We start from the raw sequence: 55,879 nt of genomic DNA, 5'->3' as shown, positions 1-55,879 counted from the left end.
ATGAACGAATTCTTCACTGCCTCTTGCGACGGGGACATGCTGCGGTTGCAGTGGGTCCCGGATGTCCACATCACTTACCAGATGGCGGTGCACGCAGCCCGGGTTCTGGAGGGCTTAAGCGGTGGCCGCACTTTGCCTCTCCTGGTTGATCTCGCTGGTGTTGCCGGGTTAACGCCGGAGGCCAGGGCCGGCATGAACGCTTACCGCGGATTCTCCGCCGCGGCCCTCATCGGGGATGGGGCAATGGGCAAAGTCGTGGCCGCATTTTCGCAGCGGTCCCTGACCCCCACGGCATATTTCACCAAAGAACCCGAAGCCCTGAAGTGGTTGTCTGAACACGGCCGGGTCAGTGCCGTGCGGGAAGCCCGGCAAACGGAAAGCTGATCGTCACCAGGATCACGACGCCCCCGACGACGTCTCGCGGTTGTGGGCGTCCCCCTCGGCGCGCTTCTTGATGCCCAGCAGCATGGCACGGTCCATGACGAGGTAACCAGGGCGGAGGAGGAAGTCCATGACCCGAAGCGCGGGCGGCCGGCCAGGGCCCGAGCGCGTCCGCAGCAGCAACCTGGTTCCCCTGGCACCGGAACCGTGGAGGACGAACTGCCACGTGCCGGTGACCGTTCCGGGAGGGGCGCCAGGGCTTGAATCGAGCACCAGGTAGCGCGCGCTCTCCAACTCCACCACGCGTGGCCCTATCCTTCCTCCCGGATAGCCTTCCGGCGTGAAGGCAATGATGTCGCCAACCTTCAGGTCCTGCCACTCAGGGTGGATGCGGTCAGCATTGGTAACGCCCAGATGGAGCAATCCGTTCTCCACCCAGGTATAGGAATACAAGCCAGCGCGGTCCACGCCCATTTGCACCAACCATGGCCAGACCTCGTCCGGAGGGGCGGAGATCGTTACTGCCATGGTCTGTACTTCGTCGGGATCCGGAATCAGGCCGTCGCCCGGAAGGGGCATGGTCCTTTCCAGCTTGGTCGCGCCCCAGGCCCCCAGCACACGCGGCAGGACCGCGTGCGTGAAAATCCCGGCCGCGGCCGCTCCGCCTAGAAAACCCGACTTTCGCCAGCGGAACCCAGTTTGAGCCCGGTGCCCGCGCACGGACGGCCCCATGAATGCCAGGAAACCCGACAACGCGTTTCCCATGCCAAACCTCCTTGTCACCGGAATGCATGGAGCCTACAAACAGTGATTGGGCCGCCCCCAGAGTCCAAAGGCCCCGCCGGTAAGTGCAGTGCCTGTGTGGCGCGTCGGGCGCCGATGCTTGACGCCGACATCCGGCACACGCTAGAAAGTAAGCAGCCTTATTATTTGTCGATTCTGCAAAAGAGTTCTGCAAAAGGAGGACCTGACATGAGTGACAAGCCCGGTAACCAGACACCGAACACGCCCGATGTGAGCGAGACGGAACTGCGCAGCATGAAGGTGGATGAGCTCCGCAAGCAGGCCAGGGAAGAACACATCGCCGGCGGTTCGGACATGCGCAAGGAAGAGCTGGTGAAAGAGGTCGCCAAGGCCCGGCAGGAAGACCACGACGGCGGGCGGAAGGAAGCTTCCCGGTCCGGCTCAGGGAATTCCGGGCGGTCCAGCAGTGGCAAGGAAGGCAGCGGCAAGGAAGGCCATGACGAGCCCGGCAACCAGACCCCCAACACCCCCGACGTGAGCGAAACCGAGCTGCGCAGCATGAAGGTGGATGAACTCCGTAAGGAGGCCCGGGAAGACCACATCCCCGGCGCCTCCGGCATGCGCAAGGAAGAGTTGGTCAAAGAGGTGGCCAAGGCCCGGCAGGACGGTGCCAGCGGCGGAGGCAGCCGGAATGAGGACGCCGGCGGAGACTCCGACGACCTGGGCGCCGGCCCCGACGGCGGCAAGGTCCGTTACGGCGATGACTCCTCCAAGTCGCTGAAGTATTCGCAGGAAATCACCTCCACGGAGGAGGAGCCCGAGCGCGAAGGCCGCAGCCTGGCAACCACGCACCATGAAGTCATCAGGCAGTGGGCCGAAGAACGCGGCGGTGTCCCTGCCACAGTCGAGGGCACCGAGCATGGCGACCACCTGGGTGTCCTGCGCATTGATTTCCGGGATCGGGACGCCAACCTTCGCGAAGTCAGCTGGGAGGAATGGTTCAAGACGTTTGACGACCGGCGGCTGAACTTCATCTACCAGGAAGAGCGGACGGACGGGAACCAGTCCAACTTCTTCCGGCTGGAGAACCCGGAGCGTGAAGACGCCTAAGGGCAACCGCACCACGTGGAGCGGATCATGCAGGAGGCGCCATCGCTGTTGCGGTGGCGCCTCCTGCATGTCCAACAGTCCTAGAGCCGTGTATCAAACGACCCGCAGAACACGTTCTCGTTGAATGTTCCCTGGAACTCCGATTTGCCTTGGATCTTCTCTACGGCGGCCCGGATTGCTTCCCGTGTTCCCGCGTGGGCGTGGATGGCGGTCCTGACCATGGGCACGTCGATCAGGTGGTTCGGCTGGTTCAGGGACACAAACACTGTGGGCACTTCCGTGACGTACCAGGGGATCTCGGCCGCCATGGGAGACGACCATTTGATCCGGATGGCAGCCTCCTGCGCGAAGCCTTTCACGTTGGCGAAGACAAAGGCGGCGTCGTACTTTTCCGCGTAGTCGCCGGTGGCCTCCTCTGCCAGGACCCGCATAAAGTTCATCCCGGCCTCCCCGGCCGCTTCGCGCTGCTCAGCCGTCCGGAACAGGTGCACCTGGAACCCGGCAGCTTCCAGTTCCTCCTTCACCACCTCGAGATAGGCCAGCGGATCGGCCCTGGTAAAGTCTGCCCCGCCGGAGATGCCGTACAAGCGGATCCGGGGATGCGTCGCAGGCGTGATGGGCAGGTTACCGGCCGTGTCCTTGACCAGCGTCACCGTCTTGTCTGCAATCTCAGCGGCCACGGCACGGTGCCCAGCAGACCCAATAACGGCAAGCGCCTCGGCAGGCGGAACCAGCTCATCAGCAGATTTCCGGTGCAGCCCCAGCGACGCCTTCAATCCCAGGATCCGTCGCAGCGCATCATGCAGCCGCTGCTCGGTGATGATCCCGGACTTGTAGCCGTCCATCATGTACTGGAAGTCCTCGGCGGGGTTCCGGAAGAACAGGAACATATCACAGCCCGCCGCGATGGTGGCAGGCACCAGGTCCTTGCGCCTCATGGCCTGGGTCAGCCCAACCATTTGCGAAGCATCGGTGAGCACCAGGCCGTTGAACCCGAGTTCCCCGCGCAGCAGGTCCTGCAGGAGTTCCGGGGACAACGTGGCCGGCCGGATTTCGGCGTCGGACAGGCCGGGCCGAAAATGCCGGGATACCTCCGGCGCCCCGATGTGGCCGGCCATGATGGACTGCACGCCATGCGCGATCATCTCCCGGTACACGTGTCCGTACGTCCGGTTCCACTCGTCATAGCCAAGGGTGTTGTAGGACGTCACCACGTGCTGGTCCCGCTCATCCACACCGTCTCCCGGGAAGTGCTTCATGGCGCATGCCGTGGGTGATTCGCTGATGCCGTCGAAGTACTCCTTGGCCCGCTCCACCACAACTTCCGGCGTGTTGCCGAAGGAGCGCGTGGAAATGACCGTGTTCCGCCAGTTGTAGTGAATGTCCACGATCGGTGCGAAGGCCCAGTTGCAGCCCAGGGCCGCCGTCTCCACCCCGGCCACCTGCCCCATCTGCCGGGCAATGTTCTTGTCCGGATGCGAGCCCGCCTGCAGATGCGTGGATACGAACGTTCCGTCGTCGCAGCTGCCGGCCCCGCCCATCTCCGGGTTGGACGCAACCAGCAACGGAATCGGGGACTTGGACTGCGCGTAGCGGATGTGTTCCTGCACCGCAGCGGACGGAGCCGGACGGTAACGCATGCCGCCCACGTGGTAGTTCTCCAGCACCCCGTCAAGGTACTCGGGTGAGTAGTCGTTGTTGTGGTTGATGAACAACTGCCCGATCTTCTCCTCGAGCGTCATCGCACCAATGGTGCCCTCCACCCAGGCGACCGCGTCGTCGTCGAGATTGAACGGGGTGGCGGCCAGGTCGACGTCGAACTGCCGCGGCCGGCTGCCCTGTGCCCCCGTGGCGGAAGGTACGACGGCGGCAATTCCCTTGAGTGCCCCGGCCACGACTTCCGGGACGGGCGCGGCGATGTCCACCACCACGCCGCGCTCGTCCTCCTGCAGTGGTTCGAGGGTGGCGAGCTGGGAGTCCAGCAGCGCGGGTGGCATGAAGTGCCCGGCCCTGCCGCCCACACGCTGGGCGAGGACCTCCTTGCTGCCGTTCAGGTGCAGGAAGATGGTGTCCGGAGCCTGTTCCCGGATGGCGTCCCGGTAGGTTCGCCGCAGCGCGGAACAGGCCAGGACCAGCCCGCTGTCCCCGGCGGCAGCCAGCTCGCGGCCCACGATCGCCAGCCAGGGCCAGCGGTCCTCGTCGGTCAGCGGATGGCCCGCCGCCATCTTGGCCACGTTCTCCACGGGGTGCAGGGAGTCGCCGTCGAGGAACGGCACGCCGAGTTCGCGGGCCACGAGGCCGCCAACCGTTGTCTTGCCGCAGCCGGAGACCCCCATGACCACAACGCGGGGTTTGGCAGGGGCGGGATTGTTGTTGTTCACCGAAATTTTCCTTCTCACCCGTGTGGGCAGTTTTCAGCCGTGGGCATTCTTACCGTCCGCGGGCCGGTTTCACCAGTCGTGGACGGTGCCGTCGACGAGGCGGTTGTAGGGCAGGTAGGCCTGCTGGTACGGGTAAGCGGCGGCGGCTTCTTCGTTGAATTCCACGCCGATGCCCGGCTTGTCGCCCGGGTGCAGGTACCCGTCCACGAACGTCATGGACTGCTCGAACACCTCGTTGGTCTTCACCGAATGCTGCATGTACTCCTGGATCCCGTAGTTGTGGATCGCCAACCCCACATGCAGCTGCGCCGCGAACCCCACCGGGGAAATATCCGTCGGCCCATGGAAACCGGACTTGATCTGGTACTGCGCCGCGAAATCCATCACCTTCTTCAACGGCGAAATACCGCCAAAGTGCGTGGACGCCGCCCGCACATAATCAATCAACTGCTCCTTGATCAGCGTCTGGTAATCCCACACCGTATTAAAGATCTCCCCGATCGCCAGCGGCGTCGTGGTGTGCTGACGCACCAGGCGCAGCCCCTCCTGGTTCTCCGCCGGCGTGCAGTCCTCCAACCAGAACAAGTCATAGGGCTCCAGGGCCTTGCCCAGCTTCGCCGCCTGGATCGGCGTCATCCGGTGATGCCCATCATGCAACAACGGGATCTCCGGACCGAACTCATTCCGCACCGCCTCAAACACCGAAGGCAGATGCCGCAAATACGCCCTGGTGTCCCAGTCCTCCTCCACCGGGAACGCACCCCGGCCCGCCGGCTCATAGTCATACCGCTCCCCCGACGCCTGGGCCTGCGCAGCGACCCCGTAAACGGCTTTGATCCCCGGCACCGCCGTCTGGATGCGGATCGACTTATACCCCAGCTCCAAATGCTCGCGCACCGAATCAAACAACGACTCAATATCGGCCCCCGACGCATGCCCATACGCCCGCAACCCGCTCCGGGAAGCACCACCAAGCAACTGGTACACCGGCATCCCCGCCAGCTTGCCCTTGATATCCCACAACGCCATATCCACCGCAGCGATCGCCGCCATCGTCACCGGACCCCGCCGCCAATACGCACTCCGGTACAGGAACTGCCACGTATCCTCAATCCGGTGCGGATCCTTCCCAATCAACAACTGCGCAACGTGCTCCTTCAGGTACGCGGCAACAGCCAGCTCACGACCGTTCAGCGTCGCGTCACCAATACCGGTCACACCATCCTCGGTGGTGATCCGGAGCGTGACGAAGTTCCGTGAGGGACTGGTAACAAACACATCAGCGGCAATGATTTTCATGGGATCTAACTGTTCCTTCCGGAAGTGAAAAAGCAGGGTCTAAAGAGGTGACGGAGTGGCTGTCTTGGCTGCGATGGATCCGCACAGCCCGTGCACCAGGGAAACAATGTCGGAATCATCCGCGATCTCGGCACTCACCAGGCGGAGAAGGGCCTGGACCCTCCCGTAGCCCTCAAGGGCGTTGGCCGCGTGGATGTCCTCAGCCAGCGGGTCCTGGAAGTCCTGGGTGGCAGCTACGTAGTCAATCCATGCGGCAAGCATCAGGGCAGCCCCGCTGCCGGTCCGGCCGCTGGCCCGCTCCGCCGTGAGGACGGGCACGGCACGCATCCGCAGCTTAGTGGTGGCGTCGGCCGCTATCTGGGCAAGCCGGTGGGCGATCCGGGCATTTCCAAACCGCTCCAGCAGCGCCTTCCGGTACGCAGGGATGTCCAGCCCGGCCGCCTGCAGGTGGTGTGCGGCCTCGTCCCAGAAGTCCTCCACGGCCTTCCGGCAGGCGGGATCAGCAAGGGCGTCGGCCACGGTGGCGTGCCCGCGCAGCTGCCCGGCGTACGCCAGGATGGAGTGCGAACCGTTGAGTAGCCACAGCTTGCGGTTCTCATAGGGCTCAATGTCGGCAACAACGACGGCGCCGGCGTCCTCCCAGCGCGGACGTCCAGCCGGGAAATCCCCGCTGAGCACCCAGTTCCGGAACGGTTCGGCCACCACGGGCGCGCTGTCGGTGTAGCCGCACTGTTCGGCGACTTCAGCGATGTCCGCCTCGGTGGTCCGCGGGGTGATCCGGTCCACCGAGGTGCTGACGAAGCTGACATTCGCCCCGATCCATTCGGCCAGCCCGGAACCCCATCCGGATGCCAGTCCCAGGACGGCGCGGCGGGCAACCTCCCCGTTGGCGGACAGGTTGTCGCAGCTGACGACGGCGATCGGTCCCGCCCCGCTGTCCCGGCGCCTGGCGAGGGCCAGCACCAGGCGTCCCAAGGGTGTGCCGGGCACTCCCGCTTCCCCGGACGCCGCCGCCGACAGCGCGCGGAGGTCATCCGCCACACCGGGAGCGCCGCCGTCGAACGTTCCATCTGCGGCAAGCCCGTACGCGGCCTCGGTGATAGTCAGCGTGACCACCGCCGTCTCCTCCGCCGCGACAAGCTCGCAAAGCCGGGCGATGTTGGCTCCGTCCACCGCTTCCACGATGCTGCCGATCACTTCGAAACTGTCCCCGTCTGCCGAGCGTTCCACCAGCGTGTAAAGGCAGTCCTGGGCCGACAGCGCTTCTGCGGCGGCCGGGCGCCGGCCGGTAAACGCCGCGATCCCCCACTCAGCGGCGTCAGGGGTGTGCTGTGTGTACCAGGCCTGGTGGGAGCGGTGGAATGCCCCCAGGCCAAGGTGCACGATGCGCACCGGAGGTTGGGGCATGGGCTTCAAGCTGCGGTCCAGGACAGGAAGTGAGCCCGGTGCAGGCGGGGCGGCGTTCACAGCTTGAACACCCGCCGTGGTGAAGCGTCGATGATGTCCACGACGAGTTCGTGTGCCCGTTCCTCGGTGATTCGATGTTCGGCCACCAGCCGGGCCAGGAACGATGCCTCGATCCGCCGGGCCGTGTCATGGCGGGCGGGGATGGAGCAGAACGCCCTGGTGTCGTCGATGAAGCCCGAGGACCGGGAGAACCCTGCCGTCTCCGTGACCGCCGAACGGAAGCGGAGCATGGCGTCCGGTGCGTCCAGGAACCACCACGGAGCGCCAAGGTAAACCGAAGGGTAGAACCCGGCCAACGGAGCCAGTTCGCGTGAAAAAACCGTCTCATCGAGGGTGAACAGGACCAAGTGGAAGTCCTTCGCCGTCCCGAAATCCTGCAGCAGCGGGCGCACGGCCTCGGTGTAGTTCACGGCAACCGGTATGTCGTGGCCGGTGTCCGCGCCGAAGGCCTCGAACGTGGGCGTGTGGTGGTTGCGGAACGAACCCGGGTGGATGGTCATGACCAGACCGTCCTCCACCGACATCCGCGCCATCTGGTAGATCATGTGCGCCTCGAAGGCGTCCCGGTCCGCAGCACTCGCCTGGCCCGTCCGGCCGCACTCGAAAAGCCGCTCCGCTTCGCCGTCGTCCAGTTTCAGCGTGGCGGGCGTGAAGACGCCGTGGTCCGCGGACACCGCGCCGCGCTCCACGAAGTGGCGCCGGCGAGCCTCGAGGGCCTTGATGTAGCCGGCGTAGCCCGAGGCGCCGTCCCCGGCAGCTCCGATGAGGCGCTCCACGTTGTCCTGCCAGGCCGGGTGCGCCATGTTCAGGTACTGGTCCGGCCGGAACGTGGGCAGCACGCGGGCGGCGAACGAAGGGTCCGCCTGCAGCGCGGCATGGCTGTCAAGCGAGTCAAGGGGGTCATCGGTGGTGGCGAGCACCTCGATGTTGAATTCCTTGAACAGCTCCCGCGGCCGGAAACCCGGCTCGGAGAGTTTGGCCTGGAGTGCATCGTAAAGCCGGTCGGCGTTGTCCTTGGACGGCTCCTCCGCCAGGCCAAAGACGTGGGCAAACTCCTGCCGGATCCAGTAGCCGGACGCCGTTCCTTCAAAGTTGGGCCACGCCTCGCAGAAGTGGCGCCAGACCTCCCGTGAATCAGCAGGCTGATTGCCGAGCCCCAACTGGTCCATAGGCACCCCGCCGGCGTGGATCAGCCTGGTGACGTAATGGTCCGGGGTGACCAGGAGCGCGGCGGGATCGGGAAAGGGCGTGTTCTGCTCGATGACTGCCGCATCCACATGCCCATGCGGGGAGATGATGGGCAGCCCTTCCACTTTCTTGAAGAGCGACCGCGCGATGTCCCGGACCCCGGGATCGGCCGGCAGCAGCCGGTCCGGGTGGTCCGCTATTGGCTGTGCCATGGTCAACGCCTTCCTGCCGCGACGGAGAGCCCTGCCAGGGCCGCCGTGGAACGCAGGTAATCGAGGTTGTCCGCGGTCCGTTCGGCCAGCGGGAGTTCGGTGGAGAAGTCCTCCACAGTCACCCACCCGTCATAGCCAAAGGCCGCGAGCGCCTTGAAGTACTGGAGGACACTGCCCTGCCCTGACCGGAGCGGAGCCCACTCGTTGCGGTAGACAGCCGCGCCGGACTCGTCGATTTCTCCGCTGTTGACCCACAGCGCGTTCTTGACGTGGACGTGCGCCAGGTAGTCGCCCAGGAGTTCGAAGGCGGGGAGGTAGTCCTCCTGGCCTTCGATAAGCAGGTTGCCCAGGTCATGGATGACGCCCACGTGCTGCGGATCCAGTCCGTCCAGCAGCCGCAGGGCGGAGGATGCCGAAGCGGTGATGGTCCGGTGGTGGAGTTCCACCAGCGCCTTCACTCCATGGTGTGCTGCCCGCTCGGCGATCCATTCAAAGTCACGCCGGGCTGCCGCGAAGAGCTCCGGGTAGGGCGTGCCGCTGGCCGGTTCGTTGCCCCAGGCTGCCGTCCCGAGCGGAAGCGTGGTGACACGAACCTTTTCCGCGCCCAGCTTGGCCGTGGCTGCCAGCATCCGGTCCACGTCAGCGTGGTTGTCACACCGGGCGTACCCTCCGATGCCGGAGAACTCCAGGCCGGCCCCGCTGGTGAGGGTGGCGAGCCGGTCCAGGTGGTCCTCCATGCCGGTGAGCGGGATGGTGGCCCTGTTGCCGGCCCAGAAGCCTGGCGCATCTGCTTCTGCCTGGTCGGTGATGCGCCATTCGACGCCGTCCCAGCCCTGGTCGGCGAGGTGCTTCACTGCCTCTTCGGGAGCCCATTCGGGGGTTGATGCCGTAAATACTGAAAACTTCATGGTGTCAGGCGCTTTCTGCCGCACTGCCGGTGCGGACTTCAATGTCGTTGTACTTGCCTGCAAGGACGTCGTCGAAGAGGACGGGCTGGCCGAGGGTGGCCGAAACGTAGACGGAGCGCACGGCCGCGAGCGCGTTGACCGCGTCACTGACGGTGACGCCCGGCTGCCGGCCGCCGGCGATGGCGGCAAGAATGTCCCGGTACTGGCGGACGTGCCCGGCGGGGTACGTGGTGGGGTCCGCGGCTTTGTAGTCCTCCACCGGGTACTTGGCCAGTTCCTGTTCGGCCTGGTTGCCGCCGCCCTGGAGGCCCATGTCCGCGGACTCGCCGCCGGCGTCCTTGCTGTGGAAGTACTGCAGCCGGTCGTTGTCCACCACGGCAGATCCTTCTGATCCCATGAGCTGGACGCGGACAGTCAGCCCGGGGTAGGCGGCCGTGGTGGCGTGCAGGACTGCCAGTCCGCCGTTTTCGAAGGTGACGGTGGCTACGGCGGTGTCCTCCACTTCGATCCGTTCATGGGCCAGCAGGGCGGTGTGCGCGTGGATCTCCACGGGGCGCCCCATGAACCAGAGGAGCAGGTCAACGGTGTGCACGCCCTGGTTCATCAACGCACCGCCGCCGTCCATGGCCCACGTGCCGCGCCAGTCGCCGGAGTCGTAGTAGCCCTGGCTGCGCCACCATGCCACCGATGCGATGGCTGAGGTGAGCCGGCCGAAACGTCCCTTGGCGATAGCGTCCGCCACAGCCACGCTTGACTGGTCGAACCGGTGCTGGCTGATGACCGAGGCAACGACTCCCTTTTCCGCGGCTTCCTTTGCGGCGGCCTCGATTTCCTGGGCCCGGGTGAGGTCCACGTCGAGGGGCTTTTCGATCACCACGTGCTTGCCGGCGGCCAGGACCTCCAGGCCCTGCTGGATGTGAAGGCCGCTGGGCGTTGCCAATGCGACAAGGTCAATGTCCTGCGCAGCAAAGGCCTCCGCCTGCGAGGTGTACAGCGCGGGCCGTTCCCCGCCCTGCTTCTCGATGAAATCGGCAAGCGCTTCGGCTGCCGCCGGAATGGCGTCGACGAGGGCGACGATCCGGGCCTCCGGGAAGGACTGGAGGGCTACGGCGTGGGTGCGGCCGATGACGCCGCATCCAGTAATGGCTACGTTCAAGGTGCTCATGCGGTCTGGACTCCTGCTTCTGCGGTGACTTTTGCGAAGGCGCGGGCTGCGATGCCGAAGGCGGTGGGGCCGGAGAACCCGCCCAGCCCATGGGCGCCCGCAAGGTGCGGCTCAAGGGAGGCGAAGCCCTGGTACCCGTCGGCTTTGAGTGCTTCCACGGTCCTGAGCAGGTCACCGTCTCCCTCGCCAGCCGGCGTGACGTGGCCGTTCTCGAACAGTGCATCCTTGACCTGCAGGTATTCCAGGTACGGGCGCAGTTTCGTGTATGCCTCGTCGAAGGGCTTGACCCCCACCTGGACGAAGTTTGCCGCGTCCCAGGCAACCTTCAGGGCGGGCGAGTTGACGGTCTCGATGATGTCCAGGACCCGGTCCGGAACATCCCCGAAGATGTCCTTCTCGTTCTCGTGCAGGAGGATCACACCCGCTTCCTCCGCCACATCGGCGAGGGCCCGCATGCGCTCCATGACAGCGTCGCGGATGCTTTCCACCTGCACGGACTCGCCGTAGTAGAAGGAGAAGATGCGGATGTACCTGGCGTCCAGGACCTTGGCCGCATTCACGGCCCGGCGCAGCCGCTCCACTTCGTGCTCCACCGGGAGGCTGACGTCCACCTTGCCAATCGGGGAAGCGATGGCCGAAACCTTCATGCCCTTCTCCGACAGCAGGGACGCGAGGGCCTGGAGCTGATCGTCGCTGAGGTCCACGATGTTGGTGCCCCACGCGCTGCGGACCTCGATGTGGTTGGCGCCGAGGGCCTGCAGCACTGCGATCTGGACTGCGGGGTCGTCGTCGATCTCGTCGCCGAAGCCTGACAGCTGCCAGGTGACCTGGGTGGTCGAAACCATGGTTATTTAACTCCTCCGGCGGTCAGCCCGCCTACTAGGTAACGCTGGAAAATCAGGTAGAGAATGACCACCGGTGCGGCGCACACCAGGGCTGCCGCCATCATCTGGCCGTAGAAGGGAATGGCGCCGCCTTCCTGGGAAGCACCAAAGATTTGAAGTGCGACGGCGGCCGTCTGGCTTTCGGGGCGCGTCATCACCGAGGCGAACAGCACGTCGTTCCAGCCGAGCAGGAACGCGAAGATGCCGGAGACAACGATGCCGGGCCAGCTGAGCGGCAGGATGATGCGGAAAAGGACTCCAACGTTGGACGCGCCGTCGATCCTTGCGGCCTCTTCGAGCTCCTTGGGAAGCCCGCGGAGATAGGTGACCATCACCCAGGTGGAGAACGGCATGGCGAACGTCAGGTAGGTGACGAAGAGGCCCCACTGGGTTCCGATGACCTGGATCCCCAGATAGGTGGCGGCCGAGGAAAACAGGACGAAGACCGGCAGCACCATCAGGGTGCCGGGCACGGACTGCAGGGCCAGCAGGCCACGGAGGATGGTCAGCCGGCCGCGGAAGGTGTAGCGGACCAGTACGAAAGCGGTGGAGATGGACATCGCGGCGGAAACCACAGCGGTTGCGCCCGCCACCAACACACTATTGGTAAGGCCGGTGGCCAGGCCCACGCTGGTCCAGATCTTTGAGTAGTTCTCGAACGTGACTGTCGATGGCCAGAACTCGCCGTTGGCCACGCCGATGTCCGAGTTCACCGAGGCCAGGAAGATGTACAGCACCGGGATCAGGACCAGGGCGCCCAGGAACACCAGGACGAAAATCAGCAGCGGGGTCGGGAGCAGCCGCAGCACCTCATGCTGCCGGTGCGAGCCCGGACGGTCGATGTCAGAGGCTGGGGCACTCCGCCGGGTGGCTGTCGTGGTGCTCATTTCTTTGCTCCAGGTGTTTCGGCGTCGTCAAGCTTGACAGCACGGAGGTAGACGAACAGCGGAATGGCGATGAGCACCAGGGAGATGAAGGCCATGGCGGCGCTCAGGCCAAAGCGGAAGCTCTGGAAGCTGGTGACGTAGGTCAGGATGGGCAGGACTTCGACGTCGGCCGGGGCCGGAACACCGAACAGCACGAACGGAAGGGTGAAGTTGTTGATGTGGTGCAGCATCCCGATCAGGAAGGCCAGCGACAGCGGGCCTTTCAGGTAGGGGAAGATCACGTACCGCAGCTTGTTCCACCACAGTGCCCCGTCCAGGGCCGAAGCTTCATGTACTTCGTGGTCCACGGACTGGAGGCCAGACAGCGCCAACAGGTAGATGAACGGCCAGGAGGCCCATATCTGGACCAGGACCAGTGTCCAAAAGGTCTGCGGCCCGTTGAGCCACAGCCCGACGTGAATGCCCACGGTGGCCAGGGCCTCGTCCACGATTCCGCCGGGCTGGAGCATGGTCCGCCAGACGGTGGCCACCACGAAGGATGGGAGGACGTACGGGATGAGGAAGATCGAGCGGATCACTGCCCGGCCCTTGAACGCGTTCTGCGTGGCAACCGCGGCGGCAATGCCCAGCGGCAGCGTCACCACCATGGCCAGCAGCGAGTAGCTGACACTGAGCCAGACGGCGTGCAGCAGCGGCGAAGCTGTAATCGCTTCAACGAAGTTTTCCACTCCGATGATCGGCGCGCTGATCCATTTCCGCAGGGTGTACTGGTCCAGGTTGAGGACCGACATGTAGATGCCCAGCAGGAGCGGTACCACGATGATGATGATCATCAGGGTGCCGCCGGGGATAAGCATCCAGAGGGGGCGGTTTCGTTCGCTCAGGCCTTTGCGGCGCAGTCCGCCCTCGTGGCCGTGCTGCTGCCCGGAATCGGGGACGTTTTGGGGCGCCCGGCCCGCGGCGGTATCTGCCGCGGGCCGGACTTCATGTGAGGCGTCGGTTGACATCAGAACTTATCCTTTGGAGGCCCGGTCCAGGGATGCCTGGCCCTTGTTCTGGGCGTCCTTGATCCTTTGTTCGAGGGCGGCCTCGTCCACCTTGCCGGCGGCCAGGTCAGGAACGGACTGGACGGTGACGTTGAGCAGTCCCAGCTGGATGTCGCCCCAGGCACCGGTGAACGGCGTTGCCTTGGATTTGGCAGCGGCATCGGCCAGCGGCTTCAGTTTGGGATCCGTCAGGTTGGCAAGCGCCTCGGCGTTCGCGGGCAGGTCACCGAAGGTCTTCTGGTAGTTCAGCTGCTCTTCCTTGGACGTGATCAGCTTGATGTACGCGAAGGCCAGGTCCTTCTGCTTGGAGTAGTCAGCCACCACCAGGTTGTCGCCGGACAGGATGCTGGCGGCATCGCCGTCGGACTTGGACTGGGTCTCACCCGGTGCGATGGTGGGCATCAGGGTGTATTCGTACTTGCCCGCAACTGCGGACTTGTCGAGGGTGGGGATGGAGCTGGACGTGGTCATCATCAGGTAGCCGGCCTTGCCGCTGGCGAAGGCCGCCACAGCGTTGCTGTTGCTCCAGCCCACGGACGCCGGGTCAACAACCTTGTCCTGGGTCAACCAGCCGAAGTAGGTCTGGTAGGCCTTCTTGACCGTGGGGTCATCCATTCTCAGCTTGTTGCCGTCCACCAGCGGGTTGCCGGCCTGCACGGACATGGCCCAGATGAACTTCCAGGGATCGTAGTTGTCCTTGTAGCCGGTGGCGATGCCGTAGGTGTCGCCGTTGGTCATCTTCTTGGCCTGGGCTGCCAGCTCATCCCAGCTGGTGGCGGGCTTGTCGATGCCTGCCGCTGCCAGCAGGTCCTTGTTGTAGGCCATGACGAAGGGCCGGCTGACGAACGGGATGCCGGCCAGGTGGTCCTTGTCCGGGCCCGAGATGCCCAGGGCGGCCTGGTTGAAGCGATCCTTGCCGCCAACTTTCTTCCAGTCGTCATCGGAAAGGGTGACAAACGCCTTGGTGGCGTAGGCCGTGGGTGTGAATGTTGTGCCAAGTCCGTAGATATCCGGGCCCTGGCCCGATACCACCGACGTCTGGATGCGGGTGAGCTCATCGTTGGCCGAAGCGAAGGTTTCAAACTTTACGTCCGCGCCGGTCTCAGCCTTGAACTTGGCCGCTATATCGCTCTGCCACTGCTTCTGCTGCTCGGGGTACTGGCTCAGGACGCCCACCAGGACGTTGAGCGTCTTGCCCGTACCGTCCACCTTCCCATCGGCGTTGGTGGAGCCGCCCCCTCCGGAACCGGAGCCTGATCCGCAACCGGTCAGGGCGAGTGCTGCAGCCGTGACAATCGCCGCGAGCCCAGTAGTCGATTTAAACCTCATTGTTTTTCTCCTCTAGGACACCCGCATGGCCACATCCGTCCTGTGGCGGAAATCACTGCAGGCGACTCGAAAGCCAGTCTAGGAAGACGGCAAGCCGGCGGCAAGCGGTTGCCAAAAGTTGCCATAAATGCTCAGATAGGTGCATCAGGCATCCAGCGGCGAGTAGCCTTGGAGGCCCCACTTGGCCGGCGATTCCGGTCCGCGAGGAAAGGCCACAGCGATGGCAGACCCGACAATGAAGGCGTCACGCCAAGCCAGTCCTGACGTGGGCGCACAGCGGGACCGGCCGCCCACCATCCGCGACGTTGCCGAGCTCGCAGGGGTCGCCACCTCCACCGTGTCACGTGCCCTCGCCCGGCCGGACCGCGTGAATCCCCGCACCCGGGTGCGGATCGAGGAAGCGGCAGCGGAACTCAACTACGTCCCCAGTTCCCAAGCGCGTGGGCTCAGTTCGGGCCGGACCAATGCAGTGGCAGTGCTGGTTCCCGACATCACCAACCCGTTCTACTTCGACATCATCCGGGGCACGCAGCACCAACTCAAGGCCGCCGGCGTCACCCAGCTCCTGGTGGACACCGAGGAGTCAAGCGAGATGGAGCTGGACGCGCTGCATAAGATGCGGAAATCCGCGGACGGGTTCATCCTTGCTGCTTCCCGCCTGTCGGACGCCCAGTTGGCCGAGGTCTCACAGTCGCAGCCCCTGGTGACCTTCAACCGTGCTTCCACCAGCGCTCCGACCGTGATGATCGATACGCCCTCCGCCATCATCCAGGCACTGGAGCACTTGGCCTCGCTGGGCCATCACAAGGTTTGCTACGTCGCAGGCCCACCAACCTCATGGTCCAACCAGATGCGGTGGAAGGTCTTCGAGGAGGATGCGGGCAGGCGTGGAATGGAAGTGCACCGCATTGGCCCCTACACCCCGAAGACCACTTCGGGGGCTGCTGCTGCCGATGCAGCGGTCAGGACCGGTGCAACGGCCTGCATCGTCTTCAACGACCTGCTGGCCATCGGCATGTTGCAGCGCCTGCAGGCCCGTGGCATCCGTGTCCCTCAAGACATGAGCATTATCGGATCGGACGATATCTTCGGCGCGGACTTCTGCAACCCACCACTGACCACCATCTCCAGCCCCATCGAACAGGCGGGCAGGGTGGCGGTGTCCATGCTGCTGGCACAGCTCAACCCGTTGTCAGGAAACGCCTCCCGCCAACTGGCCGTCATGCCCACCCATCTCACTATCCGGGAGTCCACGGGCCCCGCGCCGGCGTAGCCCCCGCATGGCGGCGTACATCCGTGGGTACCCCGGTGGTGTCTCCGCAGGACGTTCGAGGGGAAACCCATTACCCGGGCGTAGCCTACCGGCTCCTTTTGGCGCCAGCGCATACTTGAAGCACCACTCAGGCCAATGGACAGGGAATCGTCCCAACCGCACCCTCACCGGCAGTCCCGGGGATCCTGCCGGCCTCCTGGCGAAGGGTGGAGGCCATTTCCATCGCTTCGCCCTTGAACAGAAACAGATTCGGTCTCGAAAGGGCTGAAGATCAACAATGAACCGCACCAAAATGGGGCTGCTGTCCGTCGCCTCCGCTGCCGCGCTTGCCGTGGGCCTTGCTCCCGGCACAGCGCTGGCACACGGCGGATCCGGGCACGGGAACCCGGACCACAGCGACGACTGGCGGAGCAATGACGATCAGCGCCGGCTCGTCAGGACCCTGCGCCACGTCACCGACGACTACCGCTGGCTGGAAAATGCCGAAGCAGACGGCTACCGCAAAATCACTGAATGCATCGACAAAAGCGGGGTGGGGGCGATGGGCTTCCACTACGCCAAGCAGGAACTGATCGATGACAAGACCCAGGCCCGGAAACCCGAGGTGCTGGTGTACATGCCCGATGAGGACGGACGGTATGAACTGGTGGCAGCCGAGTTCCTCTCGACCGCGGCGGAACGTCCTGAGCTCGCCGGACTCGATTTCGAGGACGGACCGTTCCCCGGCTCGTACGCACTCCACGCATGGATTTGGCGGGACAACCCGGACGGCATGTTCGCTTCCTACAACCCGGACCTCACCTGCCCTAAGTAGGTCCGTCGCGCCCGGAATAGGGAAAGGCGGGCGTACGACGCCGGGAGCCACCCGCCGTCGTACGCCCGCCTCAAGCCGCCAGGCAGCTTAGCCGGCGTCAGCTACAACGCCGACCACCCGCCGTCGGAGGCAAGGATTGCACCGTTGACGTTGGTGCCGTCGTCGCTGAGCAGGAACGTGATCGACGCCGCGAGCTGCGCGGCAGTGGCCGGTGCTGGGATGTTGGCCTGCATCAGCGGGCCAAGGCGCTCGGCCGCCAGCTGCGAACCCCAGTTGGCCACGATGTTGGTGATGGTGGCGCCAGGTGCCACAGCATTGAAGCGGAGCCCCTTGGGCCCGTACATCACTGCCGAATTCCTGGTCAACCCATTCACAGCGTGCTTGGACGCAGTGTAGGCCGCGCCGGCTGCTGAGCCCCGCAAGCCGGCTTCGGAGGACACGTTGACCACAGAACCCGTCCCGGCATCGAGCATCAGCGGCAGCACCGCCCGGGTCAGCCGCATCAGGGCGGTGACGTTGATGCGGAACACACGCTCCCAGGTCTCGTCATCCACGTCGTGGATCGGCGCGAAGTTGTCCATGATGCCGGCAACGTTCGCCAGCGCATCCACCCGGCCACCCGCGGCGCGAACCACCGCTGCCACCGTTTCCTCCGTGGAGATGTCCCCCGCCACCGGGACCGGGTCCAGTCCGGCGTTCTGCTCCACGAGCTCGTCCAGCCGCTCCTTGCTGATATCGGCGGCTATCACCCGCCCGCCCTCTTTTGCCACCCGCAGCGCGGTTGCCTTCCCGATGCCCGAGCCTGCACCGGTGACGATGACGGTCTTGCCTGCGAAGCGGCCCTGCGTGACCACTTCCTGCCATGAAGCCTCGTTGCCCATGAGTTTCCTTCCAAGGTGCAAGCGGAATGCCCACGCCCAGGGCGGTGAAGGGCGGCATCCCCGGGATGCCGCCCTTCATTTCTGCTGAAAGGCTAGAGCTTGTCAGTCCTGTCTTCGCCACCCTTGTGGCCGGCTCCGCGCAGGTTTTCCTGGACCTTCCCGAACAGGTCCTTGATGGTGGACTCCGCGTTGGAAATGACGTCCACGGGAACGAAGACCTCATGGGTCACCGGCAGGTCGTATTCATCCTTCAGGTGCGTGCCGTTTCCCACGCCCGTCAGGGACAGGTAGACCATGGCCTCAGTCCGGGCAATGCCTGCGAGCTTGCCGAACACGACGGTGAACTCATTCGGCTGGAAACTGATGGTCTGCCCGATGTGGCTGCGGCCCAGTTCACCCGCGGGAACGGCCTTCTCCGACTGGCTTCCGGTGTAGTCCATGAACTTCTCCTTCGATCGCCAACACGTACGCAGGCAGTCTAACCCTGGCCCCTTCACCCCGTCACAGGCTCTGCTGGAGCCGTGCACAAAGTCCAGCCTGCGCTGGTGGCCATTCCTCCATTGAGCCCGGCAGTGGCGCCGCTGTTTGATGGCATCACCGGGCGGCAACGGCCGCGCCGGCCGGACCCCCTCAAAGGAAAAACCGTGACTTCAATGACGAGCCGCGTTAAGAGCCCGATAAAGAGCCCTGTCCGCTGGGACACCGTCGAGAACGGCGATGCAGTGGAAGTCAGGCACAATGGACGCACCGTGTTCAGCGGTCTGGTGGACGCCAGGACCGACGACGGCGATGTGGTGTGGGTGACAGCTCCTGCGGGCGGCCGGCGCCTGTTCCACATTGCAGACGGCTTTGACCTGGCGGGAGTGCCGGCATGACGGACTGCCCGGAGGACTGCCACTACTGCACCGGCCCCGAGACCGACTGAGGCAACCAGGGACGTGTTTGATACCCGGATCATCACGATCCGGGCATCAAATTGCCGCTACTGCAGGTGGCATCGTTGACGCGGGCAACAGGTACCGCGAAGGTGGTGCCATGAGGTCTCAGAAAATTTCCCAGGGGTTGGTTATGACGACGGCGGCTGCAGCGGCAGCACTGTTGCTCACCGCGTGCGGTCCAAGCCAGCCGCAGTCCCAGACGACGACGTCGCCCTCGCCCTCGCCCTCGGGCAGCGGGCAGGCCAGCCAGTCAGCCGCACCGTCGGCCACCACGCAGTCTTCGGCGCCGCCCACGTCAACGCCGTCCTCCCCGGCTCCCGCCACCACTGCCGCAGGCGCCCCCGGCCTGTGCAAGGCAGCCGGCCTCACCGCCGCCACCGACGCTTCCGGCGGCGGCGCCGCGGGCAGCGTCTACATGAAGCTGAACCTCACCAACAAGGGCTCCGAACCCTGCATCCTCAGGGGCTTCCCCGGCGTTTCCCTGGTGGCGGACGCCGCCGGGGAACCGATCGGCGCCCCGGCGACGCGGGACGACTCCGCCGGTGTGGTGGACGTCCTGCTGGCTCCCGGCCAGACCGGCACAGCAGTGCTGCGCTACACGCAGGCCCTCAACTACCAGGGCTGCTCACCCGTGGATGCCGCCGGCTACCGGATCTACCCGCCGGAGGACACCGACTCGCTGTTCATCCCGCAGCCCACAACGGCCTGCAGCAACGCAGACATTGCCCTGCTCTCCATCGGAGCATTCCAGCCCGCCTGACCCGCAAACCATTCCGTCAATGACTGAAGGCGGCCCGGCTATCAAGCCGGGCCGCCTTCAGTAGTCCTGGGCCGCCGTCGGAGGTTTCCCCCCGACGGCGGTCCTGTCAGTTATCGGCAGTGCAGTGTGGTTACCGGGCTGCCGTGCTGGTGCGGCCTGTGCGCGCCGTCCCGCGGGACAGCGCCACGCCCAGGCCGATCATGGCGACTCCGAGGACGAAGTGAAGCCAGTTGTCAGCACTGTTGACCGGCACGAAATTGGCTCCGCTGTCCTGGCCGATGAGCAGGCCGTAGAGCCACAGCACCAGATAGATGGCGCCGCCGACCACCAGGTAGTTCTTCGACGCTGCCGCAGTGCGGGCCATGGCGATGCCCGCGATGCCGAAGAGCAGGTGGACGATGTTGTGCAGGATCGAAACCTGGAAGATGCCCAGCAGCAGGGCGCCGGACCCGTGTCCAGCGAACCCCAGGGACTCGTAGTTGGAAATGATGCCCGGGATGAACCCGAGGACCCCCACCAGGAGGAACACCACGCCTACGGCAAGGGTGGCTTTTTGGATGTTGGTCCGGCCTACGGTGCGACCGCCGGAATTCATGGTTGTCATGATGTCTCCTGCTTGTGTCGTTGGTGCATCACTGGCTGCCGGGCGATGCACGACCATTGGTGCTCGACCGTAGACTTAACCCCCGACATCGTAAGTATACTTAGCAAATCCGCCGCGGATAGTAAGGGTCAGTAACAGACCCATCACAAATTGGCCTGTGAAGGCCTTGGACCGGAGGCAGGTTGGACCCGCATGACGTCGATTTGGCTGGACCGCAGGGAACCTTTCACATCTGACCCGTTCGAACCCGACACGAGGTACGACACAGTGGTGGCCGGCGCCGGCCTCACCGGTTTGGTCGCGGCGCTGCTGCTGGCCCGCTCCGGGCAGAGTGTGCTGGTGCTTGAGGCCCGCCACCCCGGCGCCGTGACCACCGGCAACACCACAGCAAAAGTGACCCTGCTGCAGGGAACGTTCCTGTCCCGGCTCGCCCGCCAATACTCCCAAAAACAAGTGCAGGCGTACGTTGACGGAAACCGGGAAGGGCAGGCATGGCTGCTGCGCTACCTCGAAGAACAGGGCGTGTCCTTCCAGCGCCGTGACGCCTACACCTACGCCGCCTCCGCCCAGGGCACCGAAAAGCTGCGGGAAGAGATCAGCGCCGCTACCACCGCCGGGCTGGACGTGGACTACGTCCGCGACGCCGGCCTGCCCTTTCCGGTACACGGTGCCGTGCGCATGCGGAACCAAGCCCAGATCAACCCGATGGACGTCCTTGACGCACTGGCGGCGGACATCCGCAGCCGGGGCGGACGGGTCGTCAGCGGCGTTCGCCTCCGGGACGTCACCGGTGACTCCCCATCCGCCGTCCGGACTGACCGGGGCAGCGTCAGGGCGGACAAAGTGGTCCTGGCCACCGGCATCCCCGTCCTGGACCGCGGCCTGTATTTCGCCAAGTTGAAGCCAAGCCGCTCCTACGCGGCCGCACTCCAGCTGCAGGAGGACCAGGCACCTCCGCCCGGAACGTACATCTCCGTTGAGCAGCCCACCCACTCCCTCCGCGACTACGAAGTGGACGGCAGGAACCTGCTGCTGGTGGGCGGCCACGGCCACCTGGTAGGCCGCACAGAGTCCGAAAAGGCACACCTCACCGGCCTGCTGGACTGGGCCGGGCAGCATTACCCCGGCGCCGTCACCACCCACAGATGGTCGGCGCAGGACTACATGCCCACCAACGGCATGCCGTTCTTCGGCAAACTCCCCCGCGGCAAGGGCCAGATCTACTTCGGCACCGGGTACAACAAGTGGGGAATGACCAATGCCGTGGCCGCCGCACTGGGCATCTCCGCGGACATCCTCGGTGGCCAGGTGCCTTGGGCGGACACCATCCACCACCGCATCACGTCGCCTGCCGGTGCGCTCTCCGCCGTCACGCTCAACGCCGGCGTGGCTGCCAGGATGGCCACGGATTGGGGAAAGGTGACCGCGGAGGGCCGGAAAATCGACGGCCTGAAACGGGGTAGGGACCAGGCTCCGGCACCTGTGGCAACTGGTCCGTCCGCTGCCGCCACCCCGCCGGAAGGGCAGGGCAAGGTCTACCGTGACGGCAACCGCCCGGTAGCAGTGTCCACCGTGGACGGAAGCACCTGCCGTCTGTCCGCAGTCTGCACCCACTTGGGCGGCATCCTGCACTGGAATGACAACGAACGAACGTGGGACTGCCCGCTGCACGGCTCCCGCTTCACCAACGAGGGCAAGCTCCTCGAGGGCCCCGCCACCAAGGATCTGCAGCAGGCCGGAACCCAGGCGCAACCCTGATCCATCGGGAGTTGAGTGTCAGTGGCTTGGGGCATGATGGAGGCATGAACCAGGAACAGCGTCCTGCCGGCAGCCGTGCTTCCGGCGCAGCTGCACCCATGGGCCAGTTCAGCCGGCCCACCCGGGAGTGGTTCCTGGGCGCCTTTTCCGAGCCAACTCCCGCACAGGCCGGGGCCTGGAACGCTATTTCCTCCGGCTCGCACGCGCTGGTGGTTGCTCCCACCGGCTCCGGTAAGACGCTCGCCGCCTTCCTCTGGGCACTCGACCGGCTCCTGGCGTCTGCGTCCCAGGCCCCTGAATCGGCGGCAGCTGAGACGCCCGCCAAAGGCAAACGGGCCCGTCCGCCCAAACGCAAGACCCGCGTCCTCTACATTTCGCCCCTTAAGGCTTTGGGCGTGGACGTTGAACGGAACCTGCGGTCACCGCTGATCGGGATCACCCAGACAGCCAAGCGGCTGGGACTTCCCGCGCCGCTGATCACGGTGGGGGTCCGGTCCGGGGATACGCCTGCCGCGGACCGCCGCGCACTTTTGAGCAGTCCGCCGGACATCCTCATCACCACTCCCGAGTCCCTGTTCCTCATGCTCACCTCCAAGGCCCGGGAGACCCTTGCCGAGGTGGACACCATCATCATTGACGAGGTCCACGCCGTGGCCGGCACCAAGCGCGGTGCACACCTCGCTGTCTCGCTGGAGCGGCTTGACGCGCTGCTGCCCAAACCCGCACAGCGCATCGGGCTCTCCGCCACGGTGGAACCCAAGGAACTCGTGGCCCAGTTCCTTGCCGGTTCGGCCCCCGTGGAAATCGTGGCCCCGCCCGCCAGGAAGAACTGGGACCTGACGGTCTCCGTACCCGTGGAGGACATGTCGGACCTGCAGGGTGCCGCGGGAGCGTTTGATTCCGGGCCGGCCTCCGGGCTCCAGCCGCAGGCATCCATCTGGCCGCATGTGGAGGAGAAGATCGTCGACCTGGTGCTGGCAAACCAGTCCACCATTGTCTTCGCCAACTCCCGGCGCCTGGCAGAGCGCCTGACGGCCCGGCTCAACGAAATCTACGCCGAACGCCAGCTGATTGCGGTGGGCGGCGGCTGGGACGATCCCACTCCGGAAGGGCACGCTGGTGCCTCCGGCACCCAGGAGGCAACGGCGTCGGGCGTTCCCGCGTCAACCGCCACGCCGGCCCACATGATGGCCCAGGCCGGAAGCTCCGCGGGGGCGGACCCCGTCCTGGCGCGCGCCCACCACGGTTCCGTCTCCAAGGACCAGCGCGCACTCATCGAGGACGACCTGAAGTCCGGCCGGTTGCGCTGTGTGGTGGCGACATCATCCCTGGAACTTGGGATCGACATGGGTGCAGTGGACCTGGTGGTGCAGGTGGAGTCGCCGCCTTCGGTGGCCAGCGGGCTGCAGCGGGTGGGCCGGGCCGGACACCAGGTGGGTGAGATCTCCCAGGGCGTCCTTTTCCCCAAGCACCGGGCAGACCTTGTCCACACCGCCATCACCGTGGAGCGAATGCTGAACGGCAAGATCGAACGGCTCAGCATCCCGGCCAACCCACTGGACATCCTGGCCCAGCAGACCGTGGCCGCCACCGCCCTGGGCAGCATCGATGTGGAGGAATGGTTCAGCACCGTCCGGCGCTCGGCCCCTTTTGCCTCGCTTCCCCGCTCAGCGTTCGAGGCCACGCTGGATCTTCTGGCGGGCCGCTACCCGTCCGATGAGTTCGCTGAACTGCGGCCTAGGATCATCTGGGACCGCAACGCCGGCACCATCGAGGGCCGGCCCGGCGCCCAGCGCCTGGCAGTCACGTCAGGCGGCACCATCCCGGACCGCGGCTTGTTCGGTGTCTACATCATCGGCACCGAGCAGGAAGGCGTGGCTTCCCCTGCGGAGGACGGAAAACCGGCCCGCGCTCCGAAAGGCGGCCGGCGCGTGGGCGAACTGGACGAAGAAATGGTCTACGAGTCCCGCGTGGGCGACGTCTTCGCACTGGGTGCCACCAGCTGGAAGATCGAGGACATCACGCACGACCGTGTCCTGGTCTCCCCCGCCTTCGGGCAGCCCGGCAAGCTTCCGTTCTGGAAGGGTGACTCCCTGGGGCGGCCAGTGGACCTGGGCCGTGCGCTGGGCGCCTTTGTCCGCGAGCTCTCGGCCTCCGACGCTGGCCCCGCCGCCGAACGCTGCAAGGCCAGCGGGCTGGACGACTTCGCGGCGAACAACCTCATCCAGTACCTCACCGAGCAAAAACAGGCCACGGAGGTGGTCCCCAGCGACACCACCCTGGTGGTGGAGCGGTTCCACGACGAACTCGGCGACTGGCGCGTGATCCTGCACAGCCCCTTTGGCATGCCGGTGCACGCGCCGTGGGCACTGGCTGTGGGGCAGCGGCTCCACCAGCGCTACGGGCTGGACGGCTCGGCGATGGCGGCCGACGACGGGATCGTGCTGCGGGTGCCCATGATGGAAGACGAGCCGCCCGGCGCCGAGCTGTTCCTCTTTGATCCCGAGGAACTGGAACAGATCGTCACAGCGGAGGTGGGTGGCAGCGCCCTGTTCGCGTCGCGGTTCCGGGAATGTGCGGCCCGCGCGCTCCTGCTGCCCAGGCAGACCCCAGGCAAACGCCAGCCCCTGTGGCAGCAGCGCCAGCGGTCGGCCCAGCTGCTGGACGTGGCCCGGAAGTACCCCACGTTCCCCATCGTCCTGGAAACGGTGCGCGAATGCCTGCAGGACGTCTACGATTTGCCCGCTTTGAAGGACATCGCCGCGTCCGTGGAACGGCGGGAACTGCGGATCCTGCAGACCACCACGCAGCAGCCCTCACCGTTCGCCAAGTCCCTGCTCTTCGGCTACGTGGCGCAGTTCCTCTACGAGGGCGATTCTCCGCTCGCGGAACGGCGCGCCGCCGCCCTGGCCCTGGACTCCACCCTCCTGAACGAGCTGCTGGGCCGCGTGGAGCTGCGCGAACTCCTGGATGCCAAGGTCATCGAAGCCACCGAGCGTGAGTTGCAGCGCCTGGCGCCGGACCGCAGGGCACGCGGGATGGAAGGCGTCGCGGACCTGCTGCGGCTGCTGGGTCCGCTGGCCCCTGAAGAAACCGCGGCGCGGTTGCAGGGCGGCGTCCCGGCGGTTGAATCTGTTGGTGAACCTGCCGAAACCGGGGCCGTCGAGGCCGGGCAGTTCGAAACCGGGCACGTCGAAACCGCAGCCCCTGAAACCCCGGCCGCCACCGTGGCAGAAGCGGCAGCGCACCTCGCCGCCCTCCAGCGCTCCAACCGCGCCATCAAGGTCAACATCGGCGGGGCTGAGCGTTTCGCCGCTGTAGAAGATGCAGCGCGTCTGCGGGATGCCATCGGCGTTCCGTTGCCCATGGGTGTGCCGTTGGCGTTCATCGAAACGGTTGCCGATCCCCTGGGCGATCTTGTCTCCCGGTACGCACGCACGCATGGTCCCTTCACTGCTGCCGAAGCAGCCGCCCGGCTGGGCCTGGGCGTGGCCGTGGTGGGAACCGCGCTGAAACGGCTGGCAGCGGACGGCCGCGTGGTGGAGGGTGAATTCCGGCCACATGTCACCTCGACGGCAGCCGCACTTGCAGAGTCAGCGTTGGATGAAACTGCACTTCCTGAATCAGCGCCGGTTGATGAACCAGCGCAGCCAACTGACGAGATCGCTTCGCCCGCTGAGGCGCCCGCGCCGGATGTCCCGCACTCCATTGCCAGTGAATGGTGCGACGCCGAGGTGCTGCGCAAGCTCCGCCGTCGTTCACTGGCTGCCCTGCGGGCGGAAGTGGAGCCTGTGGATGCCGCTGCCTACGGACGCTTCCTGCCCGCGTGGCAGCATGTCAGGACGCCAGGCGGTGGCCGCGGCCAGCCCTCGCTGCGCGGACTGGACGGCATCATCACGGCCATTGACCAGCTCTCGGGGGTGCCCGTCCCGGCGTCGGCGTGGGAGCCCCTGGTGTTGGCCACCCGCGTGTCCAACTACCAGCCCGCCATGCTGGACGAACTCATGGCCGCCGGTGAAGTGCTCTGGTCCGGCGCAGGCCCCCTGCCCGGCAACGACGGCTGGATCAGCCTGCACCTGGCGGACTCAGCTGAGCTGACGCTCAACCCCGCACCTGAGTTCGAGCCGGGGGACGCGGGCCGGCGGCTCCTGGACCATCTGCGCAACAACGGCGGCGGATACTTCTTCCGGCAACTGACGGAGGTGGCCGGCGGCATGGACGCCGTCCTGAGCGACCAAGAGGTGGTGGCAGCACTCTGGGATCTGGCGTGGGCAGGGAGGATCACCGGCGACACCTTCGCCCCCGTCCGCGCCCTGATCGCCGGTGGCCACACCGCGCACCGGCAGGTAGCCCGTGCACCGCGTGCCAGGGCGCCTCGGCTGAGCCGCCTGGGCCGTTCCCATGGCACCGGCCTCATGGGCTCCCCCGGACTGGCCGGCGGGCGGTACGGACCGCAGGGTACCGCCTCTCCGCCCACCGCGGCAGGCCGCTGGTCAGCGCTTCCGGAGCCTGAACTCGATCCCACTATCCATGCCCGCGCCACCGCCGAACTCCTGCTGGACCGTTACGGCGTGGTGACCAGAGGTTCGGTCATGGCGGAACAGATCATGGGCGGCTTCGGACTCATGTACAAGGTGCTGGCGCGGCTCGAGGAAGCAGGCCGGTGCCGCCGCGGCTACTTCATCGAGCACCTGGGCGCCGCCCAGTTCGCGGTTCCCGCCACCGTGGACCGGCTCCGCTCCTACTCCGAGGACAACCAACTGGCCAAGGCCGAACCCGTGGCCCTGGCCCTCGCCGCCACCGATCCCGCCAACCCCTACGGTGCCGCCCTGCCCTGGCCCGCGCTGCAGGAGGACGCCGGCACGGGGCACCGGCCGGGCCGGAAAGCGGGGGCGCTGGTGGTGCTGGTGGACGGCGCGCTGGTCCTCTACGTGGAGCGCGGCGGAAAGACCCTGCTGGCCTTCACCGAGGACGACGCCGTGCTGGCGGCAGCGGCTGCCGCGCTGGTGGGGGTGGTGACCCGCGGAGCGGTGGACAAGCTGTTCATGGAGAAGGTAAACGGTCACGACCTCCTGGACACCCCGGTCGCTGCTGCCCTGAGCTCGGCAGGCGCCTACTCCACCCCGAAGGGACTGAGGATCCGTGCCTGAGGGCGATTCCGTCTGGCGGGCCGCCCACCAACTGCATGAGGCCCTGGCGGGACAGACTTTAATTGCGTCGGATTTCCGCGTGCCCCGGTTCGCCACGCTGAACCTGGCCGGCTGGACCCTGAAGGAGGTTGTCCCCCGCGGCAAGCACCTGCTGATGCGGGTGGTCAGCCCGGAAGACAAAAGACTGACCATCCATTCGCACCTGAAGATGGAAGGCACGTGGCAGGTCTATCCGCCCGGCGGCAGGTGGCGGAAACCAGGCTTTACCGCCAGGTGCGTGCTGCGGACGGCAGTGGCAGACGCCGTCGGCTTTTCGCTTGGCATCGTGGAGGTGGTGGCAACCGCTAACGAGGACGCCATCGTCGGCTTCCTCGGCCCGGACCTCCTGGGCCCGGACTGGGACCTGGACGAGGCAGAACGCCGCATCCGCTCCCGCCCTGAAGTCCCCATCGGAGTAGCGCTGCTGGACCAGCGGAACCTCGCGGGCATCGGCAACATCTACCGCTGCGAAGCGTGCTTCCTTTCAGGGGTGCATCCTGCTACGCCTGTCTCCGAGGTGCCGGACGTCCGGACCATGATGACCGACGCCAAGCAGCTCCTGGAGGTCAACCTGGGCCCGGGACGCCGGGTCACCATCCTCAACACCCGTGGCATGCCGGTGGGCAGGATGGCCGGCAGGCCCGGCTACTGGGTGTATGGCCGGGAACGCCAGCCGTGCCTGAAGTGCGGTACGCCCATCCGGCGAGGACTTCTGGGCAAGCCCAATGGCGAAGAGGAACGAGACATCTACTTCTGCCCGAAATGCCAGCCTGCGCCTGGCTGACGTTCTGCGTTCAGGGCAGTCAACAGTTCGCCGCGCTGCTTTCACTGCTGGTCTTCCGCGGTGCGGGATTCACGGTGAAGCGCGGCAGCAGCACGTGCACCAGGGGGCCGATGGCCAGCGCGTACACCACCGTTCCCACGCCCACCGAACCGCCCAGCAGCCAGCCGGCCGCCAGCACGGTCACCTCGATGAGCGTGCGGGACATCCTTACGGTCCATCCGGTCCGGCGGGCCAGGCCAGTCATGAGACCGTCACGGGCACCCGGCCCAAAGCCGGCCCCGATGTAACAGGCCGAGGCGATGGCGTTTACCAGTACGGCCCCGGCGAGGAGCACAATCTGGACGGCCAAGTGGGATACCGGTGGGAGCAGTGCCAGGCCGATGTCCGCGAAGACGCCGACCAGGATGGCGTTGCACAAAGTCCCGAACCCAGGCATCTGCCGCAACGGGATCCACAGCAACAACACCAGGAAACTCACGATGATGACCACCAGGCCAATACTGAGCCCGGTGCGGTTGGCCAGCCCCTGGTGGAAGACGTCCCACGGATCCAGGCCCAGGCCGGCGCGGATGAACATGGCCAAGGAGATGCCGTACAAGGCGAGGCCGGTGAAGAGCTGGATCAATCTGCGGGTCATCATGCAACCATGTTCGCAACCAACTGGCATTTGTTTACATATCCAGTCTGAGATACTGGCTACATGGCCGCCGCCCTTACCGCCCTCTCCTTATCCCGCCTCCTTGGCCCTTGGAACAGCGGAACGGGACCGGCCTACCGTGAACTGGCCGACGTGGTGCGGCTGCTCATCCTGGATGGTCGGATACCGCTCGATACTGCCCTGCCCAGTGAGCGTTCGCTGTGCGATGCCCTGGCAGTCAGCCGCACCACGGTGACCGCGGCCTACGCCTCCCTCCGCGAGCAGGGGTTCCTCAGCAGCGGGCAAGGGAGCCGGGGCAAGACCCGCATTCCCGAACTCACTCCGTTCGGCCCGGCACTCTTCGGTCCCCAGCCGCCGTCCGCCGTCCCCCCGGCGCCAGGGCTCACCGCACCCGGGCTCACTGCGCCCGGGCTGGCTGCGCCTGGGGGACTTATCGACCTGGCATATTCCGCGCTGCCCGCGAGCGGCGAGGTGGTGCACCGGGCCTTTGCCGCGGCCCTGACCGAGCTTCCCGCCCTGCTCCCCGGCTTCGGGTACGACGCCCTGGGACTGCTGCCGCTGCGCCAAGCGGTGGCGGACCGGTATTCAGCAGCCGGAGTGCCGACCCACCCAGGCCAGATCATGGTGACGTCCGGCGCCCAGCACGCCCTGACCATCATCATCCGCACCCTCGCCGACCGGCAGGACCGCATCCTGGTGGAGCACCCGAGCTACCCCCATGCGCTGGATGCCGTCCGCTCGGCCCGGTGCAGGCCGGTACCGGTGTCGTTCGCGGAGTCCGGCTGGGACCTGCCGGCACTGGAATCCGCCATGGCGCAGCAACAGCCAAAACTTGCATACGTGGTCCCGGACTTCCACAACCCCACGGGCATGATCATGCCTGATGCCCAGCGCCGCCGACTGGCCCGCGCCGCCGCGGCGGCCGGAACCGTGCTGGTGGCGGATGAGACGCTCCGGGACCTCAACCTCGACGGCGTTGCCACAACTCCCCTTGCCGGGTTCAGCAGCTCTGTTGTGTCCATCGGATCGCTGAGCAAGTCCCACTGGGGCGGCCTGCGCACCGGCTGGATCCGGGCATCGGAACCGATGATCCAGCGCTTCGCCGCAGCCCGCACCACCCTGGACCTTGGCGGCCCCGTCATGGAGCAACTGGCCGCTGCCCACCTGGTCCGGGCCCTGGAAGAACCACTGCCCGCACTGCTGCAGACGCTGCGCCGCAACCGCTCCGCACTGCTCGGCCTCCTCGCGGAGCACCTCCCGACGTGGCAGGTGACGCCGCCTCCCGGCGGCCTGTCCGTGTGGTGCAGGCTTCCCGGACCCATCAGCACGGCGCTTACCGTGCTGGCGCCGGACTTTGGCATCAGGCTGGCGGCAGGCCCCCGGTTCGGGATCGGCGGCGCATTCGAACGCAACCTGCGGCTGCCCTTCACGCTCCCGCCGGCGAAGCTGGAGACCGCGGTGCTGGCCCTGCGGGCCGCCCAGGACAAACTCGACGCCGCACCCCAGCTTCGGCGCTCACTGACCCAGGCGCCCGCCATCGCCATCGCCTGATCCGGGAACAACTTCCCCACGGAGGTCGCCGGAACGGTGCGGGAACCCCGGGAACGGTACGGCGTCCCCGCACCGTTCCGGCGGTTTGGGGAGGCACCGGTCACGGGAGCCTTCAAAGGAAGGACAATATTCGGCACCGGTAGAATGGACCGGTGATGCAATCCCCCCTCCCCGTGCGCGACGGCGTCAACGCCACCCGCCTGCGGCTTCCGGACGAGGGTCCGTGGAACACTGCGATGGACTACATGATGCACCGGTGGGGCCACATCGATCCGCAGGGCATCGAGGACCGGTTCGACGCCGGCGAGATCGTGGGCGAGGGCGGCGTGCCCCTGACCCGGCACACCAAGCTGGAGGACCACACCTTCATCTGGTACTACCGGACGCTGCCCCCGGAAACCCGCCTGCCGGTGGAGCTCAGCATCCTGCACCAGGACGAGCACCTGCTGGTGGTGGACAAGCCACATTTCCTGCCCACCACGCCGGGCGGCACCTACATCCAGGAGTCCGCCCTGGTCCGGCTGCGCAACCAGCTGGACCTGCCGGACCTGATCCCCATGCATCGGCTGGACCGCATGACCGCCGGCGTCCTGCTCTTCTCCACCAATCCGCTAACGCGCGGCAAGTACCAGGTGCTGTTCGAGAAACGGCAGGTGCAGAAAGAGTACGAGTGCGTTTCCGCCGCCGAGCCCGCGCCGGGATACCCCGCCGTCGAATTTCCCGTGGTGGTCCGGAACCGGATGACCAAGTCCCGCAGCTACCTGCTGGCGGAAGTCGTCGACGGCGAGCCGAACGCTGAAACCAGGATTGAGCGGCTGGAAACGTTCGACGGCGGCACGGCTGTGGGTGCGGCCGGAACCTCGGGTGCCCACCGCCTCGCACGGTATCGGCTGGAACCGCACACCGGCAAGACCCACCAACTGCGCGTCCACATGGCTTCCCTGGGACTGGGGATCGTCAACGACGCCTTCTACCCGGACCTGCTGGACAAGGCCCCGGACGATTACGCCAAGCCGCTCCAACTCCTGGCCCGCGGCATCCGTTTCGTGGACCCTATCTCGGGGGAGCCCGTGGAGTACCGCAGCGGCCTGGAGCTCAGCGAAGCGGTCCGGGCACATCCCTAAACTTCTGGCCCGTCCTTAAACCCCGAGCACTTCCCTAAACACGGCCTCGACCCCGGCGGTGTGCAGTACGAACTCCACCAGCTCCAGACCGCTGTCCGGGTGCGAGGACCGGAACCCTGCCACAGCGTCCTGCGCTGCCTGCGCCACAGCCGCCGCGCTCCACCCGTAGGCTCCGGCTCCCACCGCGGGAAAGGCCATCTCCTGCGCACCCAAAGTGTCGGCCAGCCGCAGGCTTTCGCTGAAGCAAGACACCAGGAGCGCACGGTTGGTCTGGCCCGCATGCCGGTTGGGCCCCACTGTGTGCACCACCCAGCGGGCGGGCAGCTGGAACGCGGGGGTCGCCACGGCGGCGCCGGTTTGGAGGCCGTGCGGCAACGCGCTTTCCCGCAGTTCTCTGCACGCTGCCAGCAGCTCCGGCCCGGCGGCCCGGTGCAGCGCTCCGTCCACTCCCCCGCCGCCGAGCAGTGACGCGTTGGCGGCGTTCACCACCACGTCCACCCGCCGCTGCGTAATGTCGCCCTGCAGAACAGAGATCCGCATGCCGCCAGTTTCCCAAGTGCGGTACGTTGTGGCAATGGACTTCGGCAGCATCGACAGCTGGGGAGCGACCTTCTATTTATGGGTCGTCCCGATGGTGATCGGCGACGCCATTTTTCCGCCCATCCCGTCCGAAATGGTGGTGATTACCGGCGGCGCGCTGTCCGCGGACGGTCGGGCCAACGTGTTCCTGGTGCTGGTGCTCGCAGCCGTGGCGTCCTGGCTGGGTGACATGGTGGTGTTCCATCTCTTCCGGCGTCGCCTCAGCCATGTGCTGGACCGCTGGAAGTGGGGCCGGCGCGTCCATGCCGGCATTCATTCGGCGCTGGCCAAGGCGGGGCGGTCCTCCACCTACGGAACCATCATCGGCGCCCGGTTCATCTCCGGCGGCCGGCTTGCCACTTCGGCGGCGTCTGGCGTGGCCAACGTTTCGGTCCGGGGCTTCGGCCTGTGCGCCGGTCTGGGAGCGGTCCTGTGGGCGTGCTGGCTGGTGGGCCTGGGGTACTTCACCGGTTCAACCACCAAGCTGCCGTTCTGGGCCAGCTCCCTCATAGGCGTGGCGCTGGGCCTGGTGATCGGCGCCGTCGTGGGCATCATCGTCACCCGCCGGCGCGGCAACCGCTCGCCGGTGGAGGACGAGCCCATCCCCGACGCAGGCTAGACGGGCAGCCACTTGCCGCGGCTGCGCCGCAGCACGCTCAGTGCACCCGTCAGCGCAACGCGTTCGACGGCGTCGCGCATCATGGCTGCCGATTCCACCGCCTGGCGGTTCTCGCCGCTGTATTCACTCGCCTCCACGAGGAAGCGCAGGTTCAGCTGCGGCACGCCTCCGGCGAGCTGGAGCTGGTGCGCCTCCACATGGTGTCGGGTACCCAGCGCCTCCACCGCCGCGTCCATGACGGACTCCGGCGGATTGCCCGGCCGAAGCCCGGTGATCTTGAGGCGGGTCTGGAAGGAAGGCATGCCCTCCACCCTATCCAAACGCCGGGTTGGAGGGTTACCCGGTGTTGCGGAGGCCGGCTGCCACGCCGTTGACGGTGATGAGCATGGCCCGCTGGAGGCGTTCGTCGGGTTCGGCCCCGCTGATTTCGGATTCTGTCCGGATGCGGCGCAGCAGTTCCACCTGCAGGTAGCTGATGGGGTCCAGGTACTGGTCGCGGATTTCCAGGGAGCGCTTCAGGGTTGGCTGCGCGTCCAGGAGGATGTCCTCGCCGGTGAGCTTTCGCACCTCGGCCACGGTGAGCTCGTACTCCTCGCGGATGGTCCGGAAGAGGTGGTGGAGTTCCTCCGGGACCAGGGTGGACACGTAGTAGCCGGCGATGTCCATGTCCGTCTTCGCAAGTGTCATCTCCACGTTGGACAGCACGGAGCGGAAGAAGTGCCAGTGGTCCATCATTTCCACCAGCTGGGCGGAGTGGCCGGCCTCGCGGGCGGCCTTGAGACCGGATCCCACACCGAACCAGCCCGGCACGATCTGCCGGGACTGGGTCCAGCCGAACACCCACGGGATGGCGCGCAGGCCGCCCAGGCCGGAACCCGAATCCGGGCGCTTGGACGGGCGGGAACCGATGTTCAGGGAACCCAGCTGCTCTACAGGCGTGGAGGCCATGAAGTAGGCGGGCAGGTCGGGATGGTCGATCAGCTTCCGGTACCGGTCAAAGGCGGCGTCCGAGATCACCTCCATGACGTGCCCGTAGCGTTCCCGCTGGTCCTCTGAGGTGCGCGGGTCACGGTGCAGGGCGGACCCCTGGAGCACAGCGGCCAGCGACAGCTCCAGGTTTTCGCGGGCGAGCTCCGGCAGGGAGTACTTGTCGGAGATGACTTCACCCTGCTCGGTGAACTTGATCTCGCCTTCCAGGACACCGTTGGGCTGGGCCAGGATGGCATCGTAGGTGGGTCCGCCGCCGCGGCCTACGGAACCGCCGCGGCCGTGGAACAGGCGTACGCGGACACCGTGCTTGGCGGCGATATCACGCAGCTTCCGCTGGGTCTTGTGGATTTCCCACTGGCTGGTCATCACACCGGATTCCTTGTTGGAGTCCGAGTAGCCCAGCATCACTTCCTGGACGTCCCCGCGCAGCCGCACCAGTTCGCGGTATGAGGGATCGGAGAGCAACTGGTCAATGATCTCGGCGGAGGCCCGCAGTTCCTCCACGGTCTCCAGCAGCGGCGCGAAGCCGAGCTTGGCGTAGGGCTTGTCACCGAAAAGGTTGATGAGTCCGGCCTCGCGGGCCAGTACGGCGGCGGCCAGGACGTCGTCGGCACCGCGGGTCATGGAGATGATGTAGGTCTCGATGACGTCCGGGCCGTACAGGCGCAGGGCGCGGCGGATCTCCCGGAAGACGTCGTACGTGCCGTCGGCGGCACCGTCGAGCTTGATGGGGTGGCCGGACAGCGGACGGCGGGAGGCCAGCTCGGAGCCAAGCACCTCAAAGCGTTCCTCGCGGCTCAGCTCGGCGTAGCGCAGCCCAGGGCCGCCGATCCGGTCCATCAACTGCCCCACGGCGTCGTGGTGGTGGTCTGCATGCTCGCGGATGTCCAGCGTGGCCAGGTGCAGGCCGAAGGAGGCGATGGCGCGGCGCACCCGGGCCAGGGAACCGTCGGCAGCCAGCGCTGCGGAGTGGTTGCGGAGCGACAGCTCCAGCAGGTGCAGGTCTGCCAGCAGTTCGTCCGTGCCGCTGTAGTCACGGCCGTGTTCGTGGTTGGAGTTCGCAGCCACGCGTTTGCCGGTGTTGATGAGCTTGGCCTTGATGCAGGTGAGCTTGAGCCGGTAGGGCTCCTGGGCGTTCAGCTCCAGGACGCGCTTGTCCAGGCCGGGGAGCTTCTGCAGGTCCTCGTCGATGGACTTCAGCAGCGATTCGTCCGCGCCTGCCAGTGCAGTGGAGTTGGAGAGGATGGAGATCAGTTCGTCGATCATCCCAATGCTGATCCGGATGGCACTCTGGTTCTGGATCTGCAGGATTTCCCGGGTCACGGCCGCGGTGACGTTCGGGTTGCCGTCGCGGTCACCGCCGATCCAGGAGCCGAACCGGATGGGGGCGTCCTTGGAGGCAAGGGTGACGCCGTGCTCGCCCAACAGCTCTGAGAGTTCGGACAGCATTTCGGGCATGGCATCGGTGAGGATGCCGCCCAGGTAGTAAATGGCGTTCCGGGCCTCATCGACCGGGGTGGGGCGGACCTGGCGCAGCTCATCCGTCTGCCACATCTGGTCGATGATCTCCGCCAGCTGCCGGTCCTGCCGGCGCCGGGCCGTGGACCCTTCCGCGGTGGACTGGGACAGGACGTCGGAGAGCTTGCGGATCTTGTCCAGGACCGAGCGGCGGGAGGCTTCGGTGGGGTGTGCCGTGAAGATGGGGCGCACATCCAGGCCGTTGACCACTTCCTGCAGGACGTCGGGTCCGGCCTGCGCGGCGATGTCCGCCACGGTCTTGGCCAGCCAGCCGTCCTTTTCGGCGCGGGTCCGCAGGCCGCGGACGCGGTGGACCTGTTCTGCGGCGTTGGCCAGGTGGAAGTAGAACGCGAAGGCACGGACCAGGTCGGTTGCCTGCTCGATGGGCAGGGAGCCGAGGAGTTCACGGACCTGGGCAACGACGTCGTGCGCGCTCCAGGGACCGGTGGCGTGCGCACCGCCCCGCGCCGCTTCCTTGGATTCCTTGGTCAGGAGCCGGACCTGCTCCACGAGGTCCAGGAGCTCCGGCCCGTGCTGGCGGACCAGGGACTCGCCCAGCAGCGTGGAGACGCGCCGGACGTCCGCGCGCAGTTCGGAGGCAAGATCGGTTTCGGGGGGTGTTGCAGTGTGAGCCATTGAAACAATCTTTCGAGGGGTTCGGACTTGGCTCGTACACTGCGCTGGATACTGTGAGCCACGTTACTAGCTAAAGATGCTACCCCCGCTCCTGCGCGGCAGTGGAATCCGTCTCAAAAGATGTCGTGATACCCACGTGGCGTTTGACGGCTTCGAGTTCCCTGCGTAGTTTTTCCACCTCGTCCTGCCATGCGACAGCCTCGGCCTTCCGGCGGCGTGCAAGCCGGGCCTGCACTGCTGCGGCTGCCAGCGCCAGCGGGACGGAAACGGCCAGCGCCCAGCCTGCGGCCGCGAAGAAGCCCAGTGCAACAGGCAGTGCGGCCTGGAAGTCGATGAAGTCGTTGACGCTGCCGGCCATTCCGGCCATCGCTCTCTCAAGGGGCTCCAGGAACTGGCCCACCACAGGGGTCCCGGACAGCGACGGCGGAGCGAGCTTGGCCTGCGCATCCCCGCCCCAGCGGCCGTCCGCCAGGTGGTTCAGGACGTAGATGCCGGCACCGATGTTGACTGCCATAAAGACGACGACGGCGGCGAGCGCCGCGAGGTCCACTCTTCTTCGCCGCCACACCAGCACGCCCGCGCCGGCAGCCGCGGCGGCTATCCAGGTGAGCGCCGCCAGCCACTCCCGATTCACTCCGCCAAGGATGTCCACCTCCCCATTCAAACCCGGCGGATGACTTTGAAGTTGAAATCAGGGGTCCCCAGCGCGCCGAACAACCGCAGCCAGAGCGGCAGCACCATCTCGGCGCCGCGGGCCGTGGTGATGTCGCCCAGGTCGATGATGTCCCGGTGGCCCAGCGATTCCAGCAGGCCGGTGACAACCTTTTTGGCTTCGGCGTCGTCGCCGGAGACGAACACTGAATGGTCTCCATCCGCCAGCCGGCGCGGATCCACCATCAGTCCGGCATTCATGGTGTTGAGCGTCTTCACCACCCTGGCCAGGGGAAACGCCTGTTGGATCCGCTCAGCCAGGCTTTCCGTGTTGACCGGGTTCAGTACCGGCGGCATCCCCTGCGAGAAGTCGAGCGGGTTGGACACGTCCACCAGGACTTTTCCCGCCAGCCGTGCGGCGCCTGCCGCGCCCAGGGCCGCAAGGGATGCGGCGCCGTTCGTGGCATTGACCACCAGCTCACTGTCACCCGCAGCGTCCGCGAAGGTGCCCAGCAGGATGTCGCCGTGCCCTGCCTGCCATTCCTTGAATGGCGGACCGCCCATGGGATCCGGGCTGGTCCGGCCGGCGGTTTCGCCAGGATCCCGCGTGCCCAAAACCACCTGGTGCCCCAACGCGCTGAACGCGGCTGCCAGGGTGCGCCCTACTGTGCCCGTGCCAAGAACTGCGATCTTCATGGCAGAACGCTACTCTCCGCACCACATGGAACAAGAGGACTTGGTACGGAATGAACACGCCATTCTTGCGGTTGTAGCGGGAGCACACGCAACGGAAGGAACCATGGCCACCACCCCAGCCGCCCCAACTTCAACTGCCGCAGCACCAACGGCCACCGCCCCAGCCGCGAAAGTGGAGCGCTGGCACCGTTTCCGCACCAACCGGGACAAGGCCCTGGCCTCGCCCCATGGCTGGCTCACCCTCACCTCCTTCCAGTGGCTTGGGGACTCCCCCGCCGCCGTCGACCTCGCCCCGGGGTTGTGGTCCACTGACGCAAAGGGCACGACGGCGTTCCTCACCGCGGTCCCTTCAGACGGGCTCACGCTGGTGGAGACGGGCGAACGGGTGGACGGCACCCTGTCCGCCGTCCTGGCGGACGAGGAGTCGCTGATGTGGGTGCAGTTCGGCGGGCCGGACGGGGACCAGGTGGTGGTGGAACTGGCCATGCGCGGCGGGCGGTACGCCATCCGCACCCGGGACAACGCCTCACCGGTCTTCACGGAATTCGACGCCGTCCCCACTTACCCCTTCAACCCGGAATGGGAAGTGACGGGCCGGTTTGAGCCCTACCCTGCGCCGGTGGACGTACCGATCGGCACCGCGAACCCATTGGTGGACGGCGTGCACCGCAGCGTGGGCGAGGTAGTCTTCAGCCTGCCCGGCAGCAGCCACGAGTTCCGGCTGCAGGCGGAGGAAGAGAAACTCGGCGCCCTGACCGTCACGTTCCACGACGAAACCAACGGGGACACCACAGATGACTGGCGGAAGCTTTCCCTCTCCAGGCCGCGGCCCGACGGTTCCGTGGTCCTCGATTTCAACCGGGCCATCAACTACCCCAGCGCCTTCACCCCCTTCGGCACCTGCCCCATGCCCGTGAAGAACAACAGCCTGGACGTGCGGGTGGAGGCCGGCGAGAAGCAGCCCTATCCCGCCTAGCGCCCGGGGAAGTTCAGGAAATGGCCGAAATGCCCGTGATGGCCCGGCCCACGATCAGGGTGTTGACCTCGAATGACCCCTCGTAGGTGTAGATGGCCTCTGCGTCGGCGAAGATCTTGGCCATCCGGTAGTCGGTGACGATGCCGTTTCCGCCCAAAATCGACCGGCCCAGCGCCACGGTTTCGCGCATCCGGGCACTGAGGTAGGACTTGGCCAGGGCCACCTGCGGCATGTCGGCGGCGTCCTGGTCCTGCAGCCTGGCGATCCCGGCCATCATGGACATGCTGGCCACCGCGTTGCCCAGCATGGTCACCAGCTGCTGCTGGATCAGCTGGAAATGGGCCAGCGGCCGGCCGAACTGGTGGCGTTCCACCGCGTACTGCCGGGCAACGTCGAACGCTGCCAGCTGCTGGCCCACCGCTTGCCAGGCCACCATGATCCGGGAGCTGCGGAGCAGTTCCTTGGTGTCCTCGAAGCTGTTGATGCGGGCAAAGCGGTCCGCTTCCGGCACCAGGACGTCGCGGAACTCTATGTTCGCGTTCTGCACCGTGCGCAGGGCGATCTTGTTCTCGATCCTGCTCCGGCTGACCCCCGGCAAAGTGGCGTCGACGATGAAGCCCCGGACCGCGCCGTCCGCCTCGTCCCGGGCCCATACCAGCATGTAGTCGCAGAACGTCCCGTTGCCGATCCAGCGCTTGGCACCGTTGAGCACCCAGGCGTCGCCGTCGTCGTCCGCTTCTCCTGTCATCGACGAAACCCGCCTGGCACGCGTCTCCATGCCGCCGGCCACGTCGGACCCGTGGAGGGGTTCGGTGAGCGCGAAGGCACCGGTGGTGCGCAACTCCGACGCGTCAGCGAGCAACCGCTCCTTCTGGTCCTCGGTGCCGAAGGTGTGGAGGGATTCCACAAAGAGGTCGTGATGGACCAGGAAGAAGGTGGCCAGGGATGTGTCCACCCGGGTTATCTCCGCGATGACCAGTCCGGCGAAGAGGTGGCTGTAGCCGCGGTGCACGGGCGTGCTCAGTTCCAGGGCGGCCAGCTTGGGCAGGATGTGCGCCGGAAACTCGGCCTTGTTCCACCAGTCCCCGGCGTAAGGGGCAACCTCGGCCGCCAGGAAGTCCCGCAGCTCGGCCAGCTTGTTCCGTTCGGCCTGGCCCAGCATCGATTCCACCGCGAAGAAGTCCGCGGCCGGCAACAGCGAAAGGTCCGGGGCGCTCATTTCGGTCCCATCCTGATGGCACCGTCCAAGCGGATGGTTTCGCCGTTCAACATGGCATTGTCCACGATGTGCGCCACCAGGTTGGCGTATTCCTCCGGCTTGCCCAGCCGGGAAGGGTGCGGGACCTGGGCGCCGAGTGAATCCTGCGCTTCCTGCGGCAGCCCGGCCATCATGGGTGTCTCGAAGATGCCCGGAGCAATGGTGACCACCCTGACCAGCGATCGCGCCAGCTCCCGGGCGATGGGCAAGGTCATCGCCGCCACTGCACCCTTGGACGCGGAGTAGGCGGGCTGGCCGATCTGTCCGTCGAAGGCCGCCACGGAGGCCGTGTTGATGATGACCCCGCGTTCGGGGCCGCCCAGCGGGGTGGCGGCGGGCTCGGTGGCCACCATGGCTTCGGCGGCCAGCCGCAGGACGTTGAACGTGCCCACCAGGTTCACCTGGATGACGCGGCTGAATGTGTCCAGGGGCAGCACACCGTCGCGTCCCAGCACCTTGCCGGGCGTGGCGATCCCGGCGCAGTTCACCACGATCCGGAGCGGGCCCATTCCCGCGGCGGTCCCGACGGCGGCCCGCACGTCAGCCTCGCTGGTCACGTCCGCCGGGGCGAAGACGGCGGACTGGCCGGCTTCGGCGCGGCCGTTGAGTTCGTCCGCCATTGCCTGCCCGTTCGAGGACGGCAGGTCGACGAGCACCACCGAAGCGCCGCCGTCGAACAATCTCCGTGCGGTGGCCGCTCCCAGCCCGGACGCACCGCCTGTCACCAGTGCGACGCTGCCTTTGATGTCCATACATCCTCCTTGATGCGCGTGTCCCCATGCCGCGGCGCGGCCTCGAGCAACAGTTAATGAATGTTAACTGAAATCGCCCGGGGCCGCACCCTTCGCACAGGCCCCGTTGCCTTGGCCTCCCCGTCGGCACGGTTAGGGTGGACGGCATGACGTCCAGCAGCACCTCCATGACCGCCTGGCCAGACAGGGCAAACCATGCGGCCCGCTCCGTCACCGCCCTGTTCGGCCACAAGCTGCTGTTCCTCCCCGGCACCCACCTGGGCGCGGTGCTGTGGCAGGGCAGGCACCCGGGCCGGCAGGCCCAGCAGGAACAACAGGATCAAGCCGCCCATCCGGGCAGCCGGTGGTTCGCGTTGCTACGGCGGGCCCGGCCTGCCGCCGCTATGGCGCTCCCGTGGCACTACTGGTGGCAGGCGCATTACGTGGACTGCCTGGTGGACACCGGCAGGAGGGAACTGGGTAGCGGAGCGACCCCCGCGGCCCGGTTCGACGGCCCGGACCGGCCCAGCGCAGGCCACCTGGCCTCGCGGCTGGTGACGGGCATCAGGCTCCGCAACGCCCTGACCTTTGTGAACAGCTATTACGACGACATGGCCTGGCTTGCCCTGGCCACCCTGCGGCTGGACCGGCTGGCCGAGGAGACACGGCGCCCCGGCCGCCGCCGCAACGCCAAAGTCCGCGCGTCGCTGGCGCTGCAGTTCGACGCGGCCTGCACCGACGACCTGGGCGGCGGCACGTTCTGGAGCAAGAAGCGGGACTTCAAGAACACCCCCGCCACAGCGCCGGTGGCACTGTTCTATGCCCGCACGGGCCAGCCGATCAAGGCACAGGCGCTGCTGGACTGGCTGGATGCAACCCTGTTCGACGCCGGGCAGGGCCTCTACCTGGACGGCGTCCGCCTCAACCCGGCCGGCGACGTGGTGGTGGAACGGGCGGTGTACACCTACAACCAGGGCCCGGTGCTGGGCGCGCTCCTGGAGCTGGGCGGCGAAGCGAACCTGGCGCGGGCCGCCGTCCTGGTGGACGCGGTGCAGCAGCTGCTGACGGTTCCCGCCGGCCCGGATAGCAGTGCAGCCCAGCGCTCGGTGCTCCGCTGCGAGGGAACCGGCGACGGCGGCCTCTTCACCGGGATCCTCTGCCGTTACCTGGCCCTTGCCGCAGCGGATACCCGGCTTCCCCACGCCACCCGTGCCACAGCCGCCCGGTTGGTGACGGACACTGCTGAGGCGTTCTGGTCCGGCCGCCGCCCGGTTGGCCCCAGCGAGGCCAATGCGCGGCTGCAGGGCAGGAGTATTTTCTCGATGCATGCGGCCCAACCGGCGGCCGCGACGTATCCGCCGGGGGCCGCCGTCGAGCTCGCCACCCAACTGCAGGCATGGATGGCGCTGGAGGCTGCCGCGGCCGTAACCGCCGCAGGCCTCCCCTAGTCCAGCCCGGCGGGCCGCCTCTTCTGCGGATAGGGCGTCTCACCGCGGGCCAGCATCTCAACGAAACCGGCGATCCTGCGCTCCCGCGTTGCGGCCTGCTTCGCCGAGTTGGTCCGGTACACCAGGGAGAACAGGTTGGTTTTGGTGAGCACATCGAACATCGCCTGGGCGGCCGGGTTTGCAGCGATGGCGGCGGCCAGGTCCTCGGGAACCTGCACATCGGCTTGCCCGCCGTAGGCCGCTTCCCAGCGGCCGTCCGCCTTGGCCGCCTCCACTGCCGCCCGGCCGGCCTCGGTCATCTTGCCGGCCTCTTCCAGCCGGGCGACGTGCCCCACGTTCCGTGCGGACCAGATGCTGCGGGGGCGGCGCGGGGTCATCCGCTGGAACACGCTTTCGTCATCGCGGCGCCGGCCCTGACCGTCAATCCAGCCGAAGCACAGTGCCTCGTCCAGTGCGGCCGCGTAGTCCAGGCCCGTCACCGTCCCGCCCTTCTTGTGCAGGACCAGCCACACGCCCGGGCTGGTGCTGTGGTTTTCCTCCAGCCAGGCGCGCCAGGCAGCGGCATCCGGCACCAGCAATTCCTCAAGGTCATCGGCCATGGCCTAATTCTGCCTGTGGAATGGCAGGCCACAAGCCCCGTGTGCACCGGATCTTCAGGTGGCATTATGGCCCTACAGACCGTCCCCCAGCCCGAAGGACAACGCCATGCTTCGAGTCCGCCCCGTCCACTTCACCTCACGCACTGACTCCTGGAAGCAGTTCCTCACCGCTCTGGGGATGGTGCAGACAGAGGACGACGGCGGCTGGCAGGTTTTCGATTCCGCGTCGGGCCGGCTGGCGCTCCACGGGGCGGAGGCCGGGTCCGGGCAGGACGGCCACACCGTATTCGCGGTGGAGGTGGGCGACGTCGCCGAATTCGCGCGCCGCACCAACCTGTCCGCGCAGGAAGAGGATGGAGTGCAGGGGGAAGGAACGCGGCCTGCTGAGCTGGTCACGGCGGCCCACGGCGAAACGTGCCGGATCAGCGCCCCCGACGGCTTCAGTTTCATGGCCGACAAAGCAGCCCACGCCGCCCAGTGCGCTGACGCCGACCCCGCCCTGGCCGTCGTCGCGGTCTGGTACACGGCGGACCCGGAGGGAGCCGTCCGCACGCTGCTGCATGTGGGCGCCCGCCCCCGTCCCGTCCCCGACAACGACGAAACCGCGGACTTCACGGCCAAGAACGGCGGCGTCCTCCTGGTGCGTCCGGCAGCAGGGGCACCCCGCTCGGGTTTGGGCTTTGAATACGACGGCGGCCTGGAACCGTTGCGGGACCGGCTCACCGCGGCCGGTTTCACCGCCAGCCTCACCGAGGAGGCGTTCGGAAGCACCCTCCACGTGGCAAATCCCGACGCGGGCAGCCCCAACGCGCCCGCCACGGTGTGGATCTCCCAGCGACGCCCCATGGGGTAGAACTTAAGCATGAACGTGCGCACACCTGACCCGAATCCCGGCTGGCTCTCTGAAGAAGACCTCTTTGAGGCGCGGGGGCGGCTGCCCATGGTGTACGTGGAAGCCGTACCGGTCAGGCTGGATCCGCTGGGGTACGTCAACGAGGTGGGCACGCTGCTGCAGGCGGATTCGGACGGGACCATGGTGCGTTCCCTGGTGTCCGGCCGGGTCATCTACCGCGAAACCATCCGCGCCGCCCTGTTGCGCCACATGGAAAAGGACCTGGGTCCGCTGGCGTTCCCGCAGCTGCCGTTGAGCCCCGTGCCGTTCACGGTGGCCGAATACTTCCCCGCGCCCTCCCAGACAGGGTTCACGGACGAGCGGCAACACGCCGTGTCGCTGGCCTACGTCATCCCGGTGACGGGCGAGTGCGAGCCCCGCCAGGACGCCCTGGAACTGACCTGGATGACCCCCGAGGAAGTCCTCAGCCCGGGCGTCCAGATGGAATTTTCCGGCGGCCGCGGCGGCCTCATCCGGCAGGCCCTGGCGTTCGCAGGCGTGGGCTTCTAGGCACCCCGCCGGGACGTGGGGGTCCCCGGTTTTAGGCGCCCGCCTTTGTAGACTGTAGGGCGGACCGCAAGAGAACTTAAGGACTCCCATGACCGAATCACCAGCCGCCAGGCACCACAGTGAACAGCAGGCTGGATCTCTGACCACCGGCAGCCACATCCTCCTCCCCGACGGCCGGCGCACTGCCGAAATCGACCAGGTGGAGCTCGAGCACGACGACTTCGGCTCCCCGGCACTGGTGCTGGCAAGCCTTTCCGGCGGCGGAACGCTGCGGGTGGCCATCGGCACCATGGTCACGGTGGTGGACGGAGCGCACGACGACGTCACACAGCTTCCGCTGTCGGCAAACCTTCCGGAGCCCACCCCGCCGGCGGAAGCCGCCGCGCCCAAGGACGGACGGCAGGAGCAGCCCGGCCCCGGAACCGGGCCTATCGCCGTTTCCCCCGCCGTCGTCGTGCCTCCCCTCCCGCCGCTGCCGCCCGCGGTGACCGGGCCCAGCGAGGAGGAACTCGCGCTCATCCCGGCCCCTTCCGGCACCCCCGAGTCCGTGGTGGAAGCCGCCGCCGAGGCGCACCCGGACGCAGAGGGCGTCCTGCTCCTGACCGACCGGCTGTCCAAGGGCGTGAACTTCAAGTCCGGAAGCTGCCTGAAGGACCTCAGCGACCTGGCGCACGAACTGTTTATCACCCTGAAGGACGCCGACGGCGCACTGTCCGTGGCGGACCTTTTGACCGTGCTGCCCTATGACGGGAACCCGGGCCGGTGGACCTCTGTGGAGGCGTCCCTGGCGCTGGCCAGCTACATCTGCCGGCAGGACGGCCAGGACAAACGCGCTGAGGTGTACGAGAAGCTGATCCGCACGCCGGAGAACCAGGAAACGGACCCGTTCAAGGCGCGGATGGCCGCCAAGGTGCGGCAGCGCTCGCTCAACGAACCCAACCTGTACGACAAGGAAATCTTCCGCTCCATCGATAACTCCAACCATGACGCCGAGCGCGAATGGCGGCTGCTGCGGCTGGAGTCCCTGCTCTTCCTGCGGGCGCACGGCGGCTCGGAAACCATCGGGATGTCGGAGCTGGAACGGCGCATCAGCAACGAGCTGGAGGCCGTCCGCTCCTGAGCTTCCGGGCATCTGCCTGACGGGGGAAATTGCCCCTACCCGGGGCAGTTTCCGGGGCGTACATTCGGGGCTATGACCAACAATCTCAGCGTAGTGATCAACGCCGACGCGCCGCAGGTCTGGACCATGCTGCGTGAACCGTCCAAGGTGGCCCAGTGGCATGGCTGGCAGTCCGAGGACCTCGAGTCCGAGATTAAGGAGATCTACTTCTCCAGCGATGTGCAGGAAGCACCGGACCACACCAGCCTTACCGTGCACGGCGGGGACACGTTTGAGCTCCACCCGGAGGCCGGTGGAACCCGGGTCAGTGTCACCCGCTCCGCCGTGGACCATGACTCCGAGTGGGCTGCCTGGGACGAGGACATCACGCAGGGCTGGCTGACGTTCCTGCAGCAGCTCCGCTTCGCCCTGGAACGGCACCCGCACGGCAAGCGGCATACCCTGTTCCTGCACTTGACCGAGGGAAACGGCTCAGCCATCGAGAAGCTGGGGCTCGCCGACCTCCCGGCGGCGGGTGAGCCGTACCAGGTGACGCTGGGCACGGGCGAGGAGATCAGCGGCAAGGTCTGGTACCGCACCAGCCACCAGGTGGGCCTCACGGTGCACAGCTACGCGGAGCACGGCGAGGGGCTGCTGGTGGTCGCCGACCACCCGGCCATCAAGGACGTCCGCGCGGAGGGCGAGGGCTCGCTGATTGTCGCTTCCACCTACGACCTTGGGGCAGGGGCTTTCGACGCCATCCGGCAGTCCTGGGATTCCTGGCGGGCTTCGAACTACCCGGCCTCGGAACCGGCCAGCTGAGCTAACCGGTCCCGGGGTTTACTGGGGCCGGGTTTACTGGCGCCGTGCGCTTTGCTGGCACACTGGTACGGTGCCAGCCAACCCTGCCTTCGCCCTGCCGGATACCCGTTCACAGTTTTCCTTCACGGTGGGCACGCGCCTGGCGGAGTCCTGCCCGCCCTCCCAGGCGCAGGAGGCCGAAAACGGCGGGGAGTTCCTGGGCCGCACTGGCACCATCACCACCCCGCACGGTGAGATCCAGACACCGGCTTTCATCGCCGTCGGGACCAAGGCAACGGTGAAGTCCGTCCTCCCGGAATCCATGGCGGACCTTGGCGCGCAGGCACTGCTGGCCAACGCCTACCACCTCTACCTGCAGCCGGGACCTGACATCCTTGACGAAGCCGGCGGCCTCGGCGCATTCATGAACTGGCCCGGCCCCACATTCACGGACTCCGGCGGATTCCAGGTGATGAGCCTGGGCTCCGGGTTCAAGAAGGTCATCGACATGAAGTCCGTGGACGCCTCCGGCCCGGATGACGCCGTAGCCCCCGGCAAGGAACGCCTGGCACACATCGACGATGACGGGGTCTGGTTCAAGTCCCACCTGAACGGGGACCGGCACCGGTTCTCCCCCGAGATTTCCATGCAGGTCCAGCACCAGATCGGTGCGGACATCATGTTCGCGTTCGACGAGCTCACCACGCTGCAGAACTCTCGGCGCTACCAGGAGGAGTCGCTGGAGCGGACCCGGCTCTGGGCGGAGCGGTGCCTTGAGGAGCACTTCCGCCTGACGGAGGAACGGGCCGGCAAGCCGTACCAGGCGTTGTTCGGCGTGATCCAGGGCGCCCAGTACGAGGACCTGCGCCGAAAGGCGTGCCGTGATCTGGGCGCCATGCCGTTCGACGGGTTCGGGATCGGCGGGGCGCTGGAGAAGGAAAACCTCGGCACCATCGTGCGCTGGTGCAATGAGGAACTGCCGGAGGACAAGCCGCGGCACCTGCTGGGCATCTCCGAGCCGGACGACATCTTCACCGCCATCGAAAACGGCGCCGACACCTTCGACTGCGTCTCCCCCACCCGCGTGGCCCGCAACTCCGCCTTCTACACCCCGGAGGGCCGGTTCAACCTCTCCGGAGCCAAGTACAAACGCGATTTCGGCCCGCTCCAGGAGGGCTGTGACTGCTACGCCTGCGCCAACTACTCCCGCGCCTACATCCACCACCTGTTCAAGGCCAAGGAAATGGTGTCCGCCACCCTCATCTCCATCCACAACGAGCGGTTCGTGGTGAAAATGGTGGACGATGCCCGGCTGGCCATCGAGTCCGGCACGTTCTTCGACTTCAAGGCCGAGACCCTGGGCCGGTACTACTCCTGAGAGCCGCTTCCGGGTGCCTCCGGTAGGGTGGCCCCATGCCTATCGAATCCATCGAAATCCCTGCCGCTGACGGTGCCGCCGAGGCCTTGGTAGCCCGCCCGACCAACGGAACCGGCCCTTTCCCGGGCGTCATCTTCTACATGGATGCCTTCGGCCTGCGTCCCCGAATCCAGGAGATGGCCCAGCGCATCGCCGACTGGGGCTACGTGGTGCTGGCACCAAACGTTTTCTACCGGGAAGGAACGGCTGGGGAGCTGGCCCCCGCCGGGGACATGACCAGCCAGGAAGGCCGGGAGGCAGCCGGCAAGGCCGCCTTCCCCAGGGTCGGCCGGCTGACCTCGGACAAGGCGCTGCCGGACATCGATGCCTGGGTTTCAGCGCTCCGGGAGCTTGACGGCGTTGCACCCGGCCCCATCGGAACCACCGGCTACTGCATGGGCGCCCGGCTCGCCGTCCGCACTGCCACCTCCCACCCCAACCAGGTGGCAGCGTGCGGCGGCTTCCACGCGGGCGGCCTCGTCACCGACGAGCCGGACAGCCCGCACCTGGGGCTCAAGGACGCAAAAGCTCGGTTCGTCTTCGGCCATGCGGACCACGACCGGAGCATGGCCCCGGAGGCCGTCGCGCAGCTGGGTGAAACGCTCAAGAAAGCGGGTCTTGAGGCGTCCAATGAAATCTACGAGGGCGCTCCGCATGGCTACACCATGGCGGACACCTCCGCGTTCCACCCCGAGGCCACCGAGCGGCACTTCACGGAACTGCGGGCGCTGCTGGACGGTGCGCTGAAGGGCTAAGCCGGCGCCCGCCGTCGAACTCGCCGGAAAGCTGCCGGATCGCCGGAACGTTGCGGCGAGTTCGATGGGTTCCGGCGAGCCCGCGCCGCAGGACGTTTTACACATAACGACGGCGGCGCCTTCCGGCGGTGCCGCAGCGGCAGGATCCTGTGGGGATGACACCACAGCCAGTCCGCCTCCCTGCACTTCCGAGCACCGGCAACCTGTGGCGAACGGGGCAACTGCACGAGGAGGGCCTCAACGGACGGGCCATCAAGACCCTGGTGCTCAACCGGAAGCTTGTCCGCCTTCGCCACGGCTGCTACATCCGCGCCGAGCTCTGGGATAAGCAGTCGCGGCCTGTTCGCAGCAGGCAGTTGATTCACGCCCATGCCCATGGGACGCTGACCACCTCACGGGGCGGCTATGTGTACAGCCACACATCGGCGGCCCGGCTGCACGGTTTGTATCTATGGGATGTCGATAACCTGATCCACCTTCTACTGCCAGGAAACCCCTCAAGCGAGCGGCTCGGTAAGGATGTCTGCGGCCATACCCGGCCCTGGACCGAGGCGGAGGTGGTGATTCGCGGCGGCCTCCGGGTGACCTCGCTTGAGCGGACGGCAGTGGATTGCGCCATGATGCTGACCTACCGCCAGGCGCTCGTGCTGATGGACCACGCCCTCCGGCTCGGTGCAGACAAAGCGCTGATGGAAAGCATGGCTGACGGCCTGCAGGGACGCCGCGGGATCCGTACCCTCCGGCTCGCACTCACCCACGCAGAACCACGGTCGGAGTCAGCCGGTGAGACGCTCACCCGCGAACTCCTGACACGGCTGAAGCTTCCGCTGCCGGAGCCCCAAGTCCCCGTAGCCACGGGGGCAGGCCAGTACCGCCTGGATTTCGCCTGGAAGGAAAAGAAGGTGGCCCTCGAATTCGACGGGAAAACCAAGTACTTCGATTACAAGCCGACGCCCGAGGTGCTGTTCCAGGAACGGCAGCGGGAGAATGCACTCACCGAGAACGGCTGGACCTTCCTGCGCGTGAAATGGGCCGACCTCTTCCGCGAACAGGAGTTCAAAGCCCGTGTCCTAGCCGCACTCCAACGGTAGCCCGGCCGCCCCAGGGCCAAATCGCCGGAACGGGACCAGGTCGCCGGTTCCTTCCGGCGATCCCGCACCGTTCCGGCGTGCCGGAACCAGACAGCCGGAACGCACGACGCCGGGCGGCAGCTACGCGGCGTTCGTCACCGCTGCCGCGGGCGGGGTTGCGAGGCCGTAACTGGGTTCACGCCTCTTGACCCAGTTGATGGCCAGCGAGGTGACGGGGACGAAAAGGAACTCAACCAAAGTCTTGTAGACGAACCCCACAAGCACGTAATTCACGAAGCTGCCGAAGTCAGTGATGCCGATGACGGACGCGGCGATGCTGCAGAAGATCAGCGTGTCCACGAATTCCCCAGCGCCGGAGGAGCCCATGAGCCTGGCCCACAGGGACTTCTCACCGGTGCGTGCCTTCATGCGCACCAGGATCCAGGAGTTAATGGTCTGCCCGGCCAGGAAGGCGAGCAGCGAGGCGAGGACGATCTGCGGCACAGGGCCCAGGGCGCCTTCCAAGGCGGACTGCTTCGCGGCTCCGTACTCGTCGTCGAAGCCGGGCAGCGCAATTACCACCCAGTAGCAGAGCGAGGCGAAGACGGACATCGCAAAGGTCGTGAGAATGGCCTTGCGGGCCACCTTGAAGCCATAGACCTCACTGATGACGTCGCCCAGGATGTATGCGAGGGGGAAGAGGAAAAAGCCGCCGTCGGTGACAATGGGGCCGAAGGCGACGCCCTTGGATGCTCCTATGTTGGAGAGGATCAACACCACGGCCATGGTCGCCAGCATGATCCCGAAGTAGGGCGAACCGATGGCGGCGAAGCTGGCACCTTGGTGGGCCGGCCGCGGGAGGGCGGCATCGGGCATGGCACTTTGGCCGGGGGAAGAAGACATGACGGTGTCCGTTCGGGAGTGGTTGGCCGGCGCCCAGCAGTGGGCAGCCGGTTGTATTAGCACTCGGGTAATTCTCGCATCGCGTTGGACGGGATCGCTCCTTGGCGCAGGCAGACCAATTCCCGTGAGCGTTTGAACATGTTCAACTGCTTGTGGCACACTATTTTTGAACACGTTCAGGAATTTGGAGGCGCCGGTGGCAGCCAAGGGCGAACACACCAGGCAGCGGGTGGCGGACACCGCACTGCGCATGTTCCGCGAGATCGGCTTCGAGAAGACCACCATGCGGGCCATCGCTGCAGAGGCCGGCGTTTCCGTTGGCAATGCCTACTACTACTTCTCGTCCAAGGATGATCTGGTCCACGAGTTGTACCTCCAAGTGCAGGCCGAACACGCCGCGCGGGCAGCCGAATTGCTGGACGCCGCCGCCGGGTTCGCGGACCGCCTGAAAACCACTCTGCACGCGGGCCTGGACGTCATGGCGCCCTACCATGCTTTCGGCGCGGATTTCGTGGCCACCGCTATCCGGCCCACATCGCCGGTGAATCCCTTCTCGGCGGACTCAACGCCCGCGCGGGAGGCAGCGCTGGATATCTTCAGGCGCACGGTGGACGGGTCCAGCCCCGCCGTACCGAAGAAGCTGCGGGCCGAGCTGCCTGAACTGCTGTGGCTTTGCTACATGGGGATCACCCTCTTTTGGGTCTACGACTCCTCGGAAGGCCAGCGGCGGACCCGGAAGCTGGTGGACGGCGCAGCGCCGCTCATTGCCCGCGGCCTCTCACTGGCCCGCATTCCGGGTGTCAGCAAGGTGCTTGACGACGTCCTCGACCTGAGCCGCAGCATCCGCGACTAGGACAGAAGCGAACATTGGGGGAAGAGATGAACAGTGCAAAGACAGTCGTAGTGGCCGGCGCCTCCGGCTTCATTGGCACCTATCTTTGCAGGCGTTTCCGCGAGGACGGCTGGACGGTGCGGACCATAGGACGCGACGGAGCGGGTGGTTCCACAGCCGCATGGGATGACGACGCCGGCATGGCCCGGGTGCTCAACGGCGCCGACTTGGTGGTGAACCTCGCCGGACGCTCTGTCTCTTGCCGCTACAACCAGCGGAACAAGAAAATCATTCTGGACTCGCGGGTGGCCACCACCCGGGCACTGGGGCGGGCCTTCTCGCAATGCCAGGTCCCGCCGCCCACCTGGCTGAATGCCAGCACCGGCACCATCTACCGGGATGCCCGCGACCGTCCCCAGTCCGAGGCCGACGGCGACCTTGGTTCCGGCTTCTCCGTGGACGTCGCAAGGGCCTGGGAAGCGGCCCTCACCGCAGCGGACACCCCGAAGACGCGGAAGATCCCGCTGCGGATCGCCATCGTGCTGGGCCGCGGCGGCGGTGCACTGAGGCCGTTCGCCACCCTCGCGCGACTGGGCCTGGGCGGGCATATGGGCGACGGCCGGCAGAAGTTCAGCTGGGTCCACGTGGAGGACCTGTACCGCAGCATCCTCTTCCTGCACGCACGGACCGACATCACCGGGCCCGTCAATGTGGCCTCACCGGACGTCGTCACCAACCAGGAAATGATGCGCCTGGTGCGCCGGGCCTATGGCGCACGGTTCGGGCTGCCCACCCCTGCCTGGCTCCTCCGGGCGGGCGCCGTCCTGATTTACACGGAGACCGAACTGGTCCTGAAAAGCCGCTGGGTCCAGCCGCAGAAACTTCTTGACGCCGGATTTGCCTACAGCCAGCCGGAGCTGGGCAGGGCGCTCTTGCAGATCGCCAAGGGGACAGCCTGACGGTCAAATAATGAACCGCTTGGACCGCTGAACACTCGCTTATCACAGCCGCTGTACGCCCCTACATGGATAGCGTCCGACGCCGGGTGGCAGGATGGGGGCATGACTTCCGTATCCCCTGACGCAACGCTGTCCGCGGACGCCCCCGCCGTCGTCCTCACCATCGCAGGCTCCGAGGCCACCGGCGGCGCCGGTGCCCAGGCTGACCTGAAGACCTTCCAGGAGCTGGGTGTCTTCGGCATCGCCAACCTCACCTGCATCGTGTCCTTCGACCCGAAGGACAGCTGGAACCACCGCTTCGTGCCGGTGGACCAGCAGGTGATTGCCGACCAGCTGGAGGCGACGACGGCGGCCTACGGTCCGGCGTCGGGCGCCCCTTCGGCTTTGGACACGGTGAAGATCGGCATGCTGGGCAGCCCGGCCACCATCAGCACGGTGGCCAATGCGCTGCAGGAGAACAGCTTCGCCAATGTTGTCCTGGACCCGGTGCTGATCTGCAAGGGCCAGGAACCCGGCCACGCGCTGGACACGGACCAGGCCCTGAAAGCGCAGATCCTGCCGCTTGCCACCTTCGTCACGCCCAACCACTTCGAGGCGGAATCGCTCTCCGGCCTGGAGATCACCGACGTTGAATCCCTCAAGGCCGCTGCCGTCCGCATCCACGAGCTCAGCGGAGCGGCCGTGCTGGCCAAGGGCGGGGTGCGGCTGGAAGGCCCGGACGCCGTGGACGTGTTCTACGACGGCGAAACCCTCGAAGTCCTCAGCGCGCCGAAGGTGGGCGAGGTGGCCGTGTCCGGCGCCGGTTGCTCGCTGGCCGCCGCCGTCACGGCCGAGCTTGCCAAGGGCGCCAGCCCGCTGGCGGCAGCCCGGACCGCCAAGGACTTTGTGACCACCGGCATCCGCAACCGGGTTGCCTCCGGCGCCCCCTTCGATGCCCTGTGGCAGGGCGGCGCCCGCTAGCTCCACAGAACGCGCCATCAGCTTTCGCACGAACACCCGGAACGCCCCTGCAATCAGTGCAGGGGCGTTCCGGCTTTAAGGGCGCTGTGTGATGGCGCGTGTGGAAAGGAGGTTACCGACGCGGGATGTTCCGGAGGTTGCTGCGGGCCATGCTGACGGCCTCTCCCGCGCCACGGTTGAGGACCACCTTCGACATGGCGGTGGCGAACCCGATCACCTGCGATCCGGAGATCTTCGGCGGAATGGACAGCGCGTTGGGGTCGGTGATGAGCTCCACCAGCGACGGGCCGGGGTGCGCAAACGCCTCCCGATAGGCCGCCTCGATCTGGCCCGGATCGGTAACCCGCACGGCGTGGAAACCCAGCGCCTGTGCCACGGCCGCATAGTTGGCGTCCGGCACGTCCACGCCAAAGTCGGGCAGCCCGTCCACCAGCATCTCCAGTTTCACCATGCCCAGGGTGGAGTTGTTGAACACCACCACATTGACCGGCAGCTTGTAGGCGGCGGCGGTGATGAGCTCGCCCAGCAGCATGGACAAGCCTCCGTCGCCGGACACCGAAATGACCTGGCGCCCCGGGTACGCCAGCTGCGCGCCGATCGCGTGCGGAAGGGCGTTGGCCATGGAGCCGTGCAGGAAGGAACCTATCAGCCGTCGGGTGCCCAGCGGGTTGATGTAGCGTGCGGTCCAGACGTTGCACATGCCGGTGTCCGCGGTGAAGATGGCATCCTCGGCGGCCACCTGGTCCAACAGCGACGCCGCGTACTCGGGATGGATGGGCTGCTTCTTCTCCACCTTGCGCGTGTAGGCGCCCACGGCCTTGTTCATCAGCCGGTCATGCTTCTTGAGCATCTGGTCAAGGAACCGGCGGCTCTTCTTGGCCTTCACCAGCGGGATCAGCGCGCGAAGCGTGGGGAGCACGTCGCCGTGCACGGCAATATCGACGTCGGTCCGCCGGCCCAGCCGCTGCGCCGCCCGGTCCACCTGTGCGGTGCGGGTGTCCGGCAGGAACTGGTCGTACGGGAAGTCCGTGCCCAGGAGGATCAGCAGGTCTGCGTCCTCGATGCCCTCTGCCGCCGCCCCGTAGCCAAGGAGGCCCGTCATGCCGATGTCGAACGGATTGTCGTACTGGACAAAATCCTTGCCGCGCAGCGAGTGCCCCACCGGTGCTTTGGCCAGCTCGGCGAGCGCCATCAGCTCACTGTGCGCGCCCTCCACGCCCGCCCCGGCAAAGATGGCCACCTTGCCGGCGTCGTTGATGGCGTCCGCGAGCGCCTGCACGCTGGCGGGGTCCGGGACCAGGGTTGCCGGCCGGAAGGTGGCCGGCGCGGGAGTGGGGCCTACTGCTTCGAGGCCGGCGATGTCACCGGGAAGGGTCACGACGGCGACTCCGCCCAGACCCAGCGCGTGCTGGATGGCGCTGTGCATCACGCGCGGCGCCTGCTCGGCAGTGCTGACCAGTTCGGAGTAGACCGAGCACTCGTTAAAAAGCCGGTCCGGGTGGGTCTCCTGGAAGAAGCTGCTGCCGATCTGCTTGCTGGGGATGTGCGAGGCGATGGCCAGCACGGGGGCACCGGAACGGTTGGCGTCGTAGAGGCCATTGATCAGGTGCAGGTTTCCGGGGCCGCAGGAACCCGCACACACGGCCAGCCTGCCGGTGAGCTGTGCTTCGGCGGCAGCGGCGAGGGCGGCGGCCTCCTCATGCCGGACGTGGATCCAGTCGATGCCGCCCTTCGCGGAGCCTCCCGTCTGGCGGACGGCGTCCACGATCGGGTTGAGGCTGTCACCCACGATCCCGTAAATCCGCTGCACACCGGCAGCCTGCAGTTGTTCGATGAGTTGGGTGGCAAGTTCCTTGGCCATGGGTGCAGACTCCCGCGATTGTGGTGGTGTTCTGACATGGCCCAATATAGTCCGCCCACCTCAGCGGGCACTTCGGAACAGGTATTCAGCAGCAGCCGCAAGCCGAAACAAAAAGGAGGCGTACGACGGCGGCCGGGCAGCCGCCGTCGTACGCCTCCTTGGGAGACGGGCACCCTTGGGTGCCTTCCGGACTAAACGCCGAGGGCGTCCTTGTCCTTGCCGCCTCGGGGTGCCTGTTCCCAGGCGTGGCCCTGCTCGTCGTCCAGGTGCGTTGTCTTCTTGTTCTTCAGCGCGAAGATGTAAACCACCAGCGAGATGGCGATGGCCACCGTGACGTAGGTGAAGAACAGGTCCTCCCGCTCCGCCTTCTGGAAGGCCGCGCCGATCAGCGGCACGGTGCCGCCGAACAGCGAGTTGGCGATCGCGTAGCCCAGGCCCACGCCCAGGGCGCGGATGGAGGCCGGGAAGAGCTCCGCCTTCACCAGGGCGTTGATGGAGGTGTAGCCGCCCACGATCACCAGGCCGCCCATCATGAGCAGGAACGCGGTGAACGGATCCTTGGTGCCGGCCAGGGTGGACAGCAGCGGCCACGTGAACAGCACGCCGGTGATGCCGAACCAAAGCAGCAGGGGCTTGCGGCCCACCTTGTCCGAGATGATGCCGTAGACGGGCTGCAGCAGCATGAAGATGAAGAGGGCCCAGAAGTTGATCACGGAGGTGTCGGTCTTGGCGATGCCGGACGTATCGTTCATGAACTTCAGGATGAAGTTGGTGTAGGTGTAGAACGCCACGGTGCCGCCCAGGGTGATGCCGATGCAGACCAGCAGCGGCTTCCAGTAGCCGGTGAAAAGCAGCTTCATGGTGCCCGGCTGCGCCTGGCCCGGCTTCGCGGGGGCCTTGGCGGCGTTGATCTGTTCGGCGGAAACCGTCTCTTCCATGGAGCGGCGCAGCCACAGCACGACGAGGGCCGCGACGCCGCCGATGGCGAACGGAATGCGCCAGCCCCACTCGTTCAGGTCGCCCTTGGGCATGACGTTCTGCAGGATTACCAGGACCAGCAGGGCCAGCATCTGGCCGCCCACCAGCGTGACGTACTGGAAGCTGGAGAAGAACCCGCGGCGCTTGGTGGTGGCAGCCTCGGACATGTAGGTGGCGCTGGTGCCGTACTCACCGCCCACGGAGAAGCCCTGGATCACACGGATGATCACCAGCAGGATCATGGCCCACAGGCCGATGACGTCCTGGGTGGGCAGCACGGCGATGGCGAAGGAGCCTGCGGACATCAGGGTGACACTGAGCGTCAGTGCAGCCTTCCGGCCGTGGCGGTCCGCGTACCGCCCGAAGAACCAGGCGCCGATGGGCCGCATGAGGAACGACGTCGAGAAGACGGCCATCGCTTCGAGGCCCGCCTGGAGTTCATCCTTGGAATTGAAGAAGTGCGCTTGGAAGTAGGCTGCGAAGACCGTGTAGACGTAGAGGTCGTACCATTCCACAAGGTTGCCGGCGGACCCCTTCAGGATGTTGCCCACGGCCCGCCGGGTCTGGGCGGCCTCCGATACGGGCGCGGTTTGTTGGGTGCTCATCGGTGAGTTCCTCCTTGTGGTGACGTGCGTCCTCCAACGCCGGAGGGCCTCATCAACGGTATGGGTGATCCACCGCACAGCCAACGTGGCAGGGCATTTCCTAACACTTCCTTAGGTTTTGCCTGGCCCGCCTTCCCGCCCTGCCTGCCGGCCGCCGTCGGGCATAACCGTTCCTTAGGCGGTAATCTCCAAAGGCGGGGG

At 66.5% G+C, this 55,879-nt stretch carries 50 protein-coding genes; 24 read left to right on the top strand and 26 right to left on the bottom strand.

Translation table 11 applies throughout. The features are described from left to right. Nucleotides 1–384, top strand: coding sequence for a DUF7793 family protein (locus LFT49_RS03875; protein ID WP_237429808.1), 384 nt, complete (start codon nt 1–3; stop codon nt 382–384). Between the two features lie 12 nt (nt 385–396). Here LFT49_RS03875 and LFT49_RS03870 read toward each other — a convergent pair whose 3' ends face one another. Further along, nucleotides 397–1,146: a hypothetical protein gene (locus LFT49_RS03870; RefSeq protein WP_237429807.1), complete on the bottom strand. Its 750-nt coding sequence runs from the start codon at nt 1,144–1,146 to the stop codon at nt 397–399. Nucleotides 1,147–1,353: 207 nt separating this feature from the next. Here LFT49_RS03870 and LFT49_RS03865 point away from each other — a divergent pair, with 207 nt between their 5' ends. Next, nucleotides 1,354–2,235: a Rho termination factor N-terminal domain-containing protein gene (locus tag LFT49_RS03865; RefSeq protein WP_237429806.1), complete on the top strand. Its 882-nt coding sequence runs from the start codon at nt 1,354–1,356 to the stop codon at nt 2,233–2,235. Nucleotides 2,236–2,315: 80 nt separating this feature from the next. On the opposite strand, the gene LFT49_RS03860 is transcribed toward LFT49_RS03865, so the two are convergent. The 10 genes from LFT49_RS03860 to LFT49_RS03815 form a co-directional block, all read right to left on the bottom strand. Next, nucleotides 2,316–4,571, bottom strand: coding sequence for a gluconokinase, GntK/IdnK-type (locus LFT49_RS03860; protein ID WP_237430468.1), 2,256 nt, complete (start codon nt 4,569–4,571; stop codon nt 2,316–2,318). A 114-nt stretch (nt 4,572–4,685) separates the two neighbouring features. After that, nucleotides 4,686–5,915, bottom strand: a complete 1,230-nt coding sequence (manD, locus tag LFT49_RS03855; protein ID WP_237429805.1) for a D-mannonate dehydratase ManD — start codon at nt 5,913–5,915, stop codon at nt 4,686–4,688. A gap of 39 nt (nt 5,916–5,954) precedes the next feature. Further along, nucleotides 5,955–7,322 carry a mannitol dehydrogenase family protein gene (locus LFT49_RS03850; protein ID WP_237429804.1) on the bottom strand — a complete coding sequence of 456 codons (1,368 nt, stop codon included), beginning with the start codon at nt 7,320–7,322 and terminating at the stop codon, nt 5,955–5,957. A 56-nt stretch (nt 7,323–7,378) separates the two neighbouring features. Continuing rightward, a complete protein-coding gene (gene uxaC, locus LFT49_RS03845) occupies nt 7,379–8,782 on the bottom strand; it encodes a glucuronate isomerase (RefSeq protein WP_237429803.1) in 1,404 nt (467 codons plus the stop codon). A 2-nt stretch (nt 8,783–8,784) separates the two neighbouring features. After that, nucleotides 8,785–9,690: a sugar phosphate isomerase/epimerase family protein gene (locus LFT49_RS03840; protein WP_236821209.1), complete on the bottom strand. Its 906-nt coding sequence runs from the start codon at nt 9,688–9,690 to the stop codon at nt 8,785–8,787. A 4-nt stretch (nt 9,691–9,694) separates the two neighbouring features. Beyond that, complete coding sequence (locus LFT49_RS03835; protein WP_237429802.1) at nt 9,695–10,855, bottom strand: Gfo/Idh/MocA family protein; 1,161 nt, start codon at nt 10,853–10,855, stop codon at nt 9,695–9,697. After that, nucleotides 10,852–11,700 (bottom strand): sugar phosphate isomerase/epimerase family protein, encoded by an 849-nt coding sequence (locus LFT49_RS03830; RefSeq protein WP_237429801.1) that lies wholly within the window; start codon nt 11,698–11,700, stop codon nt 10,852–10,854. The genes LFT49_RS03835 and LFT49_RS03830 overlap by 4 nt, the downstream gene beginning before the upstream one ends. Before the next feature lie 2 nt (nt 11,701–11,702). Then, a complete protein-coding gene (locus tag LFT49_RS03825; RefSeq protein ID WP_236801016.1) occupies nt 11,703–12,626 on the bottom strand; it encodes a carbohydrate ABC transporter permease in 924 nt (307 codons plus the stop codon). Continuing rightward, nucleotides 12,623–13,633 (bottom strand): carbohydrate ABC transporter permease, encoded by a 1,011-nt coding sequence (locus tag LFT49_RS03820; RefSeq protein WP_236801015.1) that lies wholly within the window; start codon nt 13,631–13,633, stop codon nt 12,623–12,625. The genes LFT49_RS03825 and LFT49_RS03820 overlap by 4 nt, the downstream gene beginning before the upstream one ends. Nucleotides 13,634–13,639: 6 nt before the next feature. Beyond that, a complete protein-coding gene (locus LFT49_RS03815; RefSeq protein WP_237429800.1) occupies nt 13,640–15,001 on the bottom strand; it encodes an ABC transporter substrate-binding protein in 1,362 nt (453 codons plus the stop codon). A 220-nt stretch (nt 15,002–15,221) separates the two neighbouring features. On the opposite strand from LFT49_RS03815, the gene LFT49_RS03810 reads away from it, so the two are divergent. Both LFT49_RS03810 and LFT49_RS03805 read left to right on the top strand, forming a co-directional pair. Beyond that, nucleotides 15,222–16,274, top strand: a complete 1,053-nt coding sequence (locus LFT49_RS03810; RefSeq protein WP_373462148.1) for a LacI family DNA-binding transcriptional regulator — start codon at nt 15,222–15,224, stop codon at nt 16,272–16,274. A gap of 277 nt (nt 16,275–16,551) precedes the next feature. After that, complete coding sequence (locus LFT49_RS03805) at nt 16,552–17,088, top strand: hypothetical protein (protein WP_236801011.1); 537 nt, start codon at nt 16,552–16,554, stop codon at nt 17,086–17,088. 101 nt (nt 17,089–17,189) lie between these two features. On the opposite strand, the gene LFT49_RS03800 is transcribed toward LFT49_RS03805, so the two are convergent. After that, the gene (locus LFT49_RS03800) at nt 17,190–17,969 is read right to left on the bottom strand and encodes an SDR family NAD(P)-dependent oxidoreductase (RefSeq protein ID WP_237429799.1); all 780 of its coding nucleotides are present in this window, start codon (nt 17,967–17,969) and stop codon (nt 17,190–17,192) included. A 92-nt stretch (nt 17,970–18,061) separates the two neighbouring features. Then, nucleotides 18,062–18,409, bottom strand: coding sequence for a hypothetical protein (locus LFT49_RS03795; RefSeq protein ID WP_236821207.1), 348 nt, complete (start codon nt 18,407–18,409; stop codon nt 18,062–18,064). 213 nt (nt 18,410–18,622) lie between these two features. On the opposite strand from LFT49_RS03795, the gene LFT49_RS03790 reads away from it, so the two are divergent. Continuing rightward, nucleotides 18,623–18,844 (top strand): hypothetical protein, encoded by a 222-nt coding sequence (locus LFT49_RS03790; RefSeq protein WP_236802777.1) that lies wholly within the window; start codon nt 18,623–18,625, stop codon nt 18,842–18,844. Between the two features lie 160 nt (nt 18,845–19,004). Next, nucleotides 19,005–19,667 (top strand): DUF4232 domain-containing protein, encoded by a 663-nt coding sequence (locus LFT49_RS03785; RefSeq protein ID WP_237429798.1) that lies wholly within the window; start codon nt 19,005–19,007, stop codon nt 19,665–19,667. A 130-nt stretch (nt 19,668–19,797) separates the two neighbouring features. On the opposite strand, the gene LFT49_RS03780 is transcribed toward LFT49_RS03785, so the two are convergent. Next, nucleotides 19,798–20,271 (bottom strand): DUF4383 domain-containing protein, encoded by a 474-nt coding sequence (locus tag LFT49_RS03780; protein ID WP_373462147.1) that lies wholly within the window; start codon nt 20,269–20,271, stop codon nt 19,798–19,800. A 192-nt stretch (nt 20,272–20,463) separates the two neighbouring features. Between LFT49_RS03780 and LFT49_RS03775 the strand changes: the two genes are divergently transcribed. Genes LFT49_RS03775 through LFT49_RS03765 form a run of 3 tightly spaced genes read left to right on the top strand, consistent with a single transcriptional unit; the run spans nt 20,464 to nt 28,002 of the window. Then, nucleotides 20,464–22,029 carry an FAD-dependent oxidoreductase gene (locus LFT49_RS03775; RefSeq protein ID WP_237429797.1) on the top strand — a complete coding sequence of 522 codons (1,566 nt, stop codon included), beginning with the start codon at nt 20,464–20,466 and terminating at the stop codon, nt 22,027–22,029. 44 nt (nt 22,030–22,073) lie between these two features. Next, nucleotides 22,074–27,179, top strand: a complete 5,106-nt coding sequence (locus tag LFT49_RS03770) for a DNA glycosylase AlkZ-like family protein (protein WP_237429796.1) — start codon at nt 22,074–22,076, stop codon at nt 27,177–27,179. Beyond that, entirely contained in the window at nt 27,172–28,002 is an 831-nt protein-coding gene (locus LFT49_RS03765) for an Fpg/Nei family DNA glycosylase (protein ID WP_237429795.1), read from the top strand. The genes LFT49_RS03770 and LFT49_RS03765 overlap by 8 nt, the downstream gene beginning before the upstream one ends. Nucleotides 28,003–28,021: 19 nt before the next feature. On the opposite strand, the gene yczE is transcribed toward LFT49_RS03765, so the two are convergent. Continuing rightward, on the bottom strand, nt 28,022–28,642 hold the full coding sequence (gene yczE / locus LFT49_RS03760) for a membrane protein YczE (protein WP_237429794.1): 621 nt from the start codon (nt 28,640–28,642) through the stop codon (nt 28,022–28,024). A 60-nt stretch (nt 28,643–28,702) separates the two neighbouring features. Between yczE and yczR the strand changes: the two genes are divergently transcribed. Then, on the top strand, nt 28,703–30,211 hold the full coding sequence (gene yczR / locus LFT49_RS03755) for a MocR-like transcription factor YczR (RefSeq protein WP_237429793.1): 1,509 nt from the start codon (nt 28,703–28,705) through the stop codon (nt 30,209–30,211). 155 nt (nt 30,212–30,366) lie between these two features. Next, nucleotides 30,367–31,335, top strand: coding sequence for an RluA family pseudouridine synthase (locus tag LFT49_RS03750; protein ID WP_237430465.1), 969 nt, complete (start codon nt 30,367–30,369; stop codon nt 31,333–31,335). A gap of 15 nt (nt 31,336–31,350) precedes the next feature. Here the strand turns inward: LFT49_RS03750 and LFT49_RS03745 are convergent, their stop codons facing one another. Then, complete coding sequence (locus LFT49_RS03745) at nt 31,351–31,875, bottom strand: O-acetyl-ADP-ribose deacetylase (protein ID WP_236821201.1); 525 nt, start codon at nt 31,873–31,875, stop codon at nt 31,351–31,353. Nucleotides 31,876–31,909: 34 nt separating this feature from the next. Between LFT49_RS03745 and LFT49_RS03740 the strand changes: the two genes are divergently transcribed. Continuing rightward, on the top strand, nt 31,910–32,533 hold the full coding sequence (locus LFT49_RS03740) for a DedA family protein (protein ID WP_237429792.1): 624 nt from the start codon (nt 31,910–31,912) through the stop codon (nt 32,531–32,533). On the opposite strand, the gene LFT49_RS03735 is transcribed toward LFT49_RS03740, so the two are convergent. From LFT49_RS03735 to LFT49_RS03720, 4 genes are all read right to left on the bottom strand, one after another. Then, nucleotides 32,530–32,835: a hypothetical protein gene (locus LFT49_RS03735; RefSeq protein WP_236800999.1), complete on the bottom strand. Its 306-nt coding sequence runs from the start codon at nt 32,833–32,835 to the stop codon at nt 32,530–32,532. The genes LFT49_RS03740 and LFT49_RS03735 overlap by 4 nt on opposite strands. Nucleotides 32,836–32,869: 34 nt before the next feature. Further along, nucleotides 32,870–35,677 (bottom strand): phosphoenolpyruvate carboxylase, encoded by a 2,808-nt coding sequence (ppc, locus tag LFT49_RS03730; RefSeq protein WP_236800998.1) that lies wholly within the window; start codon nt 35,675–35,677, stop codon nt 32,870–32,872. 79 nt (nt 35,678–35,756) lie between these two features. Next, complete coding sequence (locus LFT49_RS03725; RefSeq protein WP_236821200.1) at nt 35,757–36,329, bottom strand: hypothetical protein; 573 nt, start codon at nt 36,327–36,329, stop codon at nt 35,757–35,759. Nucleotides 36,330–36,337: 8 nt separating this feature from the next. Continuing rightward, the gene (locus LFT49_RS03720) at nt 36,338–37,024 is read right to left on the bottom strand and encodes an NADPH-dependent F420 reductase (RefSeq protein WP_237429791.1); all 687 of its coding nucleotides are present in this window, start codon (nt 37,022–37,024) and stop codon (nt 36,338–36,340) included. 103 nt (nt 37,025–37,127) lie between these two features. On the opposite strand from LFT49_RS03720, the gene LFT49_RS03715 reads away from it, so the two are divergent. Further along, the gene (locus LFT49_RS03715) at nt 37,128–38,000 is read left to right on the top strand and encodes a DUF1684 domain-containing protein (RefSeq protein WP_237429790.1); all 873 of its coding nucleotides are present in this window, start codon (nt 37,128–37,130) and stop codon (nt 37,998–38,000) included. A gap of 13 nt (nt 38,001–38,013) precedes the next feature. Here the strand turns inward: LFT49_RS03715 and LFT49_RS03710 are convergent, their stop codons facing one another. Both LFT49_RS03710 and LFT49_RS03705 read right to left on the bottom strand, forming a co-directional pair. Next, nucleotides 38,014–39,219: an acyl-CoA dehydrogenase family protein gene (locus tag LFT49_RS03710; RefSeq protein WP_237429789.1), complete on the bottom strand. Its 1,206-nt coding sequence runs from the start codon at nt 39,217–39,219 to the stop codon at nt 38,014–38,016. Next, complete coding sequence (locus LFT49_RS03705; RefSeq protein ID WP_237429788.1) at nt 39,216–40,010, bottom strand: 3-hydroxyacyl-CoA dehydrogenase; 795 nt, start codon at nt 40,008–40,010, stop codon at nt 39,216–39,218. Before LFT49_RS03705 ends, LFT49_RS03710 begins: the two co-directional genes overlap by 4 nt. Nucleotides 40,011–40,156: 146 nt before the next feature. On the opposite strand from LFT49_RS03705, the gene LFT49_RS03700 reads away from it, so the two are divergent. Continuing rightward, nucleotides 40,157–41,437, top strand: coding sequence for a glycoside hydrolase family 76 protein (locus tag LFT49_RS03700; protein ID WP_237429787.1), 1,281 nt, complete (start codon nt 40,157–40,159; stop codon nt 41,435–41,437). Here LFT49_RS03700 and LFT49_RS03695 read toward each other — a convergent pair. Then, the gene (locus tag LFT49_RS03695) at nt 41,434–42,036 is read right to left on the bottom strand and encodes a YdeI/OmpD-associated family protein (RefSeq protein ID WP_237429786.1); all 603 of its coding nucleotides are present in this window, start codon (nt 42,034–42,036) and stop codon (nt 41,434–41,436) included. The two genes, LFT49_RS03700 and LFT49_RS03695, sit on opposite strands and share 4 nt — an antisense overlap. A gap of 106 nt (nt 42,037–42,142) precedes the next feature. Here LFT49_RS03695 and LFT49_RS03690 point away from each other — a divergent pair, with 106 nt between their 5' ends. From LFT49_RS03690 to LFT49_RS03660, 7 genes are all read left to right on the top strand, one after another. Further along, complete coding sequence (locus LFT49_RS03690; protein WP_237429785.1) at nt 42,143–42,889, top strand: VOC family protein; 747 nt, start codon at nt 42,143–42,145, stop codon at nt 42,887–42,889. 9 nt (nt 42,890–42,898) lie between these two features. Next, a complete protein-coding gene (locus tag LFT49_RS03685; protein ID WP_236800987.1) occupies nt 42,899–43,438 on the top strand; it encodes an NUDIX hydrolase family protein in 540 nt (179 codons plus the stop codon). A gap of 88 nt (nt 43,439–43,526) precedes the next feature. After that, entirely contained in the window at nt 43,527–44,558 is a 1,032-nt protein-coding gene (locus LFT49_RS03680; RefSeq protein ID WP_237429784.1) for a DUF6707 family protein, read from the top strand. Between the two features lie 72 nt (nt 44,559–44,630). Continuing rightward, nucleotides 44,631–45,359, top strand: a complete 729-nt coding sequence (locus LFT49_RS03675) for an SRPBCC family protein (protein WP_236821194.1) — start codon at nt 44,631–44,633, stop codon at nt 45,357–45,359. A gap of 70 nt (nt 45,360–45,429) precedes the next feature. Continuing rightward, nucleotides 45,430–46,716, top strand: a complete 1,287-nt coding sequence (gene tgt / locus LFT49_RS03670) for a tRNA guanosine(34) transglycosylase Tgt (RefSeq protein WP_236800983.1) — start codon at nt 45,430–45,432, stop codon at nt 46,714–46,716. A 35-nt stretch (nt 46,717–46,751) separates the two neighbouring features. Beyond that, nucleotides 46,752–47,510 (top strand): dienelactone hydrolase family protein, encoded by a 759-nt coding sequence (locus LFT49_RS03665; protein ID WP_237429783.1) that lies wholly within the window; start codon nt 46,752–46,754, stop codon nt 47,508–47,510. A gap of 155 nt (nt 47,511–47,665) precedes the next feature. Beyond that, on the top strand, nt 47,666–48,601 hold the full coding sequence (locus LFT49_RS03660; RefSeq protein WP_237429782.1) for a hypothetical protein: 936 nt from the start codon (nt 47,666–47,668) through the stop codon (nt 48,599–48,601). 120 nt (nt 48,602–48,721) lie between these two features. Here the strand turns inward: LFT49_RS03660 and LFT49_RS03655 are convergent, their stop codons facing one another. After that, entirely contained in the window at nt 48,722–49,456 is a 735-nt protein-coding gene (locus LFT49_RS03655; RefSeq protein ID WP_373462153.1) for a queuosine precursor transporter, read from the bottom strand. Nucleotides 49,457–49,679: 223 nt separating this feature from the next. Between LFT49_RS03655 and LFT49_RS03650 the strand changes: the two genes are divergently transcribed. The 3 genes from LFT49_RS03650 to LFT49_RS03640 all read left to right on the top strand — a co-directional run bounded on the left by LFT49_RS03650 (nt 49,680) and on the right by LFT49_RS03640 (nt 52,234). Beyond that, nucleotides 49,680–50,336, top strand: coding sequence for a TetR/AcrR family transcriptional regulator (locus LFT49_RS03650; protein ID WP_237429780.1), 657 nt, complete (start codon nt 49,680–49,682; stop codon nt 50,334–50,336). A 26-nt stretch (nt 50,337–50,362) separates the two neighbouring features. Then, complete coding sequence (locus tag LFT49_RS03645; protein WP_237429779.1) at nt 50,363–51,274, top strand: TIGR01777 family oxidoreductase; 912 nt, start codon at nt 50,363–50,365, stop codon at nt 51,272–51,274. A 102-nt stretch (nt 51,275–51,376) separates the two neighbouring features. Continuing rightward, nucleotides 51,377–52,234, top strand: a complete 858-nt coding sequence (locus tag LFT49_RS03640; protein ID WP_237429778.1) for a hydroxymethylpyrimidine/phosphomethylpyrimidine kinase — start codon at nt 51,377–51,379, stop codon at nt 52,232–52,234. A gap of 112 nt (nt 52,235–52,346) precedes the next feature. On the opposite strand, the gene LFT49_RS03635 is transcribed toward LFT49_RS03640, so the two are convergent. Together LFT49_RS03635 and LFT49_RS03630 are read right to left on the bottom strand one after the other, a co-directional pair. Beyond that, entirely contained in the window at nt 52,347–54,095 is a 1,749-nt protein-coding gene (locus LFT49_RS03635; protein ID WP_236821189.1) for a pyruvate dehydrogenase, read from the bottom strand. Between the two features lie 191 nt (nt 54,096–54,286). Next, nucleotides 54,287–55,678 (bottom strand): MFS transporter, encoded by a 1,392-nt coding sequence (locus LFT49_RS03630; protein ID WP_237429777.1) that lies wholly within the window; start codon nt 55,676–55,678, stop codon nt 54,287–54,289. Between the last annotated feature and the right edge of the window lie 201 nt (nt 55,679–55,879).

Origin of the sequence: Arthrobacter sp. FW306-06-A, assembly GCF_021870055.1 — a bacterium.
In the GTDB taxonomy this organism is placed as follows: domain Bacteria; phylum Actinomycetota; class Actinomycetes; order Actinomycetales; family Micrococcaceae; genus Arthrobacter.
The sequence above is the reverse complement of the archived record's forward strand: the minus strand, read 5'-3'. Positions and strand labels throughout refer to the sequence as shown.

What these genes read in the sequence shown, in the direction of transcription:
- LFT49_RS03800 (WP_237429799.1), bottom strand. Translation starts at nt 17,969, where the DNA reads ATGGGCAACGAGGCTTCATGGCAGGAAGTGGTCACGCAGGGCCGCTTC.
- LFT49_RS03715 (WP_237429790.1), top strand. Translation starts at nt 37,128, where the DNA reads ATGGCCACCACCCCAGCCGCCCCAACTTCAACTGCCGCAGCACCAACG.
- LFT49_RS03645 (WP_237429779.1), top strand. Translation starts at nt 50,363, where the DNA reads ATGAACAGTGCAAAGACAGTCGTAGTGGCCGGCGCCTCCGGCTTCATT.
- LFT49_RS03850 (WP_237429804.1), bottom strand. Translation starts at nt 7,322, where the DNA reads ATGCCCCAACCTCCGGTGCGCATCGTGCACCTTGGCCTGGGGGCATTC.
- LFT49_RS03835 (WP_237429802.1), bottom strand. Translation starts at nt 10,855, where the DNA reads ATGAGCACCTTGAACGTAGCCATTACTGGATGCGGCGTCATCGGCCGC.
- LFT49_RS03700 (WP_237429787.1), top strand. Translation starts at nt 40,157, where the DNA reads ATGACGTCCAGCAGCACCTCCATGACCGCCTGGCCAGACAGGGCAAAC.
- LFT49_RS03820 (WP_236801015.1), bottom strand. Translation starts at nt 13,633, where the DNA reads ATGTCAACCGACGCCTCACATGAAGTCCGGCCCGCGGCAGATACCGCC.
- LFT49_RS03720 (WP_237429791.1), bottom strand. Translation starts at nt 37,024, where the DNA reads ATGAAGATCGCAGTTCTTGGCACGGGCACAGTAGGGCGCACCCTGGCA.
- LFT49_RS03745 (WP_236821201.1), bottom strand. Translation starts at nt 31,875, where the DNA reads ATGCGGATCTCTGTTCTGCAGGGCGACATTACGCAGCGGCGGGTGGAC.
- LFT49_RS03750 (WP_237430465.1), top strand. Translation starts at nt 30,367, where the DNA reads ATGCAATCCCCCCTCCCCGTGCGCGACGGCGTCAACGCCACCCGCCTG.
- LFT49_RS03785 (WP_237429798.1), top strand. Translation starts at nt 19,005, where the DNA reads ATGAGGTCTCAGAAAATTTCCCAGGGGTTGGTTATGACGACGGCGGCT.
- LFT49_RS03685 (WP_236800987.1), top strand. Translation starts at nt 42,899, where the DNA reads ATGAACGTGCGCACACCTGACCCGAATCCCGGCTGGCTCTCTGAAGAA.
- LFT49_RS03680 (WP_237429784.1), top strand. Translation starts at nt 43,527, where the DNA reads ATGACCGAATCACCAGCCGCCAGGCACCACAGTGAACAGCAGGCTGGA.
- LFT49_RS03840 (WP_236821209.1), bottom strand. Translation starts at nt 9,690, where the DNA reads ATGAAGTTTTCAGTATTTACGGCATCAACCCCCGAATGGGCTCCCGAA.
- LFT49_RS03790 (WP_236802777.1), top strand. Translation starts at nt 18,623, where the DNA reads ATGACGAGCCGCGTTAAGAGCCCGATAAAGAGCCCTGTCCGCTGGGAC.
- LFT49_RS03870 (WP_237429807.1), bottom strand. Translation starts at nt 1,146, where the DNA reads ATGGGAAACGCGTTGTCGGGTTTCCTGGCATTCATGGGGCCGTCCGTG.
- LFT49_RS03630 (WP_237429777.1), bottom strand. Translation starts at nt 55,678, where the DNA reads ATGAGCACCCAACAAACCGCGCCCGTATCGGAGGCCGCCCAGACCCGG.
- LFT49_RS03830 (WP_237429801.1), bottom strand. Translation starts at nt 11,700, where the DNA reads ATGGTTTCGACCACCCAGGTCACCTGGCAGCTGTCAGGCTTCGGCGAC.
- LFT49_RS03875 (WP_237429808.1), top strand. Translation starts at nt 1, where the DNA reads ATGAACGAATTCTTCACTGCCTCTTGCGACGGGGACATGCTGCGGTTG.
- yczE (WP_237429794.1), bottom strand. Translation starts at nt 28,642, where the DNA reads ATGATGACCCGCAGATTGATCCAGCTCTTCACCGGCCTCGCCTTGTAC.
- LFT49_RS03860 (WP_237430468.1), bottom strand. Translation starts at nt 4,571, where the DNA reads ATGGGGGTCTCCGGCTGCGGCAAGACAACGGTTGGCGGCCTCGTGGCC.
- LFT49_RS03705 (WP_237429788.1), bottom strand. Translation starts at nt 40,010, where the DNA reads ATGGACATCAAAGGCAGCGTCGCACTGGTGACAGGCGGTGCGTCCGGG.
- LFT49_RS03825 (WP_236801016.1), bottom strand. Translation starts at nt 12,626, where the DNA reads ATGAGCACCACGACAGCCACCCGGCGGAGTGCCCCAGCCTCTGACATC.
- LFT49_RS03695 (WP_237429786.1), bottom strand. Translation starts at nt 42,036, where the DNA reads ATGGCCGATGACCTTGAGGAATTGCTGGTGCCGGATGCCGCTGCCTGG.
- LFT49_RS03635 (WP_236821189.1), bottom strand. Translation starts at nt 54,095, where the DNA reads ATGGCCAAGGAACTTGCCACCCAACTCATCGAACAACTGCAGGCTGCC.
- LFT49_RS03780 (WP_373462147.1), bottom strand. Translation starts at nt 20,271, where the DNA reads ATGACAACCATGAATTCCGGCGGTCGCACCGTAGGCCGGACCAACATC.
- manD (WP_237429805.1), bottom strand. Translation starts at nt 5,915, where the DNA reads ATGAAAATCATTGCCGCTGATGTGTTTGTTACCAGTCCCTCACGGAAC.
- LFT49_RS03815 (WP_237429800.1), bottom strand. Translation starts at nt 15,001, where the DNA reads ATGAGGTTTAAATCGACTACTGGGCTCGCGGCGATTGTCACGGCTGCA.
- uxaC (WP_237429803.1), bottom strand. Translation starts at nt 8,782, where the DNA reads ATGGCACAGCCAATAGCGGACCACCCGGACCGGCTGCTGCCGGCCGAT.
- LFT49_RS03690 (WP_237429785.1), top strand. Translation starts at nt 42,143, where the DNA reads ATGCTTCGAGTCCGCCCCGTCCACTTCACCTCACGCACTGACTCCTGG.
- LFT49_RS03655 (WP_373462153.1), bottom strand. Translation starts at nt 49,456, where the DNA reads ATGCCCGATGCCGCCCTCCCGCGGCCGGCCCACCAAGGTGCCAGCTTC.
- LFT49_RS03735 (WP_236800999.1), bottom strand. Translation starts at nt 32,835, where the DNA reads ATGCCTTCCTTCCAGACCCGCCTCAAGATCACCGGGCTTCGGCCGGGC.
- LFT49_RS03665 (WP_237429783.1), top strand. Translation starts at nt 46,752, where the DNA reads ATGCCTATCGAATCCATCGAAATCCCTGCCGCTGACGGTGCCGCCGAG.
- LFT49_RS03795 (WP_236821207.1), bottom strand. Translation starts at nt 18,409, where the DNA reads ATGGACTACACCGGAAGCCAGTCGGAGAAGGCCGTTCCCGCGGGTGAA.
- LFT49_RS03865 (WP_237429806.1), top strand. Translation starts at nt 1,354, where the DNA reads ATGAGTGACAAGCCCGGTAACCAGACACCGAACACGCCCGATGTGAGC.
- LFT49_RS03775 (WP_237429797.1), top strand. Translation starts at nt 20,464, where the DNA reads ATGACGTCGATTTGGCTGGACCGCAGGGAACCTTTCACATCTGACCCG.
- LFT49_RS03740 (WP_237429792.1), top strand. Translation starts at nt 31,910, where the DNA reads ATGGACTTCGGCAGCATCGACAGCTGGGGAGCGACCTTCTATTTATGG.
- yczR (WP_237429793.1), top strand. Translation starts at nt 28,703, where the DNA reads ATGGCCGCCGCCCTTACCGCCCTCTCCTTATCCCGCCTCCTTGGCCCT.
- ppc (WP_236800998.1), bottom strand. Translation starts at nt 35,677, where the DNA reads ATGGCTCACACTGCAACACCCCCCGAAACCGATCTTGCCTCCGAACTG.
- LFT49_RS03710 (WP_237429789.1), bottom strand. Translation starts at nt 39,219, where the DNA reads ATGAGCGCCCCGGACCTTTCGCTGTTGCCGGCCGCGGACTTCTTCGCG.
- LFT49_RS03810 (WP_373462148.1), top strand. Translation starts at nt 15,222, where the DNA reads ATGGCAGACCCGACAATGAAGGCGTCACGCCAAGCCAGTCCTGACGTG.
- LFT49_RS03675 (WP_236821194.1), top strand. Translation starts at nt 44,631, where the DNA reads ATGACCAACAATCTCAGCGTAGTGATCAACGCCGACGCGCCGCAGGTC.
- LFT49_RS03640 (WP_237429778.1), top strand. Translation starts at nt 51,377, where the DNA reads ATGACTTCCGTATCCCCTGACGCAACGCTGTCCGCGGACGCCCCCGCC.
- LFT49_RS03660 (WP_237429782.1), top strand. Translation starts at nt 47,666, where the DNA reads ATGACACCACAGCCAGTCCGCCTCCCTGCACTTCCGAGCACCGGCAAC.
- LFT49_RS03805 (WP_236801011.1), top strand. Translation starts at nt 16,552, where the DNA reads ATGAACCGCACCAAAATGGGGCTGCTGTCCGTCGCCTCCGCTGCCGCG.
- LFT49_RS03770 (WP_237429796.1), top strand. Translation starts at nt 22,074, where the DNA reads ATGAACCAGGAACAGCGTCCTGCCGGCAGCCGTGCTTCCGGCGCAGCT.